This window comes from Chryseobacterium sp. 6424, from assembly GCF_003692615.1.
Lineage (GTDB): Bacteria > Bacteroidota > Bacteroidia > Flavobacteriales > Weeksellaceae > Kaistella.
In genome coordinates, this window is sequence record NZ_CP023540.1 from 173,015 (window position 1) to 230,685 (window position 57,671).

Here is a 57,671-nt window from a genome sequence, read left to right on the forward strand (position 1 = left end):
CGTTAAACTTCTTCATTTACAGCGAGTTCAAATAGAATGATCCTAATTAATTAAGTTTGCGAATATAAGGATTTTTTCGGTGATTCGAGTGGTGTTTGTGATGGATTTATGTGCCGTGGAAGGGTGATGAGGACTTGTGTCCCTGCTGGTTTGCCATGCGTGTACAAGTCGGTATAATTAACGGAGAATGGTTGTGGCTTGAAGTAATTGCCTAACATCTCGCAGGCGATATCTACCCCAAAAGATTTGGTTGGCGTATTGCCGGATGACTTTAATAATGCGGCTTTTTCTCTGCCGATACCGTTATCGGAAATCATAATCTTTATCAGGTCGTTTTCCGGATAAATTTGCAGACTGATTTTTTTGTCCTCTACCAAGGCGATGCCGTGCAGGATGGCGTTTTCGATAAAAGGTTGAAGAACCAAAGGTGGTAGTTTGACTTCTTCCGGGTTGATGGCCGGGTTGATGCTGATATCGAACAGGATGTCGGTAAACCGCAGATTCTCAATGTCCACATATAATTGCAGGGTATGCAATTCCTGGGAAAGCGTGAAATCCTTCATCTTCGAGGCGATAAGGATCGTCCGCATGATTTTAGAAAACTTCGTAAGGTAATTTACAGCCTTATCGGTATCATTTTCTAGGATGCAATATTTAATGGAATTCAATGCGTTGAAGATGAAATGCGGATTCATCTGGCTTTGCAGAACGGCAAGCTTCAGGTCGCTGATTTCCTGTAGATATTTAATCTGTTCATTTTGTACTTTTAACCTCTTCTCGTTATCACTGTTTATCTTTTCCTTCAGGCTTTCGTTCTTCTGTAGCTCTGCGACCAAATCTTTCTGGTAAGCGATCTTTTGGTCATGGGTGATCTTTTGTTTGTGGCCTAAAGCAAGAGAAAAAGCCATATTTTCCACAAAAAGACCGATGAAATAAATGAAATCGCCCATTTTCCTGCTAAGGTTGAGCCATGGCAACTCACGGATTTGCTGAATGCCGATTACCGAACACACGAAAAGCACCAGGCCGCCGAAAACAATATAGTGCTTGAGGTTGTTTTTAAGTTTGGTAAGCAGATAAAAAGACAGTGCGGTGTGTGCGGTGATAATTGCAATAAATATGTTTTTAAAGTCATAAATCACATCAATTCCTGCGATGCTATACAATCCTAAAGCTGTAAAAGCCAATAAGACAAGCACCGCGGGCGGATAAACAATGATACGGTACCAGCCGATGTTCGCATTTCTGATATTCAGGAAATCAGCGAAAAAGAAAAAATAAATACAGTTAAAGACAATGGTAAACACCACTTTAGAATATTGGCCGATCCCCAGCATCGAGGCGGCGGTGGCTATAAAACCACTTTCAGCTACCGGGATATATGCCAGCAGTGAAAAAAATGTGTAAGAACTGTAGAGGAGGTAAGTGCGGTTCCGGTTCTGGAAGAATATCGCCAAATGAAACACCGTAAGCAAAAACAGGCCGCCAAGCACCACATACAGAATACTGCTGTAGGCATCGCGCTCTATGATAGCCTCAAATAAATTTGGCATTGGTTTTATTTAGGTAAATGTACATCTTTTATTTTTTAGAAGATATATAAGGAAAGGTAACTTGCGGAGAATTAGCGTTAAAACCAGTTTCTGCAAGGATTTTCGGGATAGGCGTGGAGCTCATGCGGAAGCCCCGTACCGAAGCTTTAAAAAAAAACTTCTACTTTTGCAAAAATTTACTAAATGGCAAAAAATCTCGTAATTGTAGAGTCTCCAGCTAAGGCGAAGACCATTCAGAAGTACCTTGGGAAGGATTTCGAGGTAAAGTCCAGTTTCGGGCACATCCGCGATTTGCCAAAGAAGGGGATGGGGATCAACCTCGAGACTTTTACGCCCGATTACGAGGTGTCCGCAGATAAAAAGAAGCTGGTTACCGAACTGAAAGCCGCGGTAAAGAAAGCCGATACAGTATGGCTGGCCTCCGATGAGGACCGCGAGGGAGAAGCCATTGCTTGGCATCTGGCGCAGGAACTGAAACTTGATGAAAAACAGACAAAAAGAATCGTTTTTCATGAGATTACAAAAAATGCCATCTTAAAAGCCATTGAGAATCCACGGAATATAGACCAGAATTTAGTAAACGCACAACAGGCAAGGCGGGTGTTGGATAGGATTGTAGGTTTCGAAATGTCGCCTGTGCTTTGGAAGAAAGTGAAAACAGGACTTTCCGCAGGCCGTGTACAATCCGTAGCGGTAAGGCTGGTGGTAGAACGAGAGCATGAGATCCGTGATTTCCAGCCGAAGTCATCATTCCGTGTGGAAGGGACTTTCATTAATAGTCAAAAACAACAAATCGCCGCCAAACTTAAAAAAGATTTTGCTGTGGAAACCGAGGCTGATGCCTTCCTGAAATCCGCACAAGGGAAAGACTTCCAAGTACTTCGTGTAGAAACCAAACCCGGCACCAGGTCAGCTTCCGCACCATTTACAACATCTACCCTGCAGCAGGAGGCCAGTAACCGCTTGGGATATGGCGTTACCACTACCATGCGTGTCGCGCAACGGCTGTATGAAGAAGGTTACATTACTTATATGAGAACCGACTCTGTAAATCTTTCCCAAGAAGCCATCAACGGAGCGAAAGCACAAATCATCTCAGAATATGGTGAAGCATATTCAAAACCAAGAAACTATACCACCAAATCCGCTTCAGCACAGGAAGCGCACGAAGCCATACGACCTACAGATTTTTCTGTTAAAAACATTGGTGACGTACAACTGAATAAGCTTTATCAACTTATTTATAAACGAACACTCGCCTCTCAGATGGCGAATGCGCAAATTGAGAAGACTGTGATAGAGATTGGTCATCCACAACTTCCCCAGCATTTTGAAGCCCAAGGGGAAGTGCTGGTTTTTGATGGTTTCTTAAAAGCATACGGCATCCTTAAAAATGAAGAAGAGAGCGATGAAATTACTGATAAACTACTGCCAAAAGTAGAAGTAGGCGAAACACTGAACTATAAGGAAATTCTTGCTACAGAGAAGTTTACCCGCCCGCCCGCAAGATATACTGAAGCCGCTTTGGTGAAAAAACTTGAAGAACTCGGGATTGGCAGACCTTCCACATATGCACCAACCATACAGACGATCCAGAACCGAGCGTATGTTGATAAACGTGAAGTGATACCTCAGGAGCGCGAAATCCTGAAAATCACACTTGGTAAAAACGGCATCAGCAAACAGGTGCTCACCGAAAAATACGGAGGCGATAAAAATAAATTCCTACCCACCGATATCGGCGAAGTCGTAAACGATTTTTTAACCAGCAATTTTGCGGAAATCCTAGATTATGGCTTTACGGCAAAAGTAGAGCAGGATTTTGATGAGATAGCAAGCGGCGACGAAAAATGGAAAGAAGTGCTGCAAGGTTTCTATAAAGATTTTCATCCGAAGATTGAGCATGTAGAAGAAAACGCAGACCGCGCGAATGGCGAGCGTATTTTGGGTATAGATCCCAAATCTGGCAAAAATGTTATCGTACGGATCGGTCGGTTTGGGCCGATGGTGCAAATTGGCGAACAGGATGATGAGGAAAAACCTGTTTTGCGAGTGTTCCACCGTCGATGAATATTGCCACCATTACACTCGAAGACGCGTTGGAGCTTTTCAAAGTACCTTTCGACCTGCAAGAATTCGAGGGGCAACCGGTTTCTGTAGGTGTCGGCCGATTCGGGCCCTATGTAAAATGGGGCGAAACCTTCATAAGCATCCCAAAAGGGGAAGATCCTTTATCTGTCACCCAGGAAAGGGCGGAAGAAATCATCCGTGAGAAACAGGCCGCCGACGCGCCTATCGCTACGTATAAAGGCGAACCGGTAACAAAAGGGACCGGTAGGTTCGGGCCTTTCATTAAATATCAGTCGCTTTTCATCAATGTGCCGAAACGATACGATTTTGACCATCTTTCACAGAGCGACATCAATGAACTTATTGATGCGAAACTCGAAAAAGAAGCCAACAGGTACATCCGCCAGTGGGAAGACGAAAAAATTTCTATCGAAAATGGGCGCTGGGGACCTTTCATCAAATTCGGCAAAACAATGTTTAAAATACCGAAGAACAAGAAAGATGAAAAATATACCGCTGAAGAACTTGCGGAAGTAAGTTTAGAAGAGGTGAAAAAGTGGATCACCGCACAGGATAAAAACGCCTTCAAAGAAAAACCGAAGAAAAAACCCGCTGTTAAGAAAGCCGCAGCTAAAAAACCGGCCGCTAAAAAGCCAGCAGCAAAAAAATAAAAACCTAACGCCTCCTTTACAGAGGCGTATTTTTTGTGCAGTTCTTCAACGGATTGCGCTTTCTGATAATTTTTTCGTGATGAAACTCACATTTTTCTTTTTTTAATTGAATTTTTAATTACATTTAAAAAAAATATGATCTACAATATTATTATGTTAAACATATGTTTAACCTATGGTTGTAGCACGAGGTATTTTGTACATTTTCCATGTTAAAAAGTGATTTTATTAAAGAAAATTATAAATTTAAATTTTAATTATGCCGAAAAATATTTTCTTTATTAAATTGCTCTAAAGTATTTACTGGCGGTCGTTTGTATTAATTTACAAGCAGTTGTAAAAAATATAAACAGGATGATTTTGTCGTATTTAGTAAAAAAAATTTACTGAAAATTATCATTACATGTAAAATATTTGGTGAATATGTATATATTTGTCCCCACACACAGATGAAAAAAATTAAAAACACAAACTCTTAGTTTTTAAGAAAAACAACACAAAAGATGTAAAAAAAATTTCCAACAATTACGTTTGAAAATTTTTTTATCATGACAAAAATTCATCTGTTAGCATTTTGCCTTTTGGCAAATTTGGCATATACACAAAAGTTAAATTATACCAAAGCTCCCAACAGTTATATTTATGATGTAGAGCAGGCCACAATCAATAATTACAGTGGTCTTTACATCCCTGTTAAAAAAGCTTACGATATGTGGGCTCAGTATGAGTATCTGAAGACTTCAGGTGCTTCAACCCCCATACCACCGGGGCAACAATCGGCTACGCTTCACTGGGAAGATGTTCCGGGGTTGGTGCAATCAGTCAGCATCGAGCCGGGCGCTACACCTTCAGATGCAAAGATCAAAGTACAGATACAAAAAGGCAGGGGCAAAGGAAACGCCGTGGTGGCCTTTAAAGTAGATGGTGTTATTTACTGGAGCTGGCACGTGTGGGTAACCGATAATCCTACAAACGGAGTTAATTACGGACATGGCACTGAAACCGACATCAATGGTAACCCAGTCGCTATCACTTATATGGACCGTAACCTGGGGGCGGTGTCTTATGATTTTTTAGGGCACGACTGGCACAAATCCGGTGGTTTGATGTACGAATGGGGACGTAAGGATCCATTCCCGCCGCTTATCTATAAAGATGCCCAGTATTATGCGGTTTCCGGTGAGGTGGGCGAGCTGAAACACCCGCAAGTAGATCCGGTAAATACAATCCCTGTGAAGGTTCGTCCTTATAATGAGATTGAAAAGAACATGAAGTATTCGGTTAATAATCCGATGACGTACATTATCAATACGGATACGGGTGGTAACTGGTTTTCGAGCAGCCGGTATAAAGTCCCTGGCGCTAGTCCTTCTTATGTGACATGGGATCTTTGGTCTGATAATGCCAAAGGCGCGAACAGTAACGGCAACAGCTCTAATGCCGCTTTAAGTAAAGAAAGCCTTTCGTATGAACTGAAATCCGAACTTGATCCCTGCCCAAGCGGCTGGCGAATTCCCTCTTACTACGGTCGGGAAACACAGAACAACAATCTGGCATTTTTCGGTAAGAAAGGAGATTGGAACAATGCGGATACCAATGTAAATAACCGTCAACTGTTTCCGGATGCGGTAAATCCACACCTGAACGGTATTAAAGTATATCCAGGCCTAGGTATGGATTTCGGGGAGGCTAACGGCGGAGAACGTAACATAGGCCTGCTGCCAGTTCCTGGCGCTTATGTATATTATCCAAATTCAGTATCTCCTAATGCGCCGGTTGGGGTGATGTTTCAGGACAATGCGGCAAACGGTGGATGGTGGAGCTCAACTTATGCGTATGACGGAGCCAGAATTTTCTCAATGATTTCAGATCCGCACCGCAACAGTACGAGTGTGGGATTACATGCTGTTTTTAATAACCAAACCAACCCAACACGCTCTGGAAATGCAGTAAGATGTATGAAAGATCCCAACTTAGCATTAATTGGTGATTTTTCGACTGAATACATCACCGCTAATCAAAAAGTTGATGTAGAAGGATTGAATAACCCGAACTCTTATATCATTACCAATCAAACCATGCTGGCGATTCCTGTGAATAAAGCTTTTGCAGTGTACAGCCAAGTGCTTACCGATGGTGAAAAGCTGCCAGTAACCAATTTGGTAGCCCGCGTTTTATGGACAACCGATCCTGGGTTGGTGAAAAGTGTAAGTATCATGAAACACACTACGGAACTTCAGAGATCCTTCATTACCGTTTCATTAAACCCACAGATCAAAGGAAATGCGGTAATCTCTCTACATCAAAACAGTATTGAGGATCCTGTGTTGTGGAGCTGGCACCTCTGGTCTGCCGAGGAAGATCCTACCAAAAATACCATTTCCTATACCACGGAAACTCCTTTGCCGGTACAGTACAATTTCATAAATGCTACGCAAAGCAAACTTCCGCCGCTTACCACTGTTTTTATGGACCGTAACTTAGGCGCCATCTCTGCTGATATTGAAAGTGGCAAAGCCAACGGATTACATTACCAGTGGGGCAGAAAAGATCCCATCCCAAATTTCGTTGCCGGAAATTCCTCACGCATATTTATCGGTGTAGGCAATAATCCTGCTTTTCCGCCTGTTGCGGGTGGCGCCAACAACCCTTTGGCAGAAATTAACGGGACTACTTACGATAACACATTCACTGTGCCATATAATATTTATAGTGTGCCTAACTCGGGCGTGAATAAAAATATGCTGTATGCTGTACAGAATCCGCTTAAATTCATGTACCGTCCGGGCACGGGGAATATATATGATGGTGGTAACCATTATGCCAATGACCTGACAAAAGTCCGTGACTGGGTGTCGGACGAGAAGGGTAAAGCAGCGGAGCGCTGGGGCCACGGCGGCAAGAAATCGCCCTTCGACCCGTGTCCTGAAGGTTGGCGCGTACCCGATGTTTCTCTGGTGAATCTTTACAATGGGTCTAAGGGATCATCGCCCTGGTACAATGGTTATCGGGCAGATGCTTATGGGAAACCCGGTGTCATTCAGGATCAGTGGCATAGTGTAGGCACTTACTATGGCGGTACTGCCCATACGAACGGTTGGAAGTTTGAAAATTCAACTTACAGCCACGGTCATTATCCGAATGATGGGATTCGTGGGGAACTTGGTGATGCCAAAATGACTTTGAACAGATCAGGTGTGTGGACTGCCGCCATGGCTGATCTGGATACCGGTTTTGCCCTCGCCATTCAGTTTCAGGGAGATAAAATGCAGACCGGGACGGGCGTTTATCCTCAGGCTGGGCTTAGTGTAAGATGTGCCAAAGATGAGAAACGGCTGCTAGGCACCCCAGCGCAGGCTACCAAACCATATACGCCTACGCCATCTGTACCGAAAGCCACCCCTGTACAATCTGCACAGCTACAGGTATATCCAAATCCTTTTAGAGAGATTTTTAATATTACCCAAAACGCGAGTTATGAGATCTATGACTTCAGCGGGAAACTTTTGCAACAAGGGAAGTCAAATAACCAAAAAGTGAATGCCTCAGGATTACAGAAAGGAAATTATCTCCTAAAACTAACGCTGGAGGATGGTACTGTAGCAAGTAAAAAACTCATTAAAGAATAATAGTTGATTTTTCATGTCAAAAGAACCGTTCGGAAGTATTTCTGGGCGGTTTTTTCGATTATTACAAGAGTTTAGGTGGCTATTTTGTTTATTTTTGTCATCTCTATCATTAAAAAAATAATCATGCATCTGGAAGACGTTTTGGTTCCCCCGGCAAAAATCACCACCGAAAAATGGCAGCTTGGCAGTTTGGTTCATTCTGAAATTAAAGAAGGTGGCCTCGTACTTATTTTTTGTACAGATTACCGTGGCGCGGCGATTTCAGCAGCCATCAATGCAGATTTTACAGGTGTTCGGCAAGAGCTGTATCAATTATCAAAACTCGATTTTACTTTGCCGATTTGCGATTTAGGAGATCTGATTTCAGGGAAAACCATTCAGGACACGCATTATATTCTGGAAGAAATCGTAACCACGTGTCTTCAAAAGAACGCGCTGCCCATCATCATCGGTGGCAGTAACGAGCTGGCCTATCCGCTATATTCCGCGCTGAATGCCTACCGGAAAAACCTGCAATATACCCAGGTTTCAAATATCGTATCGCTGGGCGATCAGGGTGGGGATGTCGATGAGCTCAACTTTCTTTCAAGAATCTTCAGTTCCAAACATTTCACGTTAAAAAATTACCATCATCTGGCATATCAAAAACACTTAAACGAAACGAATTCAGTAAAGCTGATGAAAGAAGTAGACTTTGAAGTGAAAAGATTGGCTGATATGATGAATACTACCGAACATACGGAGCCTTACTTCCGCCGAGCCGATTTGGTGACGGTTAATTGTGACGCGGTAGAAAGTTTCAGTGAGCCATTTTCAGTACATCCGCAGGTTAATGGGCTCAACCGCCGCGAAATCTGCGCTTACATGAAAGAAGCTGGCCTTAGCGACCGGCTGCTGGCTACAGGCATTTTTAATTATCATCCGACACAGAAAAACCAGCTCAATCAGCAGCTTCTGGCGCAAATGATTTGGTATTTAGTGGAAGGAATCAATATCCAGCGGTCGCACCCGAAAGAAAGAAAGTATGAAACCTTTTGGGTGTTGGTGGAAGATGAGCAATATGCATTTCAGCGCGATACTTTTACCGGTTTGTGGTATTTCGGCGCTGATGAAAATCCTGAGAAGTTGATGCCGTGTGCGCCACAGGATTATGAAGCAGCGAAAAGAGGCAGGCTGAACGCGCGTTTCTTTAAAACATAAAATGCAGATAACTAACACAGAATGATGAAATTTTTACTGCAAAAACGCCTGAATCCTGTTTTGCTTGTTTTGCTGGCTGTGGTCATTAAACTGCCGATGCTGTTGACGGGTTACATTCAGGAGGATGCGTTTATTACCTGGCGTGTGGCGCGTAACCTGCTGACCGATGGTGTGATAGGTTTCAACGGTTTAGAGCGGATTTCGGCTTCTACCACCCATCTATATGTGTTGGTCTCAGCTTTTTTTCAGCTTATTTTCGGTACCTACTTTATCTATCCTCTTTTGGTGTTCAGCAGTGCGCTTTTTGCTGTAGGAACATTGTGGCTTGCACGAATCCTTTTTACGGATAAGCCTTATAAGCAGGCATTGTTCGTTGTTTTTTTGAATATGATGCCGCCCGCGCTAGCCGCCTCAGAGTTGGGTATGGAGTATGGGATCTTGTTTTTTTTGTATTGCGGGTTACTGTATTTCGGGCTTTACAGGCGTATGCGGTGGGCTTTTCTTATCTTCCCCATCCTGCTGCTCTGGACCCGGCTGGATGCCGCAGTATTTCTGGTAGTGGCTTTTTTGGCAGAACTGGCTATTTCAAGGAAAATTAATTATACCTATATATTAGGCGGTCTCATTGGTTTGGGGAGTGTGGTGGGTTTTAACTATGTTTATTTCGGGGAGATTGTAAATCATACCATCACGGCGAAAAAAATCGCCTATAAAAACCTTATTTCCAACGATAGCCTGCAGTTTCTACTTTATCAATGGGCGTATTATGGTGGGCTTATTAAAAAATACTCTTTGTTCACATTGGTGATCTTTGTGCTGTTTCTGCTGTTTTTGGGGTATGTTATTGCCAGGATCATCAGAAAGCGCGCCTTGGGGCGCACTGCGGCCATTATCCTGCTGGCGATCACTGGTTTTGCGCTGTTGAAAATCACGTTGTTTGCTTTCCTGAAAGCGTATTTCGATTGGTATTACTGGCTGCCGCGGGTGTTTCTGTTTGTGGTGATGCTGTATTATTTAATAGAGTACCTGCCATTTACAGCACGAAAGAAAACTTTAATGATAGGTAGTGCCGCTGCGGTCTTATATCTGTTTCAGATGTTGCAGTCGTGGACGATCGGTTATATGGAAAAAAATCAGCGGTTTACGATTGCCTGGGAAATCAGTGAAGATACCTCCGGGCTTGCACATTCAATCCTACTTGAGCCGGCGGGCATCATTCCGTTCTATACCGAACTCTATACTTATGATGAAGTAGGGCTGGTGAATGCGAAAGTTACCGCGCAAATGATCGAAGATGAACAGTTTTGGTGGATCAACACGGTGAAAGCCTATCAGCCTGATTATCTGTTGACCGTAGGGCACAAAGCAGAGTCGGGGAGTGGTTATTACCGGCTTTCAGAAGAAGATAGACACTATTTTTCCCAGCATTATGAGTTGGTAAAAGCCTATCCGATTGCGAAGATCCATCAGGGCGCGCCGCCGCTGCTCCGCTGGATTTACACGATACGGCCTTTGGGCAAAGATTATTATCTGTACAAGACCAAAACTGCCAGATGATGATAAAAGTTTCAGTTATTGTACCGGTTTATAACGTTGAAAAATACCTCAGGGGCTGCCTAGGTTCTTTAGTGGGGCAAACACTTCCTGGTCTTGAAGTTATTGTTGTAAACGACGGAAGTACCGATGGCTCACAGCAAATCATTGATGAGTTTGCCCAGAAATATCCTTTTATTAAATCTTTCGTTAAGGAAAATGGCGGCTTAAGTGATGCCCGGAATTTTGGCCTCCGTCATGCGGTGGGAGCGTATATAGGTTTTGTAGATTCGGATGATACGGTGGCAGCGCAGATGTTTGCTGAAATGTACAGTTTGGCCGAAAGACACAATGCAGGAATGGTCATCTGTAACCTTCAGAAAGTTGATGAAACGGGAAAAGTACGGCAGAAACTTCCGCAAATACCTCAACTGCCGGAGCGGGTTGTGCTGGAGGAGCATTTCTCAGCCTTTTCGGATCTTTCTTATTTTGCTTGTAATAAAATCTTCAGGAAAGACCTCTTCAATGGTAAAAAATTCAAAAAAGGAGTTCATTTCGAGGATATCCAACTAATCCCACAATTATTGCTACAATGCAAAACCATCGCGCATACCAATGAATATCTCTATAATTACCTGGAACGGACAGATTCGATCACCAGGACACATACCGCCAAAGGGTTAGATATCCTTCATGCAGTAGAAGAGGTGACAGCAGCATTTGAGCGATCCAGGTACGCGCATAAGACCAGGGAGTTGCGAAATTTCCAGATACTGGAAGGTGTATATACATTCCTGGCTTATTTGGCCTTGGTAAAAGACGACGTCCTCTATCGGATGATGTCTGCAGAATTTAAGAAATACCGCACGAAATATGGTTTTTCATTTTTAGAAATATTGCGTTATCAGCGTTTTGAAAAGAATTATCTGTTATATTTGCCAACGAAGAAAAAAATTTATTACCTACTCTATTTCCTGAAGCAAGAAAAGCTGCTGCGGAAGTTATTGCGCCACCGTTCTTAGATGCCCGTCCTGCACCCCATTTTTATGCTGATTTTTGTGTTTCTTGCAGTGGCGAGTTACATGGAAATCTTTAGGCTTGAAAAAAAACAGTCTGTATTCGTTTGGATAGCCGCCTTGCTGATTATTTTGGCGGTAGGATTACGGATTGATGTGGGGGCGGATTATCCGGTCTACCGGATGCTTTTTTCTGGCTTTGCGATTTATACGACGTACGGCGATGTATTGGATAAGGCGCTCTTTCGCCCAAATACCGAAGAGATTGAATGGATTTTTGTACTCATCAACAAGTTGGTTTTCGATTTTGGTTTGCCTTTCTATATCGTGACATTGGTGATGGCGATGATTACGGTTTCGCTGAAGTTCACCACCATTTATAAAAATGTGGCTTTCCCTGCGCTGGCCATTATGTTTTACTTCATGCCTATCATGTTCTTTGAAGATTCCGGACAAATGCGGCAGGGGCTGGGGATTGCGGTGTGTGTGGCTTCGTTCAAATTCATTAAAGAGCGTAATCTGCCAATGTTTCTGCTTTGCATTTATATCGCCTTGGGTTTTCATAAAACGTCCATCGTCTTTCTACCAGCGTACTGGATCGTAAAAATCCCAATGAATCAGAAGAGGATTTTCTGGGTGCTGATCATTGCCCTGATCGCTTCTCCGCTGGAGTTGTATCGCCTGGCGGATGGGTTCTTCAGTACTTTGGCGCCGCAAGATATTTCCGGTGCGTACAGCGGTTATGTAGATGACAAATACTATGGCGGGCAGGTAGAAACTGGCCTTAATGATCTTGTGAAACTTATTTTTATTGTAATTTTAATCCGCTATGATAAAGAAGGTTGCGATGAGGTTTGGTGGTACGAATACATGCGGAATTTAGCCGTATTCGGGTTGGCTTTGTTTTATTTCTTCCGGTCTAATGAGATTTTTGCGGTACGTTTACCGGGTGCGTATATGTTTTTCTTAACCATGTTTTGCCTTACCAATCTGGTATATGCGGTAAACGGGCGCGCGCGACAATTACTGTATTTCGGCTTTATGATATATTTTATAGCGATGTTTTTTTATTTTGGCAGCGGCAACGGACACCGTGGCGGTTTTACGACAGACCGTTATAAGAATGCAATCTGGTAACTGATGGAGCATATTAAAGATCTCATACCATTTACAAACGGGCAGTTTTACTTTAAACTGGCTTTTGGGATGGTATGCGCGTTTCTGCTGACTTTCTACACCATACCGGCCATCATAAAAATATCGCGGCGGAAGAATTTGATGGATGAGCCCGGCGTACGAAGCTCCCATTTACGTAAGATCCCTAATCTGGGCGGGATTGCCATCTTTTATTCTATTGGTGTATGTGCATCTATTTTTGCGTTCGAGCTTTTCGAGCTTTATAAATTTCTGTTTGCATCGCTTGTGATTCTGCTGTATATCGGCGTGATGGATGATATTGTAATCATGCGGGCTTATAAAAAACTTCTTGCGCAACTTATTGTAACCGCCTTGATGGTAATTGGCTCCGATGTGCGGATCCGTAGTTTTTTCGGTCTTTTCGGGGTGTATGAACTTAATTATTTCCTTAGTTGTGGCATCAGTATCTTCACTTTTATTGTGCTGATCAACGCTTTTAACTTAATTGATGGTATTGATGGGCTTGCGGGTGGATATTCCATTCTCTGCAGCGCGATGTTTGGCATCAGTTATTTCCGGTTGGGCGAATATAACTACCCATTGGTAATTCTTTCCGGGGTCATCATCGCATCGGTGAGTGGTTTTTTGTATTACAATCTTTCTAATTACCGTAATCTGAAGATTTTCATGGGCGATACCGGCTCTATGATCTTGGGTTTTTTACTGGCTTTCACAGCCATTTGTTTTATTGATATTTTTATTGATAAAAATCTGCCCGATGTGCCGCGTTATCATTTGAAATCAGCGCCCGCAATTGCTATGGCGATCCTTATTTTACCGATCACAGATACTCTTAATGTCTTTTTGGTGCGTGTTTGCAGTGGTAAATCTCCTTTTCTGGCAGACCGCAACCATATTCACCATTCGCTGCTCGATCTGGGGCTTACCCATCGCCGCAGTACCGTTTATATTTTAGTGTATTACCTTTTTATCGTGTCAGTTGCCTATTTTTTAAGACATATTGACGTGAATTTATTGCTGTCCGTAATCATGCTGTTGGGGTTTGCCGGCGCCTATCTACCCAAAGCCCTTTTGTTAATGAAAAACAGAACCATTTAATTGTTATTTTTGCACAAATTACCTTATTGAGATGATGAAAAACCCTGCCAAGCTGCTGTATATTATACTCCCATTCCTACTCACTTCCTGTATCTCTACCAAAGATGTGCGGTACATGCAGCCCAACGAAACGCTGGTGATTGATGAAGAAGGGTTGATCCCCTATAACATCCCCGTGTACAGGGTAACCAAAAATGACATCCTTACCCTGAATATCGTAACAACGCCCAAAGGTGATGCCGCACAGTTTTATTCTTCACTTAATGCGCCTGCGGCGGCGGCAGTAGGTACTGCCAGTGGTAACGTGCAGGGCGGAAACCAGGGTGGTAACGCAACTTTTTATTTTAACGGGCTGAAAGTGGACTCCAAAGGTGACATCAACATCATGGGAATTGGCTACGTAAAGGCTGAGGGAAGGACGCTGGAAGATATTACCCAGGAAATACAAGGCCGGGTAAATGAGAATTTTCTGGAAGGAAAATCAGAAGTCCGCCTCAATACCGATGGCATTACGTATTATATTTTGGGAGATGTAGAGACCATTGAAAACAGTGGCGAGAAAAAAGCCCATAAAAATACACTCACACTCACCGAAGCATTGGCCTTGAATGGCGGTTTGAACAGGACTGTAGACCGTACCAACATCCGCATCCACCGCAAGCTGCCCGAAGGAATAAAAATCGCGAGGCTGGATCTTACCCGCGAAGACTCCATGAACTCTCCGTATTATTGGATACAGAACGGCGACGAAATCTTCCTGAGTACCCGCTCGAAAAACCTGAACGGCCTTGGTAAAGACCCTATACAAACGCTTACTACCGGCGTCTCTGTACTTACCACCGCACTTTCAATCTATTTAATCTTAACGCGACTTTAATGATTCCCGCTAAAGAAAATACAGGTAAACAGAATTCAGCTCAAGCGGAAAAGTTTGGTAGTTTTGCTTTTTTTGATGTAGAGAGTTTCCTGCGCCGCGTTTTACGTAACTGGTATTGGTTTGTGCTCATGGCCGCCTTGGGATATGCCATTTCATGGGTGTACAGCAAGTATTATGCACAGCGTGTATATACCTCCAGCCTTTCTTTAAGTATATCTAATAATACAGCCAGTTACTTTACCCCTAACCAGTCCATTAACTTTATCTGGGGACAAAATGGCAACCAGGACGGTGTTTACCTAAAAAAAATGCTTCTTTCGCGCTCGCATAATGAATATTTGGTGAAGGAACTGGGGCTTTATGTGAATTATTCTACCAAAGGGCTCATCAAACAAACGTATCTGGATAAATTTGATTCGCCTGTATTTTTAGAGATTGATCCCACACACCTGCAGCAGGTTGATTATCCGATTACGCTGATCCCAAAAGGGGGAGACCGGTATGAAGTGGTGTTGCCTGAGGAAAAAGAATCCAGATCGCTGTATTCCTACGAAACCGAAAGTTTCAGCTACATCGCAGAATATCCGGCGCCCAAGTCTAAAATCATTACAGTAAACGAATGGTTTACAACGCCTAACCTGAGATTTAAACTGGTTAAAAATCCTCAGAAAACCACTATAGAGCTTGAAAACATCATCCTTACACTTTCTACTGTTAACCATACGGTAAACAGTTTGGTCTCTACCATCAGTGTAGATTTCGATAAAGAGATCAACACGATCATGATTATTTCAAAAAGCGGTTATAACCTCAACGGAACGGTGAACTTCCTGAATACCTCGGTAAACGAGCTACAGAAAAAAAGGTTGATCGACCAGAATACCGTGGATAAGAATACAGAAGATTACCTTGTTGAAAACCTGGCTGCTATTCGCCAAAAGTTAGATTCCAGCGCGGCGGTACTTAATAATATGAAGGTGAAGGAAGGGCTTTACGACATCGCCAACCGCGATGAAAAAGTATTGGAACGGATTAAAACGCTCGAAACCCAGAAAGCACAGATCCTTACCAAAATAAACTCGCTGAACAGCATCCGCAACACCCTGAATTCGCAGAATCTTGATCGGATGATCAGCTCAGATGCCGCCGGGATCTCCGATGGTATCTTTAATGCCACTGTTTCTGAACTGAAAGCACTCTACCTGAAACGCAGAGAACTTGCCCAGATCTATACCCCAAATTCGGAACCGATGCGTGAGATCAACCGCCAGATCAATGAAGCACGCGGGAACTCTACAGGCTCACTCCGAAATTATCAGGCCAGTTATATGAACGAACTGAGCAAAATCGACAGGGATATTGCCCAGGAAAGCCGAAACCTTACTGCTTATCCGGAGAAAGAACGCCGTTACCTAGATGCCGAACGCGGCTACAACATGATAGAGGCGACGTACAACAGCCTGCTCTCCAAACAAAACGAAACCCAAATGCGGGTGGCCACCAATAAGTCGGATATCACGGTTATCGACCCTGCGAAAAACCTGGGCCAAGGGCCTATCGCCCCAGATGTACAACGTACAAAATACACTATTATAGGCGGTTTGCTGCTTTTGCCACTGCTGTTGATCGCCATCAGTGAGGCGTTGGATAACAGGGTGCGCAACATACGCGAGTTGCTGCAGGCCACCAGAATACCGCTGCTTGGCGTCATTGGCAGAAACAACCATCATAACAACCTTACGGTACTTGAGCAGCCGCGCGCGTCGGTGTCTGAAGCTTTCCGCGGTATCCGTGCGAACCTGCGGTTTCTACATAAGGAAGATCAACAGTCCAAAATCATTCTCGTAACTTCTTCGGTGGGTGGCGAGGGTAAAACGTATGCCTCTATCAATATCGCCTCGGTACTTGGCCTCAGCGGTAAAAAGACCATCCTTTTAGGTATGGATTTGCGGAAACCTAAGATTTTCGGAGATTTTAAAATCGATAATAAGTACGGGATTTCTAATTACCTTACCGGTGAAGTAGAGATTAACCAAATCATTAATCAGACATCCATACCTAACCTTCATGTAGCCACTTCTGGGCCTATTCCCCCGAATCCTTCAGAGTTGTTGATGAGCGAACAGAACATGATGTTCCTGAAAGAACTCCGGGAAATATATGATTTCATTATTATCGATTCGCCACCTGTGGGATTGGTAGCAGATTCTTTTGAATTGATGAAATATGCGAATGCCAGCATCTATGTCGTACGCCATGAATATACGGAGAAGTATATGCTGAAGATGATCACCGAAAAATACCACAATCATGAAGTGGAAAACCTCGGTATCGTGTATAACGACTTCCAGGTGCAGAAGGGATATGGTTACAGCTATGGCTACGGTTATGGCTATGGTTACGGCTACTTCGATGAGGATAAAAATTATACCGAGCCATTGTTTATCCGCATCAGGAATTTTTTTCGCAGGCTGTTAAACAGAAATTGAAATCTGCAAGCATGAGCGTTTTCAGCAGGTGAATCATAAAAGTATTTTTTCTGCGTTTTTCTTAGACTTAAATTATGCTTTTTTGCACTTATTTAACTAAAAATTAAGAATTTCCCTAACATAAAAATGTTCTATATTTGCAAAATTATATGAAAATTGATGCTCTAACGTTCATGAGGAAGACTTTCTTTTATTCCTTTCTCGCGGTCTTATTCGGGTCGGGTATTGTCTTTGGGCAACGGCATGAGATCGGCGTACAGTTGGGCATGAGCAACCTGGTTGGTGATATTGGCAGAACCAACTATATTCTACAGAAACCATTGCTGAGTAATATAAGCGATTATGGTCTTCCCTTCTACGGTGGTATAATGTACCGTATGAACTTCAATCCCTACCAAACCGTGCGTTTTAATGTAGGCTATAGCCATATCCAATTCGCCGATGCGGCCGCAAAAGAAGATTACAGGCGAAACCGGGGGCTTTGGGGTACCAATTCAGCCTTTGAAGTTAACGCACTCTTCGAGTATAATTTTTTCCCTGTGAATGATGAGCAGCGCAGCATGCTTAGTCCTTACATTTTCGGTGGGGTTGGTGCTATCCTGGCGAACACTACACAGGTTGCAATAACGCACGACTTCCGAAGAGATGCAGGCGGAAACGCATTAGCGCCTGTGGATGGTTCGGATTTCATTACGACACCCGGCCGCTACCAGTCCGGTAACCAGCTTACCATGGCCATTCCGTTTGGGGTGGGGCTGAAGTATAAGTTTAATTATAACTGGGCATTGTTTGGTGAATTCATGTTCCGTCCTACATTTTCAGACGCTATTGATTATAGCGTGATTGAGGATAACAGCGTGAGAGTCACGTACAATAAAGACATATTGGCGCCGGAAACCACCGCCACCTCACTGCTTCAGGAATTGCCTTACCGTGAGGTAGCGGAAGCACGTGTGGCTGAGGTTCTGCAAAACCGGGAAGTAGGCAACACCAACTCCAAGGACTGGATCAATTCCATCACCCTGGGCCTCAGTTATTCATTTGGCAGACCGCCGTGCTATTGCGGAGAATAAAGATGCAGACGTTTAAAGATAAAATAAATCCACAGCAACTTCCGAAACATGTAGCCATCATTATGGATGGGAACGGAAGATGGGCTAAATCCCGGGGTGAGAAAAGAACCTTCGGTCATAAACACGCCATTAAAGCCGTGCGCGAAGTAGTGAATGCCTGTAATGAGATTCATATCCCTTACCTTACCCTATATACCTTTTCATCTGAAAACTGGAACCGGCCTGAAGATGAGGTAGATACACTTATGAGCCTGATTTCTGAAACATTGATCCTGGAAGCGGAAGAAATTTTCACGAAAGGACTTAGGATGCACATCATTGGTGATATTGAAAAACTGCCGCCATTGGTACAGGAGCAGATGCTTCATCTGGTGGATGTTACCAAGAACAACACGAAAGGCAACCTGATACTTGCGTTAAGCTATGGCTCGCAGCATGAGATCCTTAGTGCCGTGAAAAAAATAAGTGCCAAAGTAAAGAACGGGGAGCTTACCGAAGATCAAATCACCGAGAAAGTATTTGAAGATCATCTGTACACCTGCGAATTTCCGCCAGTTGACCTGATGATCCGTACCAGTGGCGAGGTGCGCATCAGTAACTTTCTGCTGTGGCAGATCGCGTACGCGGAACTGCAGTTTCTCGATACCCTGTGGCCCGATTTCGGGCGTGAAGACTTCTTCAAATGTATTTACGAATATCAGAATAAAGAACGCCGATTCGGCAAAATAAGCGAGCAGCTAGAAGAAAATTTATAAAGAAAGTTACCAAGATAAAAATGAAGTTTAAATTCTTACCCATCATCATGTTTGTGGCCTCGGCACATTTCTATGGTCAGATAACTCCCGGGCAAAATACACAGGATAACAACCCCGTATATGCCCAAAACCAAACAGGCACTTACATACTGAAAGATATTGTTGTAGATGGTGTAAAAAAATATACTCCCGCACAGATCCTGCGGTTTACCGGGCTGAACAAAAACGAAAGCGTAGAGATCCCCGGCCAAAAAATCAGCAATGCCATTAAAAAACTCTGGGAAACACAGTCATTCTCGGAAGTAGAGGTATATATACAAAGTATTGAGGGCGAGCAGATTGTGTTGCGCTTCAATCTTCAGGACCTGAAGGATCTAGGTGAGGTGAAATTCACAGGTAAAGGAATTGGGAAGTCTAAAAGCGAAAAACTCGCTAAGGATAATAACCTGAAACCCGGTACAAAGATCACCCAAAACCTGATTTCTACCCTTAAAACAAATATTCCGCAGGAGTACGTGAAAAAAGGCTTCGCGGATGCCAAAGTCACCATTCAGGAAAAAGTGAACGCCCAGGACCCCGAATTGGTAGACTGGACGATCGAGGTGGACCGTGGCAAGAAAGTAAAGATCAGTCATATCGAATTTGAAGGAAATGAGAGCGTTTCCGACAGGAAATTGCGTAATAAAGCTTTTAAAGACACCAAACAGCGCCGGTTCGGTATTAAAGGGATCCTGAAACCGTCGAAATTCATTGAAGAAAAATATGAAGCCGACAAAAACAACCTGATTAACTATTACCGTTCCTTAGGTTTCCGCGATGCTAAAATCGTTTCAGATTCTGTCTGGAGAAACCAGAAGAATGATTTTGAAATTAATGTCAAACTCAGTGAAGGCAAAAAATATTACATCGGCGACATCAATTTCCTCGGCAACACTGCGTTTTCTACAGATTATCTGCAAAGAGTGCTTGGGTATAAAACCGGCGATATTTACGATGCGGTAGGCTTCAATAAAAAAGTAGGTGAAGATGGCGGTAAGGAAGACGACTCCGACATCAAATCCATCTACATGAACAATGGCTATCTGTTTTCCAATGTAATGCCTATCGAAAAATCGGTAGTTGGGGACTCTATTAACCTCGAAATCCGTATTTCTGAGGGCGAAAAAGCCACCTGGAACCGCGTTACCTGGAGTGGGAATACCACAACGCACGATCACGTAGTTCTTCGTTCGCTTCGTACAAAACCCGGAAGCCTTTTCGCCAAAAGCGACATCAAAAGAACTTATTTCGACCTTGCGGGGATGCAGTTCTTCGATCCGCAGCAGGTCGGGCAGCAAATCTCACCAAACCAGCAAGATAATACAGTTGATATCCACTGGACTTTGGTGGAGAAAGGTTCATCACAGGTACAGCTTCAGGCTGGTTACGGTGGCGGCTCTTTCATCGGGACTTTAGGTCTTACCTTCAATAACTTTTCACTACGGAACTTCCTGAAGTTTAAAGATTTCAAACCGGTTCCACAGGGTGACGGACAAACTCTTTCCATTCAGGCGCAGGCTGGGCAATACTTCCAGAACTACGGGATCTCATTTACCGAACCGTGGTTATTTGGTACAAAACCAACGGCGCTTTCCATTGGTGTGAACCAGTCTTTGGTAAGATATACCGATATGTACGGGGAAACCCAGAAACTTAATATTTTCTCGGCAAGTGCCGGTCTTAACAGATTGTTGCGTTGGCCAGATGATTATTTCTCGCTGTACACAGGGATCCAGTTCCAGAGCTATGACTTCAAGAACTATCCTTTCCAGTTTGGAAATGAGACGGAATATAACGGGTCGGCAAAAAACTTCAGTTTTAATGTTGGTTTAAGCAGAAATTCCGCAGGTCTCGATCCTATTTTCCCTACACAGGGTTCTAATGTGGAGGCTTCCGTTAAGTTTACCCCGCCATATTCTCTCTTCAGTGATAAGGATTACTCAACCATGACCAATGTAGAAAAATACAAATGGCTAGAGTTTTATAAAGTAAAATTTAAAGCTGACGTTTATAATACAGTGGTAGGTAAACTGGTGCTTCGCAGCACGGCTGAGATGGGCTTTTTGGATGGTTATAACAAAGAACTTGGCGCGCACCATTCGAGCGCTTCTATGTTGGTGGTACCGGACTCTTCGGTGGACGGTATGATGGGCGCGAACTTGTACCTTTGCGGGGCTATGAGAATGCCTCTTCAACAGGTGGTACGCTTGATGATGTAACGCCGTACGGTGGTGCAACCATCTACAACAGATTCGCGATGGAGCTGCGTTATCCGATCTCGATGAACCAAACCGCTAAAATATATGCGCTCTCTTTCGTGGAAGGAGGTAACGCCTGGAGCTCTTTCGGAAGTTATAACCCCTTCCAGCTTAAGAGATCTGCAGGAGTTGGGGTAAGGGTTTATATGGGCGCCTTCGGACTTATCGGGTTTGATTTTGCTTACGGCTTCGACAAAACCATCCTCGGAACCGAACCTGCCGGATGGAAGACACACTTCCTGATGAACCAATCGTTATAAAAATGTATGGTATGAAGAATTTTAAGGTTTTTTTCCTGTTGACGCTGCTGTCTGGGTTTTTAGGTGCCCAGAAGATTGGGGTGGTAGATACAGATTATATTTTAAGTAAACTTCCTCAATACCGCGAAGCCCAGGAAAGACTGAATGCCCAGATCAATAACTGGCAAACCGAAATCCAGACTTTGCAGTCAGAATTTGATAAGAAAAAGACATTGCTCGAGAATGAACGGGTGCTTTTGGTGGGGGACCAACTGAAAATGCGCGAAAAAGAAGTGGATGATCTGGACAAGAAAATCAAGGTCATGATCAATAACCGTTTCGGCACCATGGGCGAAATCAACAATGTACGCTCCAGCCTCACGAAGCCTTTCCAGGACCAGATTTGGGGAGCCATCAAGACGGTATCAGAGAAGAACGCACTGGGCATAGTTCTTGATAAAAGCAACAATATCAGTGTTATTTTCCTCGAAAAAAGATATGATTATACAGATAAAGTATTAGATTTGCTCCTTAAGAATTCCGCTTCGGCTCAAAAGCCAGCCGCTTCGGGTGCAACAAGGCGTAATCAAAAATAGAAAATAACAACGCGCGCGGTCCGCGACCACAGGCCGTAATAACTTTAAACAAACCAAAAACAATAAATTTTTATCCTCAATTATGAAAAAATTAAGTGTATTATTTGCCGCAGTAATGATGTTCATGGCAGTAGGGACTGCAAATGCTCAGAAGATAGCATCCATGGATTATGAAGCCGTACTTGCAGCAATGCCTGAAACTAAAAAAATGACCACCGACTTAGATACTTTCAGCAAAACAAAAGGTGACGAGTTACAAAAACAAGCTGAGGCCTTCCAGAAAGAAATCCAGCAGTATCAGGCAGACGCTGCCAAGATGACGGAAGCCCAACGTAACACCAAAGAGGCAGACCTTCAGAAAAAGCAGCAAAACCTACAGCAGTTGCAACAAACTGCGCAACAAGACCTTGCACAACGAAGAGACGCTGCAGTAAAGCCAATCATCGACAAACTGAATAACGCTGTAAGCAAAGTAGCAAAAGCCAATAACTTCGATTTTGTAATCGACTCTACCGCGCTAATCTACAAAGGTGGTGCAGATGCTACCCCGCTTGTTAAAAAAGAACTGGGTCTTTAACAGAAGAATCATTAAATCCCAAAACCATCCCGACTTTTCAGGATGGTTTTTTTAATTTTGTATCATGCAAAAAGAAATCTCCTCGCTGGTAAAAGTACGCTTCAGCGACTGCGACCCCATTGGTCACCTAAATAATGTAAAATACCTCGAATATATGCTGAATGCCCGCGAAGACCATGTAGAAAGCGGCTACGGCTTCACTTACGAGGAATATACCCGCCGGACTGGCTGCACATGGATTACCATTCAAAATGAAATCGCTTATCTGAAAGAAGTAAGATACAATGCAAAAGTCCTGATCTCTAGTAAAACAATTGAGATAGGTGACCGGCTTTCTAAAGTAGAAATATTGATGAAAAGCGAAGACGGAAAAACCATCCACAGTATCTTGTGGCTTACCGTCATCTATTTTGATATGAAGACCCGCCGTTCGGTTGGCCAGCCGCCCGAAACCATGAAGCTGTTTGAGGATTTTCTGGTAGAAGTCCCTCAGAAAGATTTTCAAAGCCGTGTGGCAAACCTGCGCAAAGAGAACAAGTCCGCATAACATTCTTATAAAACGACATGAAGAAAATACTGGTGATAGCGCTAACGGACAACTCGGGAACTGTTTCCGTAAGATCGCTCCTGATTTTGATAACCGCTTCGAATTTTATTTCACAGATTCCGATACATTAGATATTACCAAACCGGATGAGATCAACGATTATTTCTATGACCTGAAGCCTCATTTCTGCATCAATGCCTCAGCCTATACCGCAGTTGACCTCGCTGAAACTGAACAGCAGAAAGCCTTTGCGGTCAATGCCACTGGGGTTGCCAACCTTGCGGAAGCCTGCGCTGAATATCAAACGGTACTTATTCATATCTCGACAGATTATGTTTTTGATGGAGACACACAAATCTCTTATTCTGAAGATAACTTTACTAATCCACAAAGCGTTTACGGCGCTTCAAAACTGGAAGGAGAAGCGTATGCGCTCGAAATTCATCATAAAACCATCATCCTGCGTACCTCGTGGTTATACTCTGAGTTTAATAAAAACTTTGTCAAGACCATGTTGGACCTTTTTTCTGAACGTAAGGAACTCAGCATCGTGAACGACCAGTACGGCCAACCTACGAACGCCAACGATCTGGCTGAAGCAGTGATGAAAATCATCGAAACGCCAGCGCTAAAATTCGGGGTTTATCATTTCTCCAATTATCCGGAAACGACCTGGTATCATTTCGCAGAAAAAATCGCGGAGTTTTCTGGCTCAGACATACAACTGAAGCCGATAACCACCGAAGAATTTCCTACTGCGGCCAAACGCCCAATGCGCAGCACAATGTCTCTGGATAAAATTGAAGAAGTGTATGGTATAACGCCTAGACATTGGGAACACTCGCTTTTAGAATGTATAGAAATGCTACAAAAACAATGAGGAAATTAATTGTACTGATGATGCTGGCCTTGTGCCAATTTGTTTTTGCACAACAGGTTATCATGAACCGTGTAGAAAAAGTTCATGACAATACAGATAAGTTCCTGTACCGAATAGATCCTCAAATAACCAAAGCGGAATATCTTGGCGAGGTGGAAGTTCAGGGATTTTCCCATGATGATGTAGCAGTTTTTGGGAAGATTTATGCCAAAGCCAAACAAATTGGTGCAAACGCTTTCTCATTGAAACCTTTTGAGTCAATTGATGGGAGCAAACAAGATTTTGACGCTTCAAATTACCAGTTAAGTCTGTATTATACCACACCAGCAGATTTTCCTAAAGAAGATAACATCATTTACCTGATCTCGTCACCGAATACCAAGCAAACCATTGCGGTAAACAAAAAAAATATTGTTTTTGAGCCGCGCACTTTCACGAAAATGCAGTTAGAGCCGGGCGTTACCTATACCATTTCCACCAGAAAATTATTGGGTACATCCATTCGTTTAGCTGCACAGGCACAACAGCCGGTACAGTATTTCCAGTTTTCTGCTTTCTCGGTAAACTCAAATCCTGGTGATGTAGGGATTCAATTGAAATCGGGTGACATTATGCGTCTCGAGCAGTCTTACGCACAGTTTTTGACCACTGTTTACGAATTTAAACCTTAGATTTAATTCATTTAAAATTTTTAAACATGACAAAAGTAGATATACTGGCCATTGGTGCACACCCTGATGATGTGGAGCTTGGCTGTGGCGGAACACTTGCTAAAATGATCGCTGAAGGTAAAACAGTCGCCATCGTAGATCTTACCCAAGGCGAACTGGGCACCCGCGGAACCAATTTTACCAGGGCTGAAGAAGCTGCCAAAGCCTCGGAAATCTTAGGGATATCTTATCGTGAAAACCTAAGGATGAAAGACGGTTTCATACAGAATACGGAAGAATACCAAATGAAATTGGTGAAAGTTATTCGCAAATATCAACCAGAAATCGTGCTTGCCAACGCTATTGATGATCGCCATCCTGATCATGCCAAAGCCTCTAAACTGGTTTCTGACGCGTGTTTTCTTGCAGGTCTCGTAAAAATAGAAACCACCGCCGAAGGTGAACAACAAGTTGCCTGGCGGCCGAAACATATTTTCAACTATATCCAGTGGAAGCCTGTGCCACCGCAGTTTGTGGTAGATATTTCAGATTTCATGGATAAGAAGATTGAAGCTTGTTTAGCCTACAAAACACAGTTTTACGACCCTGAATCTAAGGAACCGATGACGCCCATAGCGACCAAGGATTTCCTGGAAAGCCTTACCTACCGCGCCCAGGATTTGGGTAGGCTATCGGGCGTAGTGTATGCTGAAGGTTTTACCTCAGAAAAATTGATTGCATTCAAAAATTTCGACGGAATTGTTTTGTAATTTCACAGAAAAGGCTATATTTGCACACTCAAACGGTGATTGTAGCTCAGTTGGTTAGAGCGTCGGATTGTGGTTCCGAAGGTCGTGGGTTCGAGACCCATCATTCACCCAAAAAATAAGAAACGTACTGGCGATCAGTACGTTTTTTTTGCCTATATCCGAAAAAAGTAAGGCCAAGTGTGGCTTTTCAAAAACTGAATAGCGAAGTCGGTATTTTATGGATGGTGTTTGGCTACTTACTAATAACTAAACAAAAAAGCATCCCTGTGGATGCTTTATAATTCGTCATCAGACTCTATAGTGAATGACTTGGTTTTAAAATCTTTTTCGTGTCTTTCAGAAATCACGTCTTCTCCTTTTTGCGTAATGATGAAGTCGGTCGACTCTCTGAACATTTCTTCAAAACTCTTAAAATCCTCTTTGTAAAGATATATTTTGTGCTTTTCGTAGCTCGGCTCCCCATTCTCCGAAAAGTGTTTTTTGCTTTCGGTAATGGTAAGGTAATAATCGCCGGCTTTGGTTTCGCGCACATCAAAGAAGTAGGTTCTCCGGCCTGCCTTCAGCACTTTCGTGAATATCTCATTTTCCTGACGTTCCTTGTAATCATTCATTTGTAGCTTATTTTTTTGTATCCTATAAAACAAATATAAAGGATTTCCGGGAATTGCAAAATTTATTTTTAACTTTTGTTAAGAAATACAGATTATCGGTAAAGGATTCGCATTTTAAGCTTCCGCGGGGCTTTCTACAGGCGTGAGGTTCAGTATTTTATCCGCCCGTTTTGCGCTGCTTTCGCGATGGGTGATTATGATGGAAGTGCTTTTTTCGAGTTCATTTTCGATGTTTTGAAGGATATTCTCTTCCGTTTCGGTATCCAAAGCAGAGAGTGAGTCATCAAAAATCAGTATTTTCGGATCCTTAATGAGCGCCCTGGCGATACAGATGCGCTGTTTCTGGCCACCTGAAAGCATCACACCGCGTTCGCCGACCATGGTTTTATACTGATCTTTAAATTCGATGATGTTTTTATGTACATCGGCTTTTTTTGCATATTCAGTCACACGCTCCAGTGTTGGTTTGTCTATCGCGAAGCCAATATTGTTTTCAATCGTATCTGAAAAAAGGAAACTCTCCTGCGGAATGTATCCTATATGATTGCGGTAATTACTCAGGTTATGTTCCTTCAGGTTTTTGCCATCTATTAGGATTTCGCCTTCTGTAGGGTCTATCAGCCGGCAGAGTAGTAGTGCTACCGTGGATTTTCCGCTGCCGGTTTTCCCCATGATGGCGAGTGATTTCCCAGCTTCTATCTTGAAGCTAAGGTTATCCAGCGCTTTGATACCGGTATTTGGGTAAACGTAAGACACATTGCGGAACTCGATATCGCCTTTGATAGGATAAACATCATTATTGGTGTTGATGATGTCGGTCTTCATATCCAGAAATTCATTGATACGAGCCATTGAGGCTTCCGCACGCTGATTTACTGATGTCACCCAACCAACCATAGAGAAAGGCCAGATGAGAATATTGATGTACAGGAAGAAATCTGCGATTTTCCCGACACTGAGTTCGTTGTTGAGATATTTCTCGCCGCCGATGACCAGTATGACCACATTCAAAAGTCCGATAACAAAGAGGATGATGGTGAAGAAATAGGCTTCAGTCTTTGCCAAATCAAGGGCTTTTTCCTGATAATCCTTTACCTTGATGCCATAATTCTTCTCAATATATTTTTCTTTCGCAAAGAATTTGACCACGCGGATGCCCGAGAAACTGTCCTGCACAAAAGTGGAGATCGCCGATTGGCTTTTCTGCATGATCTTCGACTTGCGGTTGATGATGGAGCTTACTTTATAAATGACAAACGAGAGGATGGGCAATGGCACCAACGACCAAACGGTCATCGAGACATCGGTTTTAAGCATATAGATGCTGGTAATGATAAGCAAGATCAGCAGGTTTACCACATACATCACACCAGGCCCCAAATACATCCTTACCGCTACCACGTCTTCACTTAGGCGGTTCATCAGGTCGCCAGTAGTGGTTTTTTTGAAATCGGTTAACGAAAGGTCTTGATAATGGGTGTAGATCTTATTCTTAAGTTCATACTCTATCCTCCGCGAAGCTACGATGATCGTCTGGCGCATCATAAAGGTGAAGAATCCTGTAAGCACCGAAGAAATCACGATAATAGCGACATAAATGAGCACTTGGCGGTTAAACCCTAAATTTCCGGTGTTGGCGATCTCATCCACCGAGCGCCCGACGAACTGCACTTTATATATGCTGAAAAAGTTACTGGCAATGATGAATAAAAACCCCCAGAACAACAGCATCCGGTGTTTCCAAAAGTAAGGGTTCAGGGTTTTCAGTGCGTTCATAAGAAATAGTATAAAACTCAGGTAAAATGAAATGCAAAAATAAGAAATTGAAATTTGACCGCCCGCCCGCCAGCGCCATAACAAACAGTGCGTTTGTAAAAAAATACTATCTTTGCAGCCATAAAAAAGTTCTTTGAAATGTTAGGAAGAAGACAAATTCGTGAAAAAGTAATAGAATCGGTATATTCTTATTACCAAAACCCTGTGAAGGCCGATGTGGTGGAGAAAAATATGTTCGCACAGATCGAAAAAATTTATCACCTTTACATCTACCAGCTTAATTTTTTGGTCGCACTGAAGGATTTGGCAGAACACCAAATCGAAATTGGTAAGAATAAATTCATTAAAACCGAAACAAATACCAATCCTAACCAGAAATTCATCAACAACCAAGTCTTGAAAATGCTGGAGGAGAATACCGAAAGACTCTCCTTCACCACCAAACATCAGGAACTGAAGTGGGAACTGTATGATGAACTTTTGGTAAAGACTTTTCAGCGAATGACAGCGGGGAAAAGGTATCAGGACTTTATGAAAGAAGAGGGCTATTCTTTCGAGGAAGACCAAAAATTCATCGGGAAACTATTCCTGAGATATCTGGCAGAGAATGAGGATTTCCATGAGCATCTGGAAGAAAAAGAAATCAGCTGGTCTGATGATTTCCATATCTCTAACTCCATGATCCAGAAAACCATCGGCTTTTTTAAGGAAAATGAGCCCAGCCATACTTTAATTAAGATGATTAAGGATGAAGATGACCGCGATTTTGCACGCAAACTGCTGCGTCAAACCCTCGCACACTGGGAAGAAGCGGAGAAGAAACTTGCAAGCCGCCTCGAGAACTGGGATCTTGAAAGGATTTCACTCATTGACCGTATCATCCTCATCACCGCTATCTGCGAACTCGATTATTTCCCGCTCACACCCGCGCGCGTGATCATCAATGAGTATATCGAAATTTCAAAAGTCTTCTCTACCGACCGTTCAAACATCTTTATCAACGGTATTTTAGATAAATACACCAAAGAATTAAACAGAAACTAAATCATATGAAAAAGTTAGTAAAAGTATTTCCACTTATTGCAGCGCTTGCCTTGGTAAGCTGCAAAAAAGACCAATCCGCGGATCAACTTGTTGCACAGCAAGACAGTACCGGTACAACCACGGCGGCAGTAGTAGAAACTCCGGCAGCTCCGGTTTCAGGACCGTTAACTACCGCAGCACTGTCTGAATCTTCTTACAGTTTCGGTAAAATTAAAAAAGGAGATCAGGTAGAGCATGTATATGAAATCACCAACACTGGTGAAAACCCACTGATTATTTCGGAAGTGAAACCTGCATGTGGCTGTACAGCACCAGATTATACCAAAGATCCTATTATGCCCGGACAGAAAGGTACCATTACCCTGAAATTCGATTCCGCGAGCTTCGATGGTATGGTGAGCAAGCAGGCGGAGGTTTTTGCCAATGTAGAAAAATCACCGATCGTTATTAGTTTCACTGCTGATATTCAACCTTAAAAATTATACAATGATATCAATATTTTTACAGGCCGCGCCTGGCGGTGAAGCTTCTATGATGCCAACCATGATTATGATGGGACTGATGTTCGTAGGATTCTATTTTCTGATGATCCGTCCGCAGATGCGTAAGGCAAAACAGGAAAAAAACTTTCAAGCCACACTTAAGGTAGGCAGCAGAGTAGTGACGACTTCCGGCATGCACGGCAGAATTGCCCAGATTATGGAAGATGGGGTTGTCATCGAAACGCTCTCCGGAAAACTGAAGTTCGAGAAAGCGGCCATCTCAAGAGATTTTACCCAGCAGCGTTTCCCGGAAACCACTGGTGAAGAAAAAAAATAAAAAAAAAGCAACTGTTTTCAGTTGCTTTTTTTGCTTTAACAGAAGATGAGAATCAGCAGACTCGCGACAAAAATCCTGAAGATAGTCACCAGCGGGTACACCTGCGCGTAGCTTTGGATCGGGATGTCGGAATCCAGGTAATTGGTACTGAATGAAAGCGCCGCCGGATCCGTATAGCTGCCACTCATAATGCCGGACAGCTGCAGATAATTGATCTTCATGATGAAATGTCCCACGATTACCATTACAATTAATGGGATAAACGTAATGGCCGAGCCAAACAGCAGCCAGTTCCAGCCGTTATATTTGATGAAATTTTCATAAAACCCATCGCCGGCGTGTATCCCTACAGCCGCAAAAAACAGACAGATTCCAAAATCCTTCATAAAATAAATCGCTCCGTTATTGATATATGAATGGATGAACGAAATACCGCCATAGCGGCTGATGAGCAGGGCGACAATCAGCGGGCCGGCCGCAAAACCAAGTTTTATAGGCACCGGCAAACTCGGGATGACAATTGGTACTGAACCTAAGATGACACCGAGCAACAAACCTGCAAATAGGGACAGGAAATCAGGTTCAAGCAGTTTCTTTTCAGAGTTACCGATGATTTCCTCAACTTCCGCGATGGCTTCTTTCGAGCCAATTACACGTAATTTATCGCCGTAAAACAATTCCAGGGAAGGGCGTGGCAGTATTTCGCGGCCGGCACGGAAAACGCGGGTTACCTTTAGGTCGTACGTATTATACAGATCAAGTTCTGAAAGTTTTTTATGTATAGCTGAAGGTTTGGTGACAAAAATATTGCGGTTATGAATATCAGAAGCCGATTCGATGAACAAATCCGTCGAAGGACGCCCAACTTTTTCAATAAAAGTATCCACATCTTTCTCTAGGCCAACCAACATCAGTACATCACGGTTGCGCAGCTCCATATCGGCTGTCGGCGATTTCACCGCCTCACTACCGCTGTGTTTCAGCCTGGATACCACGATGTTTGTCCCACATTCTTTCAGGCTTTGGTGAAGTGTTTTACCGAAAAATTCTGGGTTGGTGACACGCATCTTCTTATGAATCAAAGGCAGTTCTGTATTGATCTTAGACATCCGGAACTTGCGCATTTCTGTTTCCGGATTAATTTTCAATAGAAATTTCGAAATGATGATGGTACCGATGATGCCGAAAACGCCCAGTGGATATGTAATCGCATAACCAATAGCAGGGTCATTGAAAGCACGGTCGGGGAACTTAGCGGAGATTTCTTCAATGGTATTTTTTGCGGCACCAAGCCCCGGCGTATTGGTGACAGCACCGCTCATGATGCCCACCAGATCTTCCATTTGTAAACCGGTGATGTAGTAAAGCCCAACAGCTACTAACCCGCCTAAAAGTACGGTAGATACAGCCAGAAGATTAAACTTCAAGCCTTCATTCCGGAAGGAAGAGAAGAACGAAGGGCCAACCTGCAGCCCGATGCCGTACACAAACAGAATTAAACCGAAATCGCGTATGAAGAGAAGGATGCTTTCATCCATCCGATACCCAAAATGGCCTAACAGGAGCCCGGTAAACATCACAGCAGAAACACCGAAGGTGATTTTGCCAAGTTTCAGTCGGCCAAAAAAAATTCCCGATCCCACGGCGAGAATTAGGACGATGATGGATTGGGTAACATTGGGGTTTTCTACAGGGAGCAGCAGTGCCTTTAACCAGTCGAACATAGCTGAGAAATTTGTTTATGTAAAGGTAAGACTAAATAAGATGAAACGCTTCGGGCCGCAAATGAATTATGTCAGAATAGCTACAAATCAGCGTGTCTCCTTCAGCAACCGCAATCCTATGCCGCAATGCAGACACCGCTTGTATTGGCAGAAGTTTTTGTAGTGATAAAGAAAAGCCTGGCTTTCCAAGGCGTTATTAATGGGTACATTCAGCAGCTTCCAACGGTCGGTCACCGAGTTTTTCTCCGGCAGCAGGTCGCGGTAAAAGCCGAGTATCTTATCATGGATGTCTTCATCACTGTTTTTGTGGTATGCATACTTAAGCGGCAATACAGCATTGATAAGGACTAAACGGATGAAGTCCGAAGTCATGATTTTCTGGTTCTCAACATTTGAAATCTTCCCGAAATTGAACCGCCGGCTCCAGTATTCGCTTGCTTTTACCTGCCCAAAAACCGCGGCCAGCGCAGCCACGTCATCGGCATTCATCAATACAGAAAAAAGATGCTGTTGCTGATGGTACAGCGCGGCGAACTGCGATAGACGAACCGTAGGGAAATTGGGCGGCCGTAGTTTTGAAAATTTTGGCGTAAAGGTAAGGCCGGGCAGTTGATATTTGGCTTTCAGAAAATCAAATTCTCGCTTCCAGAGCAGCATTTGCTCATCTTCAGGATTATCTAGCCAGCCCGAAAGTCCGTAAAAAAGCGCTTCAAGCTGGGTAAGGTTCTGCCTGATTTTATTCAACACAGAGAAATCAATGCTTTCGGCCATCTGTCGGAAGATTTCGGCGTTCACTTTCAGTCCGAAAGCGTAGGCAAGCTGATGGAACAGTACCGCCTCATAGTTGTTTTTATGAGTTTTAAGGGAATTTTCTATCTCTATAGCTTTTTCATCCAGTTTTTTCAACAATGTTTCCTCGGTAAAGCCAAAAGGTATTTTATCAGTACTGAAGATGCTTTCGCATGGGATGAACTCTTTATGAAGAAGCAGCGATTCGTATTTCTGCAACACATCTGTATCGATATGGTTTTTCAATTCGAGTGTGGGGATGTTGTGTTGCTGAAGCGCTGCGATGTCGGTGTCATGGTAGAATACCGCATGTAGAATTAGATTCTCGAACTCAGGGTTTCCGCTGTGTCTGTGAAAAATATAGTCTGAGGATTTCAGATGTAGTTCGATATTTCCGGCTAAGACTACGTTTTTATATTTAATTTTCCCGAACAGAAAATCAGGTCCCGAATCGAAATTCCAGCGGCCGAAGTCGATGATTTCAATAGCGTTTCCTTCCGTATCTTTAAAATCAAAACCGGTGAAGATTTTGTAATTCCAAAGATATTGAAGAAGCCTTTCGTTCATCGCAGCTAATTATCGGTTATCACAGCGTGTCGTTATTTTTATGCTTAAAATCGGCCAGCGTCCGTTCATACATCGCTTCATAGACTGGCAGGATATTCTTCAGATCGAATTTCACAGCCTGTTCTTTTGCATTTTTCTTCATCTCAGACAGCAGGTTTTCATCGCTGAGTAGTTTTATCGTGTAGTTGCTCATGGCTTCCACGTTCCCGATTTCTGCCAGGAAACCTGTAACACCCTGGATGTTTACCTCGGGGATTCCGCCGGCGTTTGAACTGATGACGGGCGTATGGGCAGCCATCGCTTCAAGTGCGGCAAGGCCAAAACTTTCCTGCTCAGAAGGGAGTAAGAATACATCCGAAAGTTGCAGGATCTTATAAAGGTCGTTTACCTTCCCTAATAGCCTGATTTCGCCAATCAGGTGCGGGTTTTCTTCTAAGAACTGACTGATTTTTTCCATCTCGGGACCTTCACCGATGATGATGAGTTTCGATTTGATGGTGCGGTGTACATTTCTGAAAATCTCCAGCACTTCACCAATCCGTTTTACCGGCCGCAGGTTAGAGACGTGGATGAGTATTTTTTCATCGGCGGTGGCAAATTGATGGCGGTTACAGTCGTGTTCTGTTTCAAACTCGCTGTTGTCGATAAAATTGGTGATGACCTGTATGTCTTTGGTAATCTGGAAGATCTTTAAGGTGTCTTTCTTTAAACTTTCTGAGACAGACGTGATGGTATTTGATTGATTTATAGAGAATTCCACCGCGTGTTTATAGCTTGGGTGCTGGCCTACCAGGGTAATGTCGGTACCGTGCAGCGTGGTTACTAACGGGATGTCTTTGCCCTCTTCTTTAAGCATCTGTTTGGCGGTAAAAGCCGCGTAAGCATAAGGAATGGCATAATGCGCGTGCAGCAAATCGAGTTTGTAAAGCGTTACAACACGATAGATCATGGAGGAAAGCGCGATGTCGTAAGGCTGATACTGGAACAGCGGATACGTTTGCACATTCACTTTATGAAAGAAAATATTCGGATTGGTAATATCCAGCCGGGCGGGTAAATTAGAACTGATGAAATGCACCTCGTAACCTTTCCGGGCCAGCGACATCCCCAGTTCTGTGGCCACAATGCCACTGCCCCCATAGGTTGGATAACATAAGATTCCGATCTTCATATAATTGCTTGTTTTTTACTTAAATTTATGCGCTACTTGACGGTTTTTGCTGGCAAACTGATCCCCATGCCAGCTTTCAGATACTTATTGACTTCAACCGGTAAACGCCCCGACACCGATGTTTTCCCCTGGAACGCCGCAACCGCAGCCTTCATCGCATCATCATTATTTTCATACGTTACCACAACGGTAGAAATATTTGATAAATCTACATCTTTTAAAGCGTATGGCGAACCAAAAACGGTAAGGATTACGCGCTGTGTCTTGCTCAGGTCTGAGAGGATTTTTTTACTTTCCGAAGATATTTTATAAGGTTTATAAGCCGTACTGTTATCTTTATGAAGTCCTACAATCACCTTAGCGTTGGCTGGGATGCCACCGATTTCGGAAGGTTTTTTAATGATAACCTCGATATTTCCGGTAAGTTCCTGATGGAATGTCTCGTGCGGAGCTTCTTCTAACGGGACGTAATAAACAGTTTCCTTTGAGCGGAGCGGGAAGAGTTTCTTCTCGTCTTTAATCAATGTAAGTGCGTTTGCATATAACTTTTGCACCAACTGTTGGTGAGAGGGGTTATTAAGGTCAGCAATGATGTTTTCAGGGTTTCTTGGCTGATATTGGTGCAGGCCCAAAAAGTATTTGGTAAGCAGGATTTTCTTCACACTTTCTGCCAAACGGTCATCGGATATTTCACCTTTGTCTATGGCCAACTGTATCAGTCTTTTACCTTCTTTCACACCTTCGGAAAAAAGCATCAGGTCGTTACCGGCTTTAAAGGCAAGCGCATCAAGCTCGCCCGGTTTGTATCGTTTGGCTACAGCGCCCATATTCAACGCGTCTGTAATGATCAGGCCTTCGTAGCCATATTTTTCTTTTAAAAGTCCGGTGATGATATTTTTGGAAACCGAAGCTGGGACTCCCTGCTGTGGTTCGAGCGCGGGGACATACAGGTGTGCTACCATTACGCCACCAATTCCTTTATTCATCAGGGCTTTGAAGGGTGCGAGCTCTACAGCGTTCAAGCGTGAAGTTACGTGTGAAATCACCGGTAAGTCTAAATGCGAATCGGTACTGGTATCGCCATGCCCTGGGAAATGCTTTATCGCTGCCAGAATGTCATGGTCCTGCAATCCTTTGCTGTAGGCCAACGCAGAGGAGATTACATTAGCCACTTCAGAACCGAAACTTCTGTTACCGATGATTGGGTTGTTGGGATTGGTGTTAACATCAACTACAGGGGCGAAATTCCAGTTCACGCCCATGCGTTTACAATCTTCAGCAATCTTTGCGGCCATTTCATAAATCAGGTTTTTATCCTGAATCGCGCCTAGGGCTATAGACCACGGGAATTTATAAGCGCCTGCAATGCGTTGGTATACACCCCATTCCGCATCCATGCCGATAAGTAATGGCACTTTTGATTTTTTCTGGAATTCATTTATAAGGTTTATTTCCCGTGTGGCGTCATCCTGCATGAGAATCAGTCCCCCGATCTGCTCAGAAAGTACGGTTTTGCGCACATTTTCTATATGTTCTTCGCCTTTATTCGTGTATAATGCCACGATAAACAGTTGCCCCAGTCTTTCATCCTGACTTAGGGATTGGTAGGTTTTATCTACCCACAGATGTGCTTTTTTCAATTCATTTTTAGTAATATTCTCGGGTTGATATTGCGCGCTAAGTTTGATATTGAACAATATCAGCAATGAAAAGAGGGCTGTTAGGAAAGGATATTTCATTTTTTAAAGGTGATGTAGAACAAAAATACAATTTTTACACGGTAAGTTTTATAAACTATGGCATACATCTTGAGTTGCTGCAATAACAAACCTTTAAAAAATTACCAATGAAAAAGTACCTTTCTATAATGTTGCTTGCTTTACTGGCCATTTTTGTTGCAAGCTGCGATGACCGTGATGACTCGGTGGACAACGATACTTACCCGTTAATGCGCGATATCACCGGCTCCTTCAATGCTGGTAATTCTTACACGATTACGCAAGGAATAGATATTTCTACAAATGATGTGGTATTGGTGTATCGGAACATCAATTCAGGGAATTCTAACGGCGCCGTGTGGCAGTTAATTCCTAAAACTGAATATCTGGGTAATAATAACGAACTTGATTATAACTACCTGTTCGACAGTAGGAATATTGAAATCTACACAGAAGCCAATTTTGATCAAGCCACACTGTCAGCGACAGAGGCTAACACCTACCTTAACAACCAGCGTTTCCGTATCGTTTTAGTACCTGCCAACCAAGCAAAAAATGCCAACGCAAATATAAAATATACCGATTACCAGAGTGTATTACAATATTATAACATCCCAGACCGTCCTTAATGAACAATGTAATAACCTGCCTCACACAGCAGGTTTTATTATGATTTTTAACAGCATTTAATCTCTACAGACCTGTTTTCCTCCTTTGGATTTCAGGTTTATTTTTTAATTGCTTACCTTTATTTTTTGAAATTAAAATTATCATTATGAGTGTTCATATTGCTGCACAAAAAGGGCAAATCGCAAAAACAGTTTTACAGCCGGGCGACCCGCTGCGGGCGAAATACATCGCCGAAAATTTTCTGGAAGATATTAAACTTGTAAGTAAAACCCGAAATGTTTTCTACTACACCGGTCTCTATAAAGGGAAAGAAGTGACTGTAGGAGCCAGTGGAATGGGCGCGCCTAGCATTGGTATCTATTCATACGAACTTTATACAGAATATGATGTAGATACGATCATCAGAATAGGGACCTGCGGTGGCTACACTTCAGAACTTAACGTTTATGATTTGCTAAATGTAGAAAATGCAGCCAGCGAATCCACATACGCCAAATATTCTTGGGAGATTGAAGAGGATCTGTTGCCACATCAGGGGAAAGCATTTTCTGTGATTAACGATACCGCCAGAAATCTTTCTAAAGAATTGAAAACAACCAATATCCATACAAGTGATATTTTCTACAGAAAAAACCCGGGCATACCCGAGATTGCTAAGAAATATAACTGTTCAGCAGTTGAAATGGAAGCATTCGCGCTGTTTGCCAATGCACAATATCTAGGAAAGAATGCGGCAACTTTACTTACCGTATCAGATATTATCCCAACCGGTGAATATATTTCTGCCGACCAACGCGAGCAGGCGCTTACACCGATGATTGAATTGGCACTGGAAGCTGCGATAAATCTTTAGGAATAATAGCAAGTACAAAAAAATAACGCTTTGAGTTTTCTCAGAGCGTTATATTTTTATCATCATCCAGCAAATGACCAAAATAATCTTTTTTGACTTGCAGATAGCTTTCGCTTTCGTTGGTAGCGTTCATTTGTAGCGGGATCCTTTTAACCAGCTCAATATTACTTTCCTGCACGATGCGCATCTTTTCAGGATTGTTGGTCAGCAGGTTCACGCTTTTCACTCCTAGGATATTCAAAATTTCAATCGCCGCCGAAAAATTGCGATCGTCTGCCGGTAAACCAAGTTTTAGGTTTGCCTGTACGGTATCAAAACCTTTTTCCTGTAGCGCGTAGGCCTTCAGTTTATTGATGATGCCAATATTGCGCCCTTCCTGGCGAAGATAAATGATGATGCCGCCATTTTCATGAATAAATTTCATCGCAGCATCCAACTGTTGCCCACATTCACATTTTTTAGAATGAAAAACCTCACCGGTAATACATTCGGAATGGAAACGGACGTTCACCGGGGCATTGAAGGAGGTGTGTTCTGCAATAATGGCCATGTGTGGCATCCAGTCGCTGTGGTTTTCAGAGAAAGCGATCATCCGGAAATTGCCGTATTCGGTAGGCACATTGGCCTCAGCCTGTATTTTCAGCATGGATTGTTGTGATGTTTTAGATCGAAGATAAAGAGTCTGTAGGCAGCGTACTGTTGAGGCGACTCATGTTTATTTTGATTCTTACCAGATAGCGGTTCAGGACTTCATCCTCATCTGGGTTAAGGAATTTCCTTAGCTTCTGAAGTTTCTTGTAAGAACGTTCAAATTTGTTATAAGAACGTTCCAATTCTATTAAATTATGAGATTTCATGGCGTCCACATAGTCACGCAGGTGTGATTTCAGCGCTGTGATTTCCGTATTTACGCCATCATTTCTGAATTTAGGAAAAGATGCGATAAGATTGGTGATTTCAGAGGAATAAAGGATCAGGCTTTTCCTGTCATCTAATAGCGGAATATTTTGCGTTTCTGTACCCACTGGCTGTTCGCCCATAGGGGAAAGGTTTATTTTTTCAGTGGTACAGGAAAAAATAAAAAAGAGCAATAAAATGTACGCACATTTATTTTTGGTCATTTTTTACGTTTTGATACAGGACCGGATTCAGGCTTTCATCATTATACATTTTCATCTGCTTGTACACCTTCATCTTCACGCTACCGTTCTCAATATCGAATAACAACTGATTTATTGCCTCCGAAAGATCTTTTTGCTGCTCCAGCAATACATTCAGTTTTGCAGTGCAATTGTATCTGTGCTCCTCCGAAGCCGACTCTCTGTGGGCTTCCAAGGACATATGAAAGACTTTCAGAGCTAAAATCGAAAGGCGGTCAACCGCCCAAGCCGGGGTTTCGCTGTTAATTTTGGCTGCCGCGGAAGGCGTGATGTCTGCATATTTCAGTAGAAACCAACTGTCAATAAACTCCACTAAATCAGTCCTTTGCTGATTAGAGGAGTCTATTCTGCGTTTTAACTTCAGTGCCTCGGTGGGCGCAATGTTTTCATCACGGATGATGTCTTCTAGATGCCATTGGACGGTGTCAATCCAGTTTTTAGCATACAAAAGCCATTCCAAACTGCCGTTTTGGTAAGGGTTATTCACAGGGGTATCTACATTATCATGCTGGTGATAATCCTCAATCGACTGGTTGAAGATGGACCATGCTTTCTCCGCAAAATTCATGCAACAGGATTATTTGTTAATGCTTGAGTCGCTTTTGGGCTCTTCAGTTTTTTTCTCTTCTTCCTTTACGGCATCTTTAAATTCTTTAATGCCAGAGCCTAAACCCCTCATCATTTCAGGGATTTTACGCCCACCGAAAAAAATCAGTAAAATCACCGCTACAACCAGCAGGTGTTGCCAAGATAGAGCTAATATGGTAAGTGCTTCCATTGCTTAAATTTTTACAAATTTAGATTATATTTTTTAATTTACCCAACCAAGCGGGTCCACGGGATTGGTACCGTTCCAGATCTGGAAATCGAGCGTGTAGGTTCCGTCGAAATCTGCACCCACAGTACCAATAGACGTTCCTGCAGAAACCTGCTGATTGGCTGAAACCATCGTATTGGAAAGGTTGGCGTAGATGGTAAAATAATCCCCGTGTTTCACAAAAACCATTTTCGAGCCATCCCCGGACGCTACTACGCGCGATACTGTCCCTGGCGCTACACATTTTGCCACGGTACCTTTGTTCACAGCAATTTTAATTCCGTTATTTTCTTCAATAATGTTTTTGAAAACAGGATGTGGCTGGCGACCAAAACGGTGAGTAATGGTTCCGTAAGCTGGCATCCCCATCTTTCCGCGGTTGGCTGCGAAGTTGTTTCCTACGGCGCTGCTCACACCATAATTCGTAAGGGCTTTTGTTTCCGCGGCTTTTTTCTGGTCTTCATTTTTCTTGGCGAGTACAGCTTCTGCTTCGCGCGCGTCGGCGGCTTTTTCGGCGGCAGCTTTTGCATTGGCGGCGGCAACGGCAGCATCTCTGGCCGCGGCGGCTCTTCGGGCTTCTGCTTTTTCGGCATCAGCGGCACGGCGTGCATCCTCGGTTTTTTTGGCTTCAGCGGCAGCGGCAATTCTGGAGCGTTCGGCTTCTTCAGCGGCTTTTTTGTCAGCGATATCTTTTAAACGCTTGGCTTCTTCATCAGCACGTTTTTTCTCGAGGGCCAAGGCTTCCAGGCGGGCTTTGTTTTCCGCTTCGATACGTGCCTTTTCGCGTTCTGCGGCGATTTTAGCCAAACGTATTTTTTCAGCCTCCGCTTTTTTACGTTCTTCTTCTTTGGCCTTGGCAATCCTTATTTCTTCCGCGATGATGGAGCGTATCTGGCTTTCGAGCTTGCGAGATTCGGTTTGTTTCTGCTTCAGTTCGGCGGTGAGCTGGGCTTCGTTTTTCTTAAATTCTTTTAAGAGGTTTTCTTTCTGTTTCCTTTCTACCGCGATGGTTTGAAGGTCTTTTTGCTGGTTGGCGAGCAGCGTTTCTTTGTCTTTAACAGATTTCTGTTTTGATGCGATATTTTCCTGAAGTTTTTTAGCGGCATCAGAAATTTCAGCCGCTTTTTTATCCTGATAATCCGCGTAATCTTTCAGATATTGTACACGGCGAAGGGCTTCCCCCAAATTCTTAGAAGATAAGATGAAGGTCACTTTGTTCTGCACGCCTTTGTTTTTGTAGGCTTTTACCAATACTTCGGCATAGTTTTTTCTGAGGACAGCCAGCTCCCGGTTTTGGCGGTTGATCTCGAGTTGACGAAGATAGATGTCATCCTCAATCAGGCGTTTTTCTTTCTGGGTATTGGTATACACTTTTTCGCGCAGCTGAATTTTCTTCTGAACCTCATTCAGATAGGCGACAGAAAGTTTGGATTGTTGTTGGGTTTTTGCCAGGTTGGCGTTGATGGATGCGATTTGCTTTTTTAGTTCTGCATTTTGTTTTTGCAGCTGTTCTTTTTTCTGTGAAAATAAAGTTCCGAACAATAATAGTCCTATTAAAAAGCTTATTTTCCTAATCATTTGATCTCTGTTTTCGTATAATTATTGGGCACGGAATACGGTGTATCCATTTTAGAGCCTTCAAATTTCGTGTTTTCAAGTAAAATCTGGCTTGTTTTATCTCCCTTTATATTTATTTTAACGTTTTTTGGCAGATGGATGTTTTCAAATTTCGTCCAATTCGTATAATTCACTTCCAATTCTTCTTGCGATTTGGCGTTCGTAAGTAAAACTTTCGAAAGGTTCAGATCTGAGGTATACTGTAATGTGACTTTATACTCAGTGGTTTTTCCGGGTTTGCCGAACTTTAAATTATCGGGAGAAGTAAGGGTGTAACCCTGCGCATTTTTAGTAAGTACAAAATCCTTTTCGTTTATCGGGACGAAGGTACGCCCTGTAAGCAGATTCTGTAGCGAAGAAAAGTCAATGAAGTTGACGTTCAGTAAATTATTAAGATAAGTGAAATCAGACTCAATGTAGGTCTTGTTCCATTTTTCGTATCCTTTAATACCGGCTGGTGTTGCTATCCCGCGCCCAACGTTGAGGAAAACGGCCACCATATTCATCCAGACTTTCTGCCCGTTTTCAATGTAAATCGTCGCATCAAGCGTAGGGATAAAACTTCCGGTCTGTACATCTACCCGCGAAGAGATTTTTACCTGCTGAAAATCTGGCTTTTTAGAAATTTCCTTAAAGAAAGCCGTGTTTGAAGTAACAGGTGCGGTAGTGGATACAGGGTTGCTGGTGGCCGGTTGCTGTGTGGTACATGAAGCGAGTGCGGCAGCGATAAGTATGGTGAAGTATTTTTTCATGAAATCTGGTTTTTGATTAATAACGCCAATTACTGCCAAATGTTTTGTGACAGTAACTGGCGAATTTATTCTAATTTCAGGCCAATCAGCTCTTAGAAAGGAAATCCAGCACTGAGTAATCGCCGAGAGAAATCTCGCGTGCCACACCGAAATACTGCGCAGAGTTGCCAATCATGGAGTTACTGAGGTTACCATGATCGATCAATGTATTTTCCTGGATTAAAGAGTTATCAATGTTAGAATTCACCACTTTGGTGTTATTACCTAAAGATACGCACGGCCCGATTTTAGAGTTGGAGATTTCTACATTTTCCCCAATAAAACATGGCGGAATGATCAGGCAATTCTCGATTTTAGCTGATGCCGGATAGTTGGCCACAGCATCTTTCTCATAATTCAGCACTTTCGCGTTGGTTTCTACGGTAGCGTTCTTGTTGCCGCAATCCATCCAGTCATCCACTTTACCGAGCGAGAATTTTGCGCCTTTTTGGCGAAGGTTTTCCAAAGCAGTAGTAAGTTGGTATTCGCCGCCCTGCTTGATGTTATTATTCATGATGTAGTTGATCTCATCCATGAGTTTTTCAGCGGAATTAAAATAATAAATTCCGATAATCGCAAGGTCTGAGACAAAAGTCTGTGGCTTTTCAACAAAATCGGTGATAAAACCGTAATCATCAAGTTTTACAACTCCGAAGGCGGAAGGATCTTCTACTTTTTTCACCCAAATCACACCGTCTGAGTTCGTGTCAAGAATAAAATCTGCCTTGAACAAAGTATCGGCGAAAGCTACTACGACGTTGCCCTGCATGGAAGGCTCCGCACATTTGATGGCGTGTGCGGTCCCCAATGGCTCATCCTGTGTGTAGATGGTTCCTTTGGCGCCAAGCCTTTCGGCGATTTGAATTAAGGAAGCTTCTACTTCCGGCCCGAAATCACCGATGATAAAGGCAATTTCCTCGATTTTTTCCCCGGCAACCTTGGCAATGTCTTCTACCAGGCGCTGCACGATGGGTTTTCCGGCAATTGGGATCAGTGGTTTCGGTACGGTAAGGGTGTGGGGACGAAGTCTGGAGCCTCGGCCGGCCATAGGGACAATGATTTTCATGTTGGTTTTATTTTATTTTTTGCTGCAAAAAGCAACTGCTTATTATATTTTTTCTGATGTACTGCCGAAGCCGCCACTTCCGCGTTGGCTGTCAGCGAGTTCGGTGACTTCCTGCCATTCTGCGGTCTCGTGTCTGGCGATCACCATTTGCGCGATTCTGTCGCCATCTTTAATAAAGAAATCTTCGGAAGAGAGATTGATGAGAATTACACCCACTTCGCCGCGATAATCGGCATCGATTGTCCCTGGCGCGTTCAGTACAGTGATGCCGTTTTTTAATGCAAGACCGCTTCTGGGTCTTACCTGGGCTTCGAAACCGGCTGGCAGTTCGAGAAATAATCCCGTGGAAACCAACTTTCGTTCAAGTGGTTTTAAAGTGATGGTTTCGTCAATATTGGCGTACAGGTCCATGCCGGCTGAAAGTTCGGTCTGATATTTCGGCAGCGGATGTTTTGATTTATTAATGATTTTAATATTCATTTATCTTTTGATTTTTTGGAGAAGACTTTTAGGTATTAGGTTTTGAACTTTTATTAAAATTGCCGCTAAAACTATAAATATTAAGTTGCCGAGCCAAATATCGTGTTTTAAATTTTGATAAAAAACAAGTGAAAGTACGATGGTTAGCAGGATAATGACCAGATTACGGTATAAATTATAAGGAATGGGGTATTTTATCTGGCCCCAAATGTACGATACCAGCATCATCACCAAATAAGACAGCAGTGTAGCCCAGGCAGAAGCCCAATATCCGTACGCAGGGATGAAATAAAAGTTAATGCCAATCGTAACCAACGCCCCAATCCCCGAAATATAAGCCCCGATAATCGTTCTGTCGGCAAGTTTATACCAAATGGAAAGATTCAGGTAAATCCCTAAAAATAAACTGGCGAAAAAAAGCAGCGGCAGGATATCAATCCCCACATAATAGGCCGGATTATTAAGGTAAAACCTCGAAATCCAATCCAGATTAATGCAAAGGAACAGCACGATCAGGCAGTTCACCGCAATGAAAACATCCATCAGTCTGGCATACGTTTTTCCTGCGTTTTCATTTTTAGAGTGACTGAAGAAGAACGGTTCAATCCCCAGAACATAGGCCTGCCGGAAAAGTACCACAAATGTGACGATTTTCGCCACAGCGCCGTACACCCCGAGTTCGTGCCTCGCGATTTCTTCGGGAAGAAGAAATTTCAGGAACTGCCGGTCCAGGGTTTCATTGATGATGCCCGCAAGTCCGGCGATGGTGATCGGCCAGGAATACTTCATCATTTTTTTCCATAATTGCCACGAGAAATGCTTTAGTTTAGCCTTGAAGACATCTTTAAACATCATCAGGAACGTAAGCGCGCTCGCCACCAGATTGGCCACGAATACATAGCCGATGCCAAAAGTTGCATTGTATTTTAATCCTAAAAAACCTTCGGGGAAGCGTGGTAAAATCTGTAAAAAGAAAATGACGAGGATGAAATTTACGATTCCGTTTGTGATTTTTACCGAGGCGTACTTTAATGGCTGCTCATTTTTCCTGAGCATCACAAAAGGCATGGCGGAGAAGGCATCCAAAGCCAAAATAACCGCCAATATGGTCAGCAGATCAACGTGGGTAGGGGTTTTGAAAGCTACCGCGAGGTCGTTCCGGAACAATAAAGTGAAAGCCAAAAACAGCAAGGTTGCCCCCAGTACACTGAAAAATGCCGTGGAAATCAGTTTCTGGTCATTTTTTTCATCCAGTGAAAACCGGAAAAAAGTGGTTTCCATGCCATGCGTAAGTAAAACCGCGATCACACCAGCCACCGAATAGAAATCGGCGAACGGAGCGTAGGCGGTAGGCCCGAAAGCATCGGTGATATAAGGGTTGATGATAAATGGGAACAAGCGGATGACCACTGTAGTTAGCCCGTACAGTGCGGTTTGCCCCAGAAGTTTCTTGTACAAAATCCAGATATTTCTGCAAAGGTATTGTTTTAATTAAAATTTCCGGTGGGATGTTGTTTTAATACACCGGTGAAAGCTGTGTTTAGCCTAAGAATCCTTAATTTTACGATGAAAATAAATCTCATGAAAACGCTGATAAAAAACGCACAGATCGTCAATGAAGGACAAATTATCCACAACGATATTCTCATCGAAAACGATCTGATTACCAAAATACAACCCCATATTTCTGACGAGGCAGCGCAGGTCATCGATGCCGAGGGAAAATGCCTTCTGCCCGGTGTCATCGACGATCAGGTGCATTTCCGCGAACCCGGACTTACCCATAAAGGAGATATCGAAAGCGAATCTCGCGCTGCGGTTGCAGGTGGAGTGACAAGTTTTATAGAGCAGCCCAACACGGTGCCAAACGCAGTGACTCAGGAGCTGCTGGAAGAAAAATATCAGATTGCCGCCCAAAAATCATTTGCCAATTATTCCTTTATGATGGGCGGTACCAATGATAATCTCGATGAAATCTTAAAGACCAATCCCAGAAATGTCCCGGGCATCAAGCTGTTTTTAGGTTCCTCTACCGGAAATATGCTGGTTGATAATCCGGAGACTTTAGAAAAAATCTTTAGCAATACCAGCATGCTGATCGCGGTTCACTGCGAGGATGAAGCCGCCATCAAAGCCAATACCCAGCGATATCTGGAGGAATACGGCGAAGATATCCCCGTGAAGTTCCATCATTTGATCCGAAGTGAAGATGCGTGCTATATTTCATCTTCGAAAGCGGTGGAATTGGCTAAGAAAACCGGTGCCCGGCTCCATATCTTCCACTTGTCCACCGCCAGAGAAACCGAACTTTTCCGCAATGATATTCCATTAAAGGATAAAAAAATCACCGCCGAAGTCTGCGTGCATCACCTGACTTTCACCAATAAAGATTATGAATCCAAAGGAACCCTCATCAAATGGAATCCCGCAGTTAAAACCAAGTCAGACCGCACCGGCCTTTGGGAAGCGCTGCTGGACGACAGGATCGACGTTATAGCTACAGACCACGCACCTCATACCCTGGAGGAAAAGGGAAATGTGTATACGAAGGCACCCTCCGGCGGACCGCTGGTGCAGCATTCCCTGCCTGTGATGCTGGAGAATTGCCGCAGCGGAAAGATTTCCATTGAAAAGATTGTGGAGAAAATGTGTCACAATCCTGCAATTATTTTCCAGATAGAAAAACGCGGATTCATCCGTGAGGGGTATAAGGCAGACCTTGTTCTGGTTGATGACAATTCCGAATGGACAGTCTCTAAAGACAACATCCTTTACAAATGTGGCTGGAGTCCGCTTGAAGGGATGAAACTTCACTCCAGAATAACGCACACCTTTATAAACGGCCACCTGGCTTATGAAAACGGTGAAGTAAAAGCAGAAAAGTTTGGCGAAAGATTGATCTTCAACCGGCAGTAATCCTGGGTGCGGAGCTGGGTTTAACACAATTTTCTTCAAAATATATTTATCCCTGCAACAATTTGAAAAACCAATCGTCTAATACAGTATTAACAACAATATATTATGATCAGAAAAAAGTTTTTAATGCTTTTTGCTGTTGGGATTCTCTTCACCGCTCAGGCGCAGGATTACCAGTGGAAGGAAGCTAAAAGTGGTGGTTACACGTATAAATATGTAACCAACGATCCTACGCAGGCTAGATTCTATACTCTGCAGAACGGACTCACCGTAATTCTGAGCCCGACTAAAAAAGACCCCCGAATCCAGGCGTATATCGCCACGAAAGCGGGCAGTAAGACCGATCCTGCAACCAACACAGGTCTCGCGCACTATCTGGAGCACATGCTTTTCAAAGGTACCGACAAGTACGGATCCTTGGACTGGGCCAAGGAAAAGGCCGAACTCGACAAAATAGACGCGCTGTATGAGCAGTACAACACTTCTAAAGATGAAGCTAAACGCAAGGCCATTTACAAAAAGATCGATTCCGTTTCAGGTGTGGCGGCAAAATATGCCATCGCCAATGAGTATGACAAAATGATGACGGCAATGGGCGCCCAGGGTACCAATGCGTGGACTAATTTCGAAGAAACTGTTTATACAGACGATGTTCCGTCAAGTTCTTTGGACCGTTACCTGGCTGTTCAGGCTGAGAGATTCCGTAATCCGGTACTGAGGATTTTCCACACCGAGCTTGAAGCGGTTTACGAAGAGAAAAACAGGACTTTGGATAATGACGGCAGAAAAGTATTCGAGACGCTGTTCGCCACACTCTTCAAAAACCATAATTACGGTAAGCAAACGACCATCGGAACGGTTGAGCATTTAAAGAACCCTTCCCTGGTAGAGATTCGCAAATACTTCAACAATTACTATGTTCCTAATAACATGGGAGTTATCCTTTCAGGTGATTTTAATCCTGATGATGCCATTGCGAAAATAGACAGGGCCTTCTCTTATATGAAGAACAAGCCTGTTCCGAAATATACCTTCCAGCCGGAACAAGCCATGACGGCTCCGATTGTTAAGGAGATTGTAGGTCCTGATGCCGAAAACCTTACCATCGGTTACCGTTTGCCGGGGAACAAGGACAAAGACGTTCTGCTTGCCGATTTGGTGGGGTCCATCCTGACCAACGGAAAAGCCGGACTTCTGGACCTGAACCTGGTTAAGAAGCAGAAACTGCTTCGTGCAAGTGCATTTACTTACACCCTGCAGGATCACGGAATCCTTTATCTTTCCGCAGCGCCAACTACAGGTCAGACTTTGGAAGAGGTGCAGACTCTTGTGCTTAGCGAAATCGAAAATCTGAAAAAAGGAAATTTTGATGCTGATCTGATTCCTTCTATTGTAAATAACATCAAGAAAGAGAAAATCCAGAGTCTGGAACGTTATGGCGACCGCGCCTCAATGCTGCAAAGCGCCTTCAATGCAGAGCTGGACTGGAAAGATCAAGTTGCTTATGTAGATGATATCTCCAAAATCAAAAAAGAAGATGTTGTAGCCTTCGCCAATAAATATTTCGGAAATAATTATGTGGCTATCCTGAAGAAAAAAGGGGAAAACAAGAACCCTCAGAAAATCGAGAAACCATCCATCACGCCTGTTGAAACAAATCCGGATAAACAGTCTGCCTTTGTAAAAATGGTGAACGAAATGCCGTCTACAGCTTCGGAACCGGTATTTTTAGATTTTAACAAAGATATTCAGAAATCAAAACTTGGTAAGGCGGAAGTTCTTTACGTACCGAATACTGAAAACCAGCTTTTCAGACTGAGATACCGTTACAAAGTAGGAACACTTAATGATCCTAAACAGTCATTGGCTTCTCAGTACCTTCAGTTCCTGGGAACCGATAAGAAGTCTTCAGAAGAAATTTCCAAGGAGTTCTACAAGATCGCTTCCAGCTTCAATGTTTCTACAGGTGAGGAATATACAATGGTGACCATTGAAGGTCTGCAGGAGAATTTTGATAAAGCGGTGAAGCTATATGAAGACCTTGTAATGAACGCGAAACCGGACGAAACCGCACTTGCGGCGCTGAAAGCACGTATCGCGAAGTCCAGAAAAGATGCGAAAGCCAATAAAGGCGCCATCCTGCAGGGGCTTACAAGCTACGCGATGTACGGTCCTAAGAATAAATTCAATAACACACTTTCTGATGCCGAAATCAACGCGGTTACTGCACAGGAATTGGTGGACAGGATGAAGAATCTGAACAACTACGAGCAGACAGTGATCTATTACGGTCCGGAACCGCTTAAAAATCTGACGGCAAAACTCGGAACCATGCACAAAGTGCCGGCAACCTTTGCCTCTGCAGGCCCGCTGAAGACTTTCAAACAGCTTCCGCAGACCAAGACTCAGGTGCTGTTCACCGATTATGATATGGTACAGGCCGAAACCAGATGGATCCGCAATACCGAAAACTATGATGCAGCCAAAACCCCAATGGTGATGGTTTTCAACAACTATTTCGGTGGCGGTATGGGTTCTGTGGTTTTCCAGACCATTCGTGAGAGTAAGGCGTTGGCCTACAGTACTTACGGATATTATGTGCAGCCTTCCAAGAAAGACGACCAGTATTATATGATGAGTTATGTGGGCAGCCAGGCTGATAAGTTTGGTGATGCCGTTGGTGCCATGAACGAACTGCTTACCAAAATGCCTCAGCTTCCTGTAAACTTGGATTTGGCAAAGAGCTCTGTGAAGAAAGACATCCAGACCGAAAGGATTATGCAGGACGATATCATCTTCAGGTATCTGGCCGCACAGCAGCTTGGTTTGAAAGACGATATCCGCAAGCAGCTTTACACCAACGTGGATAAGATCACGATGAACGATCTTAAAAACTTCCATGCGACTAATATTTCAGGGAAACCTTATACGTATGCCCTGGTAGCTTCTGAAAAGAACATGAAGATGGAAGATCTTAAGAAGATTGGCGAGGTGAAGAAAATCACCCTGGAAGAACTCTTCGGGTACTAAACCTTACAGCATACTACTTACAGAAACTGCTCCGGATTCGGAGCAGTTTTTTTTGTGTCGTTGCGGTAAAGGTAAAGTTGTCATGACGAAGGAAGAATCTCACCTTATATTTTTGGCACAAATGTTCAATCTAAGAATTGACTTGAATTTACCATGAAACTCGTCATACTGCCGAACAATGTTTACATGTATTATCCAAACATTGTCATCTGTCCATTATTTACAGGTGTCATCATGTCCATAAAATCGACCCATAAATTTAAAGTCAAATCAAGATTATACTTTTCGTTTAAAGTTTCTAGTTCTGAATGTAAAACAGACTTGTCAATACGCTTCGCTAATTTAACTAAATCAATTCTCATAAGAACATCTTTTGTAAAAGTTCTCTTAGCGTCAGAAAACGTTACTGATTGTAAAAGTTGAACTGTTGCATCAGAATTTAAAAGTATTAATGAGTATACAGCAAACTCAATTTTGTCAAAACCAATTAAATAACAAGTGTCATCCAACATTAAAGGTTTGTCATTCTGCGGAAGAATAAGCGTAAAATGAAATGTTTTATAAAGTCCTGAAATCGCAACTTTATATGGTTTGAATGAATAGTCGCCTATACCAAAAATTGAAAATGGCGGCTTGTTATTATAAATACTTGATTTTCTTGCACTAAAATTTTCTTGATGCTTTATCAAATATTGGTAAGTTTTTGGATAATCTGCTTTAATATAATTAGTGTCTTGTCCAACCTTTTTTTGAGTAACAATTGTGAATTTTCTTGATTGATCAATTAATGTATTTTTTAGGTCTGAACTTTTAAGAAGTCCATAAACTAATCCATCTTCCAATTTTATTTCTTCATTCAAGCCATTTACATAGTGTCCATTAACATTATCAAGTTCCATAACTAAGGAACAGTCGTGTTTTAGACCTTGTCTCCAAACAAAAGGGCATTCCCCGTCAATATCTTTTGTATCAATATAAGTGTCAATGTTAGAAACAAATTTGCCATCAAACCAGCCAAAGCGTTTTGCTTTTCTTTGTTCTTGTTTTCTTTCTGTTCTTTTTATTGTTCTTAATTCATTTTGAGAATAGAAATCAAATTCACTACATTCAAATTCACTTTTTGAATTTAAATTACAAGAAAATAAGCACGCTTCTACTGAAACATTAAATTCTTTTTTGCTGTCAATACAAAGTTTTTCTAATTCAGAAATCGCATAATTTTTATTGACTTGGTCAAATAAGATATTTTTTACAACACTGTTTTTTACCAACAATGCAACATTCCCATTAATCGTTTGAAAAGTTTCTATCATCATTAAGGTAATAAATTCAGCAATGTCGAAATTGCCTTTACCTGTCATAGCATCTAAACCGCTATGATTTTTAAAATTCCTTTTCTTTGGAAGATTATCAGAATTAATACTTCCTAATTTTGAGTTTGTTACCCAAGGAGGATTACCAATTACTAAAATATTGTTTTCAGCATACTGTTTTGCAATACTTTTAAAATTAAAGTCGAAAACACTACAATGAGTTATTGAAATCTCTGGCTTTCTGCTGTTTGGATTTTCCAAATAATAGTTTATGATATTAAATTTAGTTTCCCATACATAAGGTTTATAAATTTCGACACCAATAATATTTTTAATTTCATTAAAATTCTGTAACAAAGCAATTATGAAATTACCTTTTCCACATGTTGGCTCAATGACAATTTCAGGCGAAATTTCTTTTGTTTTTAGATAAAATGATACTTTATTTGCTAAATCTAAATTAGTTTGAAAATCTCCATATTCTGTTGCTCTATCTGGCTCTTCAACAATGTTTTGAGTTTCAGAAATTGTCTCTTTTAGAGCCTCTAATTCTTCATTATTATCGAAAAAGTCTGTGATGCCGAAGGCATCGTACACTTTTTGATTTGCCAATTCATAAGATGCAGTGTTTTCCAGAATACGATTTAAGTAGTCTGAAACTTTATAATTAATATTGGCTTCAAAAATTTTCATTATTTAGGTTTGTTGTAACTAACAATTTTCTCTACGCCAGGAACATCATCGGTAAGATTTACAATTCTCTTGTATTGCAATCTCCATTGAAGTGCATTCGAAATAGTTAAGTATCCAATTGGGATTTCTGTTGCTAAAATAATTCCAGCAATTTGTTGCAAAGTTATTTCATCAGCAGGCAATTTTATTCCTTCTAAAAATGCAACAATATCATCTTCATTTGCCTCAACCTTTTTCATATCGTTTAAAATACTTGTGGTTGTATAATCTGCGGTTCTTTCTTTTGAAACGAATGAACAACTCACAAAATTCAATATAGCTGTTTGAGTTGTTGGGTCATCTGTTTTGTCGTAAACGAATACAAGCAAATTATATCCAAGCCCAAGTATTTTCTGCTTTGCATCTTTGAATGGACAAGATGACTGAGGTTGTTTAATTGAAGTAACCTTAATGTCTGTTAAAATATCTTCAGATGGAAGGTCAATTCCTTTTGCAGATGAGCCAACAGTTACAATGTATTTGTCGTTTAAATGTTTTTGAAATTTCTGTTCGATTAAAGTTCCAACAGCTTTGCCGTCAGTAATTCCAAAAAGTTCTTTATGCTGAAATTCGGATTGTTCAACACAAAATATTCGAGCTTCTTCTATTAACTTATCTAACGTCAGTTTTTCTTTTTGTTTCATTCGGTTAATTTACAGTTTGTATTCTAGTCGGTTTTGAGTTGTCACCAGTTTTTATTCATAGTTTGATTATAGTACAGTCGCTCATGGCTTTGCAGAACTCGTTTATATTACAAAAATAATCCATATCTCACAAACTCCCGTTGGCTTTGTATAAGAATCGTCAAACTTTCCTCCCGCTAATCTACCAAAAAAAACCTCCCACACAACAACTCTCCACCAAATTTATTTATGATATAATTCGCTTCTACCAAAAACCCTTAAAGACAATTAAAAATATCAATTGAATTCTTACCAATTCAGCAATAAATTTTTTAATTTTGGTAGAGCCCCAAGAGAAGAAGCGCAGCATGATGCAGGTTGGTTTCAGCACACAGACGAGGCGCGATTGCTGATTTTCCGGAAAGTTTAAAGCACGTGCGCGACAGACTTTCCGGCCTTCCGGAAAACCTCAAACACGCGTGCGACAAACTTTCCGGTAAGGCGGAAAAGGCAAAGCACCCGCGTAACAGACTTTCCGGTGAAGCGGAAAACCCGCTGCACTCTGCATGGGATTTTCCGGCAATTTTTGAACATTTAAACACAAATATTATGAATGCAATTGACCTAAGAATGCTCCGCAACGCCGAATACCTGCAGTACATGAAAGATTTTGCGGGCATCATCAACCTCAACGATCCGGCTTCCCTGCAGATCGTCGCCAAACTCACCGCCTTCACCGAAAAGACCGGCGAGCTGGAAGATCTCTTTAAAAAAGCCCAGGCCAACGACCGCACCCGCATCATCATGCAGCTGGATGAGCGGCGGGATAATGCCATCAACGGCATCGCGGCTTTCCTGTAGGGCTACGCTTACCATTACGAAGCCGACAAAAAGCAGCATGCCGAAAAACTGCTGGCCAATATGGCGATGTACGGCAGCGGTATTGCGCGCCAGAATTATCAGTCGGAGACCGCCACGCTGAACAATATGCTGAACGATTTCGCCAGCAAACCCGAACTGGCCGCGGCTGTCACCGCCTTCAGCCTGCAGCCCTGGCTCGACGAGCTGCAGGATGCTAACACCCAGTTTAATGACGAATACCTCACCCGCACGCAGGAGTACGGCGCCGCCAATCCGGAGACCATCAAGTCGAAAAGGGAGCAGGTCAACGAGGCCTATTATGCCCTGCGCGACCGCATCGATGCGCTGCACACCCTTGTAGAAACGCCGCCATCGCCTTATACCACGGTGATCAATCAGCTAAACGCCCTCACCGATCAGTACAATGCATTGCTGCTGCACCGCGTAGCGCCGCCGGAAACGCCTGTGGGGCCAACGGAATAAGCCTTAAGCAATAGGCTAATAAGCAATAAGCCTTAAGCCATACGCCATCGGCCAACAGCAGTTTCAAACATGGGATTGCCGCGCTTCACTTCGTTCCGCTCGCAATGACTTTGTGTCTTTGTGGTTAAAAGCCAGCAGCCAGCAGCCATAAGCCCTACGCCATCAATTTTCATTAACTTTAAGGCTTAAACTAATTCAAAACTCAAAATTCAAAATTCAAAATTCAAAATCTCTTATGAAATACACACAACCTATGCTGCGCGAAGGAGCTCTCAAAGATAAAGTAGCCATTGTAACCGGTGGCGGCAGCGGCCTCGGCAAAGCCATGACCAAATATTTCCTCGAGCTCGGCGCGAAAGTGGTCATTACCTCCCGAAATCTGGAGAAACTGCAGGCCACCGCCAAAGAACTTAAGGATGAATTGCGAAGCAATCGTGAATTCCAAAACAAAAATGAAAAAGATAATGAACAAACGGGCGGAAAAGTGCTTTGCGTGCAATGCGATGTAAGAAACTGGGATGAAGTAGAAGCCATGAAAGAAGCGGCGATCAAAGAATTCGGGCAGATTGATATTCTGCTGAACAATGCGGCCGGCAACTTCATTTCGCCTACCGAAAGACTCACGCATTCCGCATTTGATTCGATTCTGGATATTGTGCTTAAAGGAACAAAAAACTGTACGCTGTCTGTAGGTAAATATTGGATCGACAATAAAATCCCGGGAACGGTTTTAAATATTGTCACGACTTATTCCTGGACGGGTTCGGCATACGTGGTGCCGTCAGCCTGCGCGAAAGCCGGCGTGCTCGCCATGACCAGAAGTTTAGCGGTGGAATGGGCGAAATACAGAATCCGTTTCAATGCCATCGCGCCGGGACCATTCCCGACAAAAGGTGCGTGGGACCGGCTGTTGCCGGGCGACCTGCAGGAAAAATTCGATATGAGGAAGAAAGTACCGCTCAGAAGAGTTGGCGAACATCAGGAGCTGGCCAATCTGGCGGCGTATCTGGTTTCAGATTATTCGGCGTACATGAACGGCGAAGTAGTGACCATCGATGGAGGCGAATGGCTTCAGGGCGCGGGAGAATTCAATATGCTGGAAGAGATTCCACAAGAAATGTGGGATATGCTGGAGGCGATGATCAAGGCGAAGAAAAGTCATTAGGTCTCCATAACAAACGCTCTGGGAAACCAGAGCGTTTATCACTTTTAATTTCCCCTGTATGTAGAATATCCGAAGGCAGACAGGGTAATCGGCACATGATAATGGCTGTCATCCTTTATCTGGAACACCACATCAATGAAGGGGTAAAAACTTTCCTTACCGTCTTTTTTAAAATACTCGCTGGTGTAAAATGTTAATTTATAAATTCCAAGATTTGATTTTTCTGAACTTAAGAAATCTCCAATCCGTCCGTTAAGGTCTGTTTTCTTTTGGTCTACAAACGACCACGCCTTGGTCTGCTCGTCATATTTTTCTAATTTAATTGAAATGTCCTTTGCTGGTGAGCCTTTTGAAATATCTAAAATATGAGTTGATAGCTGGTGCTTGCTTTTTTGCCCGAACGCCAGGGTGGTGATTAGACATAAAAATACGGTGTAAATTAATTTTTCCATTGTTATATTTATTAAATGTTCGCTTTTGTTGTATTGCTGCTAAAGCATAATCCATCAAAAGTGATGGCTTTTGCTTGTATGGGCGCACTATACCAAATGTCAGGCCTTTTCATGTCTTGTAAGCTAATATTCAGAATAAGTTTTTGCAAATTTCTGAACAACAAAAAAACGCCCTGAAAATCAGAGCGTTAATTCAAAATTTGTAGACCCACAGGGAGTATTTGTTCAAACCAATAAAGCAATATAAGTCATCATTTTGCTGACAGTAAGTAAGTTATATAATTTCATAAAACCATAAGGCATCGTATAAACCATTAAACAATCACTAATTTAGTCCCTGATTTTAGAAGTGGGGACTAAACAGACTCAGATCCAAACCCGCACAACATTAATTACTGACGCCTGGCAACAGCCTGCGGAATTTCCTCTATAAATGTCATTTGGGGTGATATATAAAAACTTGATGCTCATCTTTTAGCAACGTGACCAATGCGAAATAAATCTAAATTCACTAGTTTGAATTTGGGTAATTTTAGTATAAAAACGACCTCTTTGTAATGGTGTCGCATGCAGACCATTGAAGAAAATCTGGTAGGCAATCGTCATGGTGGTATGTCCGCCGGCACATAGGAATATTGCTGTGCGCGATGGCGAAAGTGAATAATGCTGCTATATCATTCCGCGGAGAAACAGTATTTTATTTGATAATTTATGTGATCAACTATTAGATTTCTGCACCATTTTTCTGCGTACAGTGAAGGGGTGCCGAGGAATTGTTGCTCTTAAATTGGAAGTAACCTTCTAGATTATAATCCCGCTGGCATGAGGGGCACTATACGCAACACTTAAATTTTTACCCCAGAACGAAAAAAACGGACCGAAGCCCGCTTTGTTTAAAATTTCATTTTCTGAATTCTTACTGCATTTAATATGGCAAGAAGAGCTACACCCACATCGGCGAATACAGCTTCCCACATTGTGGCTAAACCGCCCGCTCCTAAAACGAGAACAATGGCTTTTACTCCAAATGCCAATGCAATATTCTGCCACACAATTTTTTTAGTCTGCTTCCCAATATTAATGGCCATCGGGATCTTGGAAGGTTTATCGTCCTGAATTACTACATCGGCAGTTTCAATGGTTGCGTCGCTACCTAGACCGCCCATCGCTATTCCCACATCGCTTAATGCCACTACGGGTGCATCATTAACCCCGTCTCCGACAAAGGCCACGGTTTCGTTGCGCGATTTTATTTCTTTGACTTTATTCACTTTATCCTCCGGCAACAAGTCGCCAAAGGCATTTTGAATACCCAGTTTTTCGGCGACCGCTTTCACCACGGTTGATTTATCGCCGCTCAACATGGTCACTTTTACTCCTAAACTCTTCAGTTTCTTTACTGTTTCCGCTGCATCTTCCTTGATGCTGTCGGCAATGGTAATGTATCCTGCAAATTTTCCTTCATATGCAATGGCAATCAAGGTTTCTACTATATCATCAGGGTTAATATCGTACTGGATACCGAATTTATCCATGAGTTTGAAGTTCCCCACGAGTAACTGTTTTCCCTGATAATCCCCTTTCAAACCATGCCCGGCAATCTCTTCGATGTTGTTGATTACAACATTGTGATCAGGCTCTCCGAGGTGTTCATGAATGGCCGTCGCGACGGGATGAGTGGATGAATTTTCAATAACATTTACCATCCTAAGAATTGAATCTTTGTCGAGTTCGGGCTGCATGTTGACTGACTGTACTTTGAAGACCCCTTCCGTCATGGTTCCGGTTTTGTCCATGACCACATTTTTAATGTCTGCGATAACGTCAAGGAAATTGCTTCCTTTAAATAAAATTCCGTTCCGGCTTGCTGCACCGATGCCGCCAAAGTAACCGAGCGGAATGCTGATAACCAATGCGCAAGGACAGGAGATTACCAGAAAAATCAGGGCGCGGTATAACCAATCTCTAAAAATGTAATCCTCTACAAAGAAGTAAGGCAACAAGCAGATTGCCACCGCGAGGAATACCACTATCGGTGTATAAATGCGGGCAAATTTCCTGATGAACAATTCTGTGGGTGCTTTCTGTGCCGTCGCGTTTTGTACCAGTTCCAGAATCTTGGAAAGTTTTGAATCTGCATAAGGTGTATTTACTCTCACCTGTGCAACGGTATTCAGGTTGATCATTCCGGCAAGAACAGTATCGCCTTTCTGCTTAGTATCGGGCTTGCTTTCCCCGGTTAGTGCCGAGGTATTAAAGGAAGCGCTATCGGAGATCAACACCCCATCGAGGGCCAATTTTTCGCCGGGTTTGAGCTGAATGAGGGAATCGAGTCCCACTTCAGCAGCTTTAACGGTTTGGGGTCGATTGTCGACTAAAATCGTGACTTCATCGGGGCGCTGATCCAGCAGTTTAGCGATATTCCCCTTGGCACGCTGAACGGCTAAAGTCTGAAAGACTTCGCCAACTGAATAGAAAAGCATGACCGCCACCCCTTCAGGATATTCGCCAATTGCGAACGCCCCAATAGTAGCTATAGACATCAGGAAAAACTCCGAAAACACATCACCCTTCCGGATACTTTCAATCGCTTCCTTAAGAACCGGCAAACCTACCGGAAGATATGCCGCCGCATACCAGCCAATACGTACCCAGTCCTTGAACCAAGATTGAGGGATTAAATAATCCATCGCCAATCCGGTCATCAAAATCACGAATGAAATAATTGCAGGCAGAAAAAGCTGAAAGGTTGATTTTTCCTGTTTAGAATGATCGTGTCCATCTT

45 protein-coding genes, 1 tRNA gene and 4 pseudogenes (2 of these 50 running past the window's edge) are annotated in these 57,671 nt (G+C 42.9%); 29 read left to right on the forward strand and 21 right to left on the reverse strand.

All coding sequences use genetic code 11. The annotated features are described in order from the left end of the window. Positions 1 to 16, reverse strand: partial view of an isoleucine--tRNA ligase gene (gene ileS, locus CO230_RS00850; RefSeq protein WP_122026886.1) — the start only. Its footprint begins 3,491 nt before the window's first position; only the first 16 of its 3,507 coding nucleotides appear in the window; the start codon lies at positions 14 to 16; its stop codon lies off the left edge, out of view. Between the two features lie 34 nt (positions 17 to 50). Further along, positions 51 to 1,553 (reverse strand): sensor histidine kinase, encoded by a 1,503-nt coding sequence (locus CO230_RS00855; protein WP_122026887.1) that lies wholly within the window; start codon positions 1,551 to 1,553, stop codon positions 51 to 53. Between the two features lie 183 nt (positions 1,554 to 1,736). On the opposite strand from CO230_RS00855, the pseudogene topA reads away from it, so the two are divergent. The 19 genes and pseudogenes from topA to CO230_RS00950 all read left to right on the forward strand — a co-directional run bounded on the left by topA (position 1,737) and on the right by CO230_RS00950 (position 25,788). Beyond that, positions 1,737 to 4,294 (forward strand): annotated as a pseudogene (gene topA, locus CO230_RS00860) (type I DNA topoisomerase). Positions 4,295 to 4,842: 548 nt separating this feature from the next. Beyond that, complete coding sequence (locus CO230_RS00865; RefSeq protein ID WP_122026888.1) at positions 4,843 to 7,923, forward strand: T9SS type A sorting domain-containing protein; 3,081 nt, start codon at positions 4,843 to 4,845, stop codon at positions 7,921 to 7,923. 123 nt (positions 7,924 to 8,046) lie between these two features. Further along, entirely contained in the window at positions 8,047 to 9,123 is a 1,077-nt protein-coding gene (locus CO230_RS00870; protein WP_122028833.1) for an arginase family protein, read from the forward strand. A 21-nt stretch (positions 9,124 to 9,144) separates the two neighbouring features. Beyond that, a complete protein-coding gene (locus CO230_RS00875; RefSeq protein ID WP_122026889.1) occupies positions 9,145 to 10,680 on the forward strand; it encodes a hypothetical protein in 1,536 nt (511 codons plus the stop codon). Continuing rightward, positions 10,680 to 11,678 carry a glycosyltransferase gene (locus tag CO230_RS00880; protein ID WP_122028834.1) on the forward strand — a complete coding sequence of 333 codons (999 nt, stop codon included), beginning with the start codon at positions 10,680 to 10,682 and terminating at the stop codon, positions 11,676 to 11,678. The genes CO230_RS00875 and CO230_RS00880 overlap by 1 nt, the downstream gene beginning before the upstream one ends. Positions 11,679 to 11,702: 24 nt before the next feature. Further along, on the forward strand, positions 11,703 to 12,809 hold the full coding sequence (locus CO230_RS00885; protein ID WP_162989945.1) for an EpsG family protein: 1,107 nt from the start codon (positions 11,703 to 11,705) through the stop codon (positions 12,807 to 12,809). A gap of 3 nt (positions 12,810 to 12,812) precedes the next feature. Further along, entirely contained in the window at positions 12,813 to 13,928 is a 1,116-nt protein-coding gene (locus CO230_RS00890) for a glycosyltransferase family 4 protein (RefSeq protein ID WP_122026891.1), read from the forward strand. A gap of 31 nt (positions 13,929 to 13,959) precedes the next feature. Next, entirely contained in the window at positions 13,960 to 14,805 is an 846-nt protein-coding gene (locus CO230_RS00895) for a polysaccharide biosynthesis/export family protein (RefSeq protein ID WP_410492857.1), read from the forward strand. Beyond that, complete coding sequence (locus tag CO230_RS00900; RefSeq protein WP_122026892.1) at positions 14,805 to 17,294, forward strand: exopolysaccharide transport family protein; 2,490 nt, start codon at positions 14,805 to 14,807, stop codon at positions 17,292 to 17,294. The genes CO230_RS00895 and CO230_RS00900 overlap by 1 nt, the downstream gene beginning before the upstream one ends. Before the next feature lie 149 nt (positions 17,295 to 17,443). After that, positions 17,444 to 18,367: a DUF6089 family protein gene (locus tag CO230_RS00905; protein ID WP_317124751.1), complete on the forward strand. Its 924-nt coding sequence runs from the start codon at positions 17,444 to 17,446 to the stop codon at positions 18,365 to 18,367. A gap of 2 nt (positions 18,368 to 18,369) precedes the next feature. After that, complete coding sequence (locus CO230_RS00910) at positions 18,370 to 19,122, forward strand: isoprenyl transferase (RefSeq protein WP_122026894.1); 753 nt, start codon at positions 18,370 to 18,372, stop codon at positions 19,120 to 19,122. Between the two features lie 20 nt (positions 19,123 to 19,142). Further along, positions 19,143 to 21,679: pseudogene (locus tag CO230_RS00915) on the forward strand (outer membrane protein assembly factor). 11 nt (positions 21,680 to 21,690) lie between these two features. Next, the gene (locus CO230_RS00920; protein ID WP_122028836.1) at positions 21,691 to 22,254 is read left to right on the forward strand and encodes an OmpH family outer membrane protein; all 564 of its coding nucleotides are present in this window, start codon (positions 21,691 to 21,693) and stop codon (positions 22,252 to 22,254) included. 82 nt (positions 22,255 to 22,336) lie between these two features. Next, positions 22,337 to 22,831, forward strand: a complete 495-nt coding sequence (locus CO230_RS00925; RefSeq protein WP_122026895.1) for an OmpH family outer membrane protein — start codon at positions 22,337 to 22,339, stop codon at positions 22,829 to 22,831. 64 nt (positions 22,832 to 22,895) lie between these two features. Then, entirely contained in the window at positions 22,896 to 23,378 is a 483-nt protein-coding gene (locus CO230_RS00930) for an acyl-CoA thioesterase (RefSeq protein ID WP_122026896.1), read from the forward strand. Positions 23,379 to 23,395: 17 nt separating this feature from the next. Then, positions 23,396 to 24,258, forward strand: a pseudogene (gene rfbD / locus CO230_RS00935) (dTDP-4-dehydrorhamnose reductase). Next, positions 24,255 to 24,929 carry a hypothetical protein gene (locus CO230_RS00940; RefSeq protein WP_228438155.1) on the forward strand — a complete coding sequence of 225 codons (675 nt, stop codon included), beginning with the start codon at positions 24,255 to 24,257 and terminating at the stop codon, positions 24,927 to 24,929. The pseudogene rfbD and the gene CO230_RS00940 overlap by 4 nt, the downstream one beginning before the upstream one ends. A 26-nt stretch (positions 24,930 to 24,955) precedes the next feature. Continuing rightward, positions 24,956 to 25,678, forward strand: a complete 723-nt coding sequence (gene bshB1, locus CO230_RS00945) for a bacillithiol biosynthesis deacetylase BshB1 (RefSeq protein ID WP_122026898.1) — start codon at positions 24,956 to 24,958, stop codon at positions 25,676 to 25,678. 34 nt (positions 25,679 to 25,712) lie between these two features. Beyond that, positions 25,713 to 25,788, forward strand: a tRNA-His gene (locus tag CO230_RS00950). Between the two features lie 165 nt (positions 25,789 to 25,953). Here CO230_RS00950 and CO230_RS00955 read toward each other — a convergent pair. Together CO230_RS00955 and CO230_RS00960 are read right to left on the reverse strand one after the other, a co-directional pair. After that, positions 25,954 to 26,289 (reverse strand): DUF3276 family protein, encoded by a 336-nt coding sequence (locus tag CO230_RS00955; RefSeq protein ID WP_122026899.1) that lies wholly within the window; start codon positions 26,287 to 26,289, stop codon positions 25,954 to 25,956. 114 nt (positions 26,290 to 26,403) lie between these two features. After that, a complete protein-coding gene (locus tag CO230_RS00960) occupies positions 26,404 to 28,065 on the reverse strand; it encodes an ABC transporter ATP-binding protein (protein ID WP_122026900.1) in 1,662 nt (553 codons plus the stop codon). Between the two features lie 138 nt (positions 28,066 to 28,203). Here CO230_RS00960 and nusB point away from each other — a divergent pair, with 138 nt between their 5' ends. Genes nusB through yajC form a run of 3 tightly spaced genes read left to right on the forward strand, consistent with a single transcriptional unit; the run spans position 28,204 to position 29,928 of the window. Then, positions 28,204 to 29,109, forward strand: coding sequence for a transcription antitermination factor NusB (nusB, locus tag CO230_RS00965; RefSeq protein WP_122026901.1), 906 nt, complete (start codon positions 28,204 to 28,206; stop codon positions 29,107 to 29,109). A gap of 5 nt (positions 29,110 to 29,114) precedes the next feature. Continuing rightward, positions 29,115 to 29,585 carry a DUF1573 domain-containing protein gene (locus tag CO230_RS00970; RefSeq protein WP_122026902.1) on the forward strand — a complete coding sequence of 157 codons (471 nt, stop codon included), beginning with the start codon at positions 29,115 to 29,117 and terminating at the stop codon, positions 29,583 to 29,585. Positions 29,586 to 29,595: 10 nt separating this feature from the next. Then, on the forward strand, positions 29,596 to 29,928 hold the full coding sequence (gene yajC / locus CO230_RS00975; RefSeq protein ID WP_122026903.1) for a preprotein translocase subunit YajC: 333 nt from the start codon (positions 29,596 to 29,598) through the stop codon (positions 29,926 to 29,928). Positions 29,929 to 29,963: 35 nt separating this feature from the next. On the opposite strand, the gene CO230_RS00980 is transcribed toward yajC, so the two are convergent. The 4 genes from CO230_RS00980 to CO230_RS00995 all read right to left on the reverse strand — a co-directional run bounded on the left by CO230_RS00980 (position 29,964) and on the right by CO230_RS00995 (position 35,918). After that, positions 29,964 to 31,652: a putative transporter gene (locus tag CO230_RS00980; protein ID WP_122026904.1), complete on the reverse strand. Its 1,689-nt coding sequence runs from the start codon at positions 31,650 to 31,652 to the stop codon at positions 29,964 to 29,966. 87 nt (positions 31,653 to 31,739) lie between these two features. Beyond that, positions 31,740 to 33,008, reverse strand: coding sequence for a DUF2851 family protein (locus CO230_RS00985; protein ID WP_122026905.1), 1,269 nt, complete (start codon positions 33,006 to 33,008; stop codon positions 31,740 to 31,742). A 19-nt stretch (positions 33,009 to 33,027) separates the two neighbouring features. After that, positions 33,028 to 34,179 (reverse strand): N-acetyl-alpha-D-glucosaminyl L-malate synthase BshA, encoded by a 1,152-nt coding sequence (gene bshA, locus CO230_RS00990; protein WP_122026906.1) that lies wholly within the window; start codon positions 34,177 to 34,179, stop codon positions 33,028 to 33,030. A 32-nt stretch (positions 34,180 to 34,211) separates the two neighbouring features. After that, positions 34,212 to 35,918 carry a glycoside hydrolase family 3 protein gene (locus CO230_RS00995; protein WP_122026907.1) on the reverse strand — a complete coding sequence of 569 codons (1,707 nt, stop codon included), beginning with the start codon at positions 35,916 to 35,918 and terminating at the stop codon, positions 34,212 to 34,214. Between the two features lie 107 nt (positions 35,919 to 36,025). Here CO230_RS00995 and CO230_RS01000 point away from each other — a divergent pair, with 107 nt between their 5' ends. Both CO230_RS01000 and deoD read left to right on the forward strand, forming a co-directional pair. Further along, complete coding sequence (locus CO230_RS01000; protein ID WP_162989946.1) at positions 36,026 to 36,526, forward strand: hypothetical protein; 501 nt, start codon at positions 36,026 to 36,028, stop codon at positions 36,524 to 36,526. A 146-nt stretch (positions 36,527 to 36,672) separates the two neighbouring features. Next, positions 36,673 to 37,380 carry a purine-nucleoside phosphorylase gene (gene deoD / locus CO230_RS01005; protein ID WP_122026909.1) on the forward strand — a complete coding sequence of 236 codons (708 nt, stop codon included), beginning with the start codon at positions 36,673 to 36,675 and terminating at the stop codon, positions 37,378 to 37,380. A 40-nt stretch (positions 37,381 to 37,420) separates the two neighbouring features. On the opposite strand, the gene ribA is transcribed toward deoD, so the two are convergent. The 9 genes from ribA to CO230_RS01050 all read right to left on the reverse strand — a co-directional run bounded on the left by ribA (position 37,421) and on the right by CO230_RS01050 (position 44,769). Beyond that, positions 37,421 to 38,026 (reverse strand): GTP cyclohydrolase II, encoded by a 606-nt coding sequence (ribA, locus tag CO230_RS01010; protein ID WP_122026910.1) that lies wholly within the window; start codon positions 38,024 to 38,026, stop codon positions 37,421 to 37,423. Between the two features lie 16 nt (positions 38,027 to 38,042). Next, positions 38,043 to 38,420, reverse strand: coding sequence for a hypothetical protein (locus CO230_RS01015; RefSeq protein ID WP_162989947.1), 378 nt, complete (start codon positions 38,418 to 38,420; stop codon positions 38,043 to 38,045). Positions 38,421 to 38,487: 67 nt separating this feature from the next. Then, complete coding sequence (locus CO230_RS01020) at positions 38,488 to 39,108, reverse strand: DUF4254 domain-containing protein (RefSeq protein WP_122026912.1); 621 nt, start codon at positions 39,106 to 39,108, stop codon at positions 38,488 to 38,490. A 9-nt stretch (positions 39,109 to 39,117) separates the two neighbouring features. Beyond that, positions 39,118 to 39,318 (reverse strand): twin-arginine translocase TatA/TatE family subunit, encoded by a 201-nt coding sequence (locus CO230_RS01025; protein ID WP_122026913.1) that lies wholly within the window; start codon positions 39,316 to 39,318, stop codon positions 39,118 to 39,120. Between the two features lie 33 nt (positions 39,319 to 39,351). After that, positions 39,352 to 40,935 carry a M23 family metallopeptidase gene (locus CO230_RS01030; RefSeq protein ID WP_122026914.1) on the reverse strand — a complete coding sequence of 528 codons (1,584 nt, stop codon included), beginning with the start codon at positions 40,933 to 40,935 and terminating at the stop codon, positions 39,352 to 39,354. Then, positions 40,932 to 41,726, reverse strand: a complete 795-nt coding sequence (locus CO230_RS01035) for a DUF4292 domain-containing protein (RefSeq protein ID WP_122026915.1) — start codon at positions 41,724 to 41,726, stop codon at positions 40,932 to 40,934. The genes CO230_RS01030 and CO230_RS01035 overlap by 4 nt, the downstream gene beginning before the upstream one ends. Before the next feature lie 85 nt (positions 41,727 to 41,811). Beyond that, positions 41,812 to 42,831: a sugar phosphate nucleotidyltransferase gene (locus tag CO230_RS01040; RefSeq protein ID WP_122026916.1), complete on the reverse strand. Its 1,020-nt coding sequence runs from the start codon at positions 42,829 to 42,831 to the stop codon at positions 41,812 to 41,814. A gap of 42 nt (positions 42,832 to 42,873) precedes the next feature. Next, entirely contained in the window at positions 42,874 to 43,311 is a 438-nt protein-coding gene (gene dut, locus CO230_RS01045; protein WP_122026917.1) for a dUTP diphosphatase, read from the reverse strand. Continuing rightward, positions 43,312 to 44,769, reverse strand: coding sequence for a lipopolysaccharide biosynthesis protein (locus tag CO230_RS01050; protein ID WP_122026918.1), 1,458 nt, complete (start codon positions 44,767 to 44,769; stop codon positions 43,312 to 43,314). It lies immediately after the preceding gene. Between the two features lie 123 nt (positions 44,770 to 44,892). On the opposite strand from CO230_RS01050, the gene CO230_RS01055 reads away from it, so the two are divergent. Both CO230_RS01055 and CO230_RS01060 read left to right on the forward strand, forming a co-directional pair. After that, on the forward strand, positions 44,893 to 46,227 hold the full coding sequence (locus CO230_RS01055) for a dihydroorotase (protein WP_122028838.1): 1,335 nt from the start codon (positions 44,893 to 44,895) through the stop codon (positions 46,225 to 46,227). A 105-nt stretch (positions 46,228 to 46,332) separates the two neighbouring features. Continuing rightward, positions 46,333 to 49,257 carry a M16 family metallopeptidase gene (locus CO230_RS01060; RefSeq protein WP_122026919.1) on the forward strand — a complete coding sequence of 975 codons (2,925 nt, stop codon included), beginning with the start codon at positions 46,333 to 46,335 and terminating at the stop codon, positions 49,255 to 49,257. Positions 49,258 to 49,448: 191 nt separating this feature from the next. On the opposite strand, the gene CO230_RS01065 is transcribed toward CO230_RS01060, so the two are convergent. Together CO230_RS01065 and CO230_RS01070 are read right to left on the reverse strand one after the other, a co-directional pair. After that, entirely contained in the window at positions 49,449 to 51,263 is a 1,815-nt protein-coding gene (locus CO230_RS01065; RefSeq protein WP_122026920.1) for a hypothetical protein, read from the reverse strand. After that, a complete protein-coding gene (locus CO230_RS01070; protein ID WP_122026921.1) occupies positions 51,263 to 51,946 on the reverse strand; it encodes a restriction endonuclease in 684 nt (227 codons plus the stop codon). Before CO230_RS01070 ends, CO230_RS01065 begins: the two co-directional genes overlap by 1 nt. Before the next feature lie 357 nt (positions 51,947 to 52,303). On the opposite strand from CO230_RS01070, the gene CO230_RS12125 reads away from it, so the two are divergent. The 3 genes and pseudogenes from CO230_RS12125 (at position 52,304) to CO230_RS01090 (ending at position 54,434) form a co-directional block, all read left to right on the forward strand. Further along, positions 52,304 to 52,786: a hypothetical protein gene (locus tag CO230_RS12125; RefSeq protein WP_162989948.1), complete on the forward strand. Its 483-nt coding sequence runs from the start codon at positions 52,304 to 52,306 to the stop codon at positions 52,784 to 52,786. A gap of 15 nt (positions 52,787 to 52,801) precedes the next feature. Then, positions 52,802 to 53,269: pseudogene (locus CO230_RS01085) on the forward strand (DUF6261 family protein); the annotation flags it as partial. A gap of 235 nt (positions 53,270 to 53,504) precedes the next feature. Then, positions 53,505 to 54,434 carry an SDR family oxidoreductase gene (locus CO230_RS01090; RefSeq protein ID WP_122026924.1) on the forward strand — a complete coding sequence of 310 codons (930 nt, stop codon included), beginning with the start codon at positions 53,505 to 53,507 and terminating at the stop codon, positions 54,432 to 54,434. Positions 54,435 to 54,478: 44 nt separating this feature from the next. Here the strand turns inward: CO230_RS01090 and uraH are convergent, their stop codons facing one another. Together uraH and CO230_RS01100 are read right to left on the reverse strand one after the other, a co-directional pair. Next, positions 54,479 to 54,886 carry a hydroxyisourate hydrolase gene (gene uraH / locus CO230_RS01095; RefSeq protein ID WP_122026925.1) on the reverse strand — a complete coding sequence of 136 codons (408 nt, stop codon included), beginning with the start codon at positions 54,884 to 54,886 and terminating at the stop codon, positions 54,479 to 54,481. Positions 54,887 to 55,779: 893 nt separating this feature from the next. Continuing rightward, on the reverse strand, positions 55,780 to 57,671 hold the 3' portion of the coding sequence (locus CO230_RS01100; protein WP_122026926.1) for a heavy metal translocating P-type ATPase. Its footprint extends 229 nt past the window's final position; 1,892 of the gene's 2,121 nt are visible here — the last part of the coding sequence; its start codon lies beyond the right edge, outside the window; the stop codon is at positions 55,780 to 55,782.

Excerpts from the sequence above, each read along its gene's own strand:
- CO230_RS00855 (WP_122026887.1), bottom strand. The coding sequence starts at position 1,553 with ATGCCAAATTTATTTGAGGCTATCATAGAGCGCGATGCCTACAGCAGT.
- CO230_RS00865 (WP_122026888.1), top strand. The coding sequence starts at position 4,843 with ATGACAAAAATTCATCTGTTAGCATTTTGCCTTTTGGCAAATTTGGCA.
- CO230_RS00870 (WP_122028833.1), top strand. The coding sequence starts at position 8,047 with ATGCATCTGGAAGACGTTTTGGTTCCCCCGGCAAAAATCACCACCGAA.
- CO230_RS00875 (WP_122026889.1), top strand. The coding sequence starts at position 9,145 with ATGATGAAATTTTTACTGCAAAAACGCCTGAATCCTGTTTTGCTTGTT.
- CO230_RS00880 (WP_122028834.1), top strand. The coding sequence starts at position 10,680 with ATGATAAAAGTTTCAGTTATTGTACCGGTTTATAACGTTGAAAAATAC.
- CO230_RS00885 (WP_162989945.1), top strand. The coding sequence starts at position 11,703 with ATGCTGATTTTTGTGTTTCTTGCAGTGGCGAGTTACATGGAAATCTTT.
- CO230_RS00890 (WP_122026891.1), top strand. The coding sequence starts at position 12,813 with ATGGAGCATATTAAAGATCTCATACCATTTACAAACGGGCAGTTTTAC.
- CO230_RS00895 (WP_410492857.1), top strand. The coding sequence starts at position 13,960 with ATGATGAAAAACCCTGCCAAGCTGCTGTATATTATACTCCCATTCCTA.
- CO230_RS00900 (WP_122026892.1), top strand. The coding sequence starts at position 14,805 with ATGATTCCCGCTAAAGAAAATACAGGTAAACAGAATTCAGCTCAAGCG.
- CO230_RS00905 (WP_317124751.1), top strand. The coding sequence starts at position 17,444 with ATGAAAATTGATGCTCTAACGTTCATGAGGAAGACTTTCTTTTATTCC.
- CO230_RS00910 (WP_122026894.1), top strand. The coding sequence starts at position 18,370 with ATGCAGACGTTTAAAGATAAAATAAATCCACAGCAACTTCCGAAACAT.
- CO230_RS00920 (WP_122028836.1), top strand. The coding sequence starts at position 21,691 with ATGAAGAATTTTAAGGTTTTTTTCCTGTTGACGCTGCTGTCTGGGTTT.
- CO230_RS00925 (WP_122026895.1), top strand. The coding sequence starts at position 22,337 with ATGAAAAAATTAAGTGTATTATTTGCCGCAGTAATGATGTTCATGGCA.
- CO230_RS00930 (WP_122026896.1), top strand. The coding sequence starts at position 22,896 with ATGCAAAAAGAAATCTCCTCGCTGGTAAAAGTACGCTTCAGCGACTGC.
- CO230_RS00940 (WP_228438155.1), top strand. The coding sequence starts at position 24,255 with ATGAGGAAATTAATTGTACTGATGATGCTGGCCTTGTGCCAATTTGTT.
- bshB1 (WP_122026898.1), top strand. The coding sequence starts at position 24,956 with ATGACAAAAGTAGATATACTGGCCATTGGTGCACACCCTGATGATGTG.
- CO230_RS00955 (WP_122026899.1), bottom strand. The coding sequence starts at position 26,289 with ATGAATGATTACAAGGAACGTCAGGAAAATGAGATATTCACGAAAGTG.
- CO230_RS00960 (WP_122026900.1), bottom strand. The coding sequence starts at position 28,065 with ATGAACGCACTGAAAACCCTGAACCCTTACTTTTGGAAACACCGGATG.
- nusB (WP_122026901.1), top strand. The coding sequence starts at position 28,204 with ATGTTAGGAAGAAGACAAATTCGTGAAAAAGTAATAGAATCGGTATAT.
- CO230_RS00970 (WP_122026902.1), top strand. The coding sequence starts at position 29,115 with ATGAAAAAGTTAGTAAAAGTATTTCCACTTATTGCAGCGCTTGCCTTG.
- yajC (WP_122026903.1), top strand. The coding sequence starts at position 29,596 with ATGATATCAATATTTTTACAGGCCGCGCCTGGCGGTGAAGCTTCTATG.
- CO230_RS00980 (WP_122026904.1), bottom strand. The coding sequence starts at position 31,652 with ATGTTCGACTGGTTAAAGGCACTGCTGCTCCCTGTAGAAAACCCCAAT.
- CO230_RS00985 (WP_122026905.1), bottom strand. The coding sequence starts at position 33,008 with ATGAACGAAAGGCTTCTTCAATATCTTTGGAATTACAAAATCTTCACC.
- bshA (WP_122026906.1), bottom strand. The coding sequence starts at position 34,179 with ATGAAGATCGGAATCTTATGTTATCCAACCTATGGGGGCAGTGGCATT.
- CO230_RS00995 (WP_122026907.1), bottom strand. The coding sequence starts at position 35,918 with ATGAAATATCCTTTCCTAACAGCCCTCTTTTCATTGCTGATATTGTTC.
- CO230_RS01000 (WP_162989946.1), top strand. The coding sequence starts at position 36,026 with ATGAAAAAGTACCTTTCTATAATGTTGCTTGCTTTACTGGCCATTTTT.
- deoD (WP_122026909.1), top strand. The coding sequence starts at position 36,673 with ATGAGTGTTCATATTGCTGCACAAAAAGGGCAAATCGCAAAAACAGTT.
- ribA (WP_122026910.1), bottom strand. The coding sequence starts at position 38,026 with ATGCTGAAAATACAGGCTGAGGCCAATGTGCCTACCGAATACGGCAAT.
- CO230_RS01015 (WP_162989947.1), bottom strand. The coding sequence starts at position 38,420 with ATGGGCGAACAGCCAGTGGGTACAGAAACGCAAAATATTCCGCTATTA.
- CO230_RS01020 (WP_122026912.1), bottom strand. The coding sequence starts at position 39,108 with ATGAATTTTGCGGAGAAAGCATGGTCCATCTTCAACCAGTCGATTGAG.
- CO230_RS01025 (WP_122026913.1), bottom strand. The coding sequence starts at position 39,318 with ATGGAAGCACTTACCATATTAGCTCTATCTTGGCAACACCTGCTGGTT.
- CO230_RS01030 (WP_122026914.1), bottom strand. The coding sequence starts at position 40,935 with ATGATTAGGAAAATAAGCTTTTTAATAGGACTATTATTGTTCGGAACT.
- CO230_RS01035 (WP_122026915.1), bottom strand. The coding sequence starts at position 41,726 with ATGAAAAAATACTTCACCATACTTATCGCTGCCGCACTCGCTTCATGT.
- CO230_RS01040 (WP_122026916.1), bottom strand. The coding sequence starts at position 42,831 with ATGAAAATCATTGTCCCTATGGCCGGCCGAGGCTCCAGACTTCGTCCC.
- dut (WP_122026917.1), bottom strand. The coding sequence starts at position 43,311 with ATGAATATTAAAATCATTAATAAATCAAAACATCCGCTGCCGAAATAT.
- CO230_RS01055 (WP_122028838.1), top strand. The coding sequence starts at position 44,893 with ATGAAAACGCTGATAAAAAACGCACAGATCGTCAATGAAGGACAAATT.
- CO230_RS01060 (WP_122026919.1), top strand. The coding sequence starts at position 46,333 with ATGATCAGAAAAAAGTTTTTAATGCTTTTTGCTGTTGGGATTCTCTTC.
- CO230_RS01065 (WP_122026920.1), bottom strand. The coding sequence starts at position 51,263 with ATGAAAATTTTTGAAGCCAATATTAATTATAAAGTTTCAGACTACTTA.
- CO230_RS01070 (WP_122026921.1), bottom strand. The coding sequence starts at position 51,946 with ATGAAACAAAAAGAAAAACTGACGTTAGATAAGTTAATAGAAGAAGCT.
- CO230_RS01090 (WP_122026924.1), top strand. The coding sequence starts at position 53,505 with ATGAAATACACACAACCTATGCTGCGCGAAGGAGCTCTCAAAGATAAA.
- uraH (WP_122026925.1), bottom strand. The coding sequence starts at position 54,886 with ATGGAAAAATTAATTTACACCGTATTTTTATGTCTAATCACCACCCTG.